We start from the raw sequence: 57,671 nt of genomic DNA, 5'->3' as shown, positions 1-57,671 counted from the left end.
CGAGTTTATTCGTAAGGCTGATCCTTCACAGCTCCTTACCTTCATTCAGGACGAGCATCCTCAGACCATTGCCCTTGTTATGTCCTATATGTCCTCAGCTCAGAGTGCCATGATTCTTGGTGCGCTGCCTCCTGAGAGACAGGCTGATGTTGCTAGACGTATCGCAACCATGGACCGTACAAGTCCTGATACCATCAAGGAAGTAGAGCGAGTACTTGAATCAAAACTCTCATCACTGGTTAACCAGGATTACACTGTTGTCGGTGGTGTAGATGCTGTTGTTGAAATCCTCAATGCGGTTGACCGTGCGACAGAAAAGCACATCATGGAAACTTTGGAAATCGAGCAGCCTGAGCTTGCTGATGAGATCCGTAAGAAGATGTTCGTATTCGAGGATATCCTTCTTCTGGACGACCGTGCTATTCAGCGAGTGCTGCGTGACGTTGATAATGCAGATCTTGGTCTTGCATGTAAGGGATCTACCGAACAGGTACAGACTGCTATCTTCAACAACCTGTCTAAGCGTCTTGCTCAGATGATCAAGGAGGATATGGACTTCATGGGACCTGTTCGTATGAAGGATGTTGAGGAAGCACAGCAGAAGATCGTTAATGTTATTCGTAAGCTTGAGGATGCCGGTGAGATTGTAATCTCTAGAGGCGGAGGTGATGACCTGGTTGTCTAATCAATCTAATTTGCTTAAGTTCGGTTGGTATCAGGTTGATGAAAATGATAAACATATCATAGATAACAACGAACTTGCACAGAAAAAGATAGAGAAATATCAGGCTGAAGAAGCCAAAAGAAGGGAGGCATTGGAGAAAGGTGAACCAGTGCCTGCTTTTGGTGGTTTCGAAGAAGGCCTTGGTTTTGAACAGATAAATGCCTATGACGATGGCCAGAACATTATCGGTAATACCAATTTTGGCGATCCGGGTGAGCTTGGTGAATTTCAGGATGGATTTCCCGGAATGGACAATTCCTACGGAAACGGCTTTGATAATGGAGAAGGCGGCTTTAATGATGGCTCCTTCGATGAAGGCTCCTATGGTGAAGGCGAGATAAATGGTTTCGGTGAAAACCAGATGGTGAACAATCCTGAGTTCCAGGGCGAAGGTTTTGAAGATCAGGGCATGCAGATGTCAGAAGAGGATATGGATCTTGGAATGGAGATGGAGGAGCCGCCGGCTCCCGAACCGGAGGAAGTTCCCCAGATCAACCTCGAAGAGATTCAGGCTCAGATAGATGAACAGATCAGAATGGCAGAGGAAGAAGCTAAGCAGATAGTTGATGATGCCAATTCCCAGGCCGAGCAGATAAAGAATCAGGCCATGGAGGAAGGCAGAAATGCCGGATATCAGGAAGGAATTCAGCAGGCCTCGGAAGAGATAGAGAGAATGAAGGCTGAGGCTGAGGCTGAGATCGAAGAAGAGCGTGCAAAGCAGCAGGCGGATTTCCAACAGCTTGTTGCCAGTATTGAGCCTGATATGGTCGATACCTTAACACAGATTTACGAGCATATTTTTAATGTTGAGTTTAGGGAAAATAAAGACATTGTTCTTCATCTGATCAGGACTACACTTGGCAAGATGGAGAATGGAACAGATATTATCCTTCACATTTCTTCAGATGATTACGATCTGGTGTCGGATGAGAAGCCAAACCTTGAAGAAGCAATGGCTTCACCCAATTCAACACTGGAGATCATCGAGGATCCTACTCTGAAGGAGAATGAATGTATCATTGAATCAGAAGGCGGTATATTTGACTGCTCCCTTGGTATTGAACTTGCTGAAGTATCAAGGAAACTGAAGCTTTTAGCATTTGATAGGAATAAGCGCTGATGGCAAATGGATTTATTGATTATTCAAAGTACAAAAGGCTTTCAAATCAGATGTTTTACAGAGTAAGAGGTAAGGTCGTTAATGTAGTTGGTCTTACCATTGAATCTGCAGGCCCTGAAGCTAAGATGGGCGACATCTGCTATATCTACTCGAAGAAAAAGGATGGCGAGACAGCAGGCAGACCCTCAGGACGTGGAACTATGGCTGAGGTTGTTGGCTTTAAGGATAACCATGTGCTTCTTATGCCCTATGAAAATATCAGTGGTATAGGAAACGGAAGTATTGTTGAGAATACCGATTCGCCTCTTCGTGTAAATGTAGGTGAGGGACTTCTTGGCAAAACTCTGGACGGGCTTGGTAGGATTGACGGTACAAACTACGGCAAAGGAACCATGCTTGAAAACGGAATAGCTTATTCTGTTGAGAACCAGCCTCCGGATCCTATGACAAGAGATCCGATATCAGATGTGTTATCCCTTGGAGTTAAGGCTGTTGACGGACTTCTGACAGTCGGTAAGGGACAGCGAATCGGAATCTTTGCAGGTTCAGGTGTTGGCAAGTCTACACTAATGGGCATGTTTGCAAGAAATACCAACGCTGATATTAACGTCATCGCTCTTATCGGAGAGCGAGGCAGGGAGGTGCGTGAATTCATAGAGCGTGACCTTGGACCTGAAGGTATGGAGAGGTCTATCGTTGTGGTTGCAACCTCTGATAAGCCTGCTTTGGAGAGACTTAAGGCTGCAAAGACAGCCACATCAATTGCTGAATATTTCCGTGATAAGGGAAAAGACGTCCTTCTAATGATGGACTCCCTCACACGTTTTTCAATGGCGCAGCGAGAAATCGGACTTGCCAGTGGTGAGCCACCTGTATCAAGAGGATATCCGCCAAGTGTTTATGCGGAGATGCCAAAGCTCCTTGAGCGTGCAGGGAAATCGAGAAAAGGTTCCATTACAGGACTGTATACGGTTCTTGTAGATGGTGATGATTTTAATGAGCCTATAACGGATACCGCCAGAGGTATTCTTGACGGACATATTGTACTTAACAGAAAGCTTGCACAGAAGAACCACTATCCTGCGATAGATGTTCTGGCAAGTATTTCAAGATGTATGAGCGCCATAGCTCCACCGGAGCAGAAGAAGGCTGCAGGTAAGCTTAAGAACGTTCTTGCGACCTATTCGGATGCCGAGGATCTGATAAATATCGGAGCTTACAAAAGTGGTGCCAACAAAGCTATCGACTACGCTGTATCGAAAATAGATGCGGTTAATGAGTTCCTTATGCAGGAAACCGATGAGAAGTTCACCTACGAGGAAGTTGTGGCGAAGCTTGAAAGCATGTTTAAGGATTAATATATGGCAAGATTCAATTATCGCCTTCAGGGCGTTCTAAACCTCAGAATGCAGCAGGAGGAACAGGTAAAAATGGAGTTTGCCGAAGCCTCCAAGGCACTTAATGATCAGATAGACATCCTTAACGAATATATTGCCACCCGCGATGAATTTATCCGCGAGGGGTATGAGCTCAGGAATGCCAGTCTGATGGATGTTCGTAAGATCACCGACAACAATTACTACCAGAGACAGATGGATGTTATCATCAAGGATCAGGAGGTAAAGGTCGATTCGTACAGAGCAAAGTTTGAGGTCGCCAGGATGAAGCTCGCAAGAGCCGTTCAGGAGAGAAAGATGCAGGAGAGGCTTAAAGAAAAAGCCTTTGAGCAATTTATAGAGGAAGAGAAAGAGGCGGAAGCCAAGGAAGTAGATGAAAGAACCAGCTTCACGTATACACAGCGTGCAAGAGAGGATGAATAATGGCAGAAAAGGAAGCTAAGGAGAAAAAAGAGTCTTCGGTACTCCCTAAACCACTCGACCCCGATAAAGAGGCGAGAAAAAAGATAAAAGAGGACAGGAAAGCCTTAAGAGCAGAGCTCAAGGAACAGAGGAAGCAGGCTAAGCTTCGCGAAGCAGAGCTTGCTGAGAGAACTGCTGAGCTTAACGGCGATGATGGTGGCGGAATAGCAACACTTGTTGTTACTTTTTTCATTATAGTCATTTGGCTTATCATCATGGGACTGCTGATAAAGCTCGACGTAGGAGGCTTTGGTTCGAATGTCCTTGCACCGATAATCGGAGATATACCGGGTATTCAGGGGATTCTTCCCGAAGGAAGCTACACACCTGTTGCCCAGAAGAAATATGAAGAGCAGCAGACCACGGTGAATCCTGTGGACGAGCAGCTGGCAAACAGCCTTGACGAGGCTAATCTTTATATAAAAAGACTGGAGAATGAACTGAGAAAGGAAATGGAGGAAAACTCATCTCTTCAGGAGGAAAATGAAAAGCTCCAGACTGAAGTTTCAAGACTTCAGCCCTTTGAAGAGGAACAGGCAAAGCTTGAAGAGCAGAAGGAAGACTTTTATAAAAACGTGGTCTACGCTGATAATGCACCTTCACCTGAGGAATTTAAAAAATACTATGAGATGATAGAGCCTGATATAGCAGCTGAGATATATGCTCAGATTATTCAGGGCGAATCAGATGATCTTGAGCTTGAGCAGTACGTAAAGGCGTACTCATCCATGAAGCCCAAGGAAGCAGCAGCTATATTTAATGCCATGATCGAGAATGATACAGGAGATGCAGTACGACTTATCTCAAGAATTCTTGGTAAGATGAGTGCTGAAAACCGAGGCGCGATACTGGATAAGATGAACGAGGAATACGCAGGAAGAGTTACAGACTACATGGAGCCTTCCACACATAAAGCGACTGTTTCAGGTGTAGGGAACGGATGAGGGGTTTATAATTTTTTTATAATTTTCGGCCATGTGGGTTAAGTTTTGACACACATGGCCGATATACTTTGTGTAGAACTATGGGTGGAGTGTACCCGTAAGTAACAAAGAAAGGAGGAAAAGGATTTGATTACTAACGCGATTCCGGGTATTAACAATTTAGATTTCTTTGCTAATACCATGCAGTCAAAAGGAATTGCTGCTACAAAGGAGCAGACTACAGATTTTCAGAAAGCCCTTAGTAACGCAAATACTCAGAAGCAGACTGCGTCAATTTCGCTTAGCGTATCCAAAACTCTCACAACAACCGGAGCTGCTGAAAACACAGTTGCTGCAGCTTATGAACAGACACAGAATGTGAAAAATGCAGACGACGGAACGGTGAGAGAAGTAACAACCGCTAAGACAGATGACACAGAAGCTACAGCAGCAAAAGCATCTGAGACAAAGGTGGCTACTGAAGGAAACGAGACTGAAAATGTAGCCGCTTCTGAACTCACGGAAGAAACAAATGAAGTCCAGGAGGCTCTGGCACAGATCAATGAAAATCCTGAAGGTGAAGCTGCAGCTGCTGAAGTGCTCGATGAAGCACTTTCAGAGCTTGAAGAGGCACTGCTTGAAAGCAGTAGAGACCTGATGCAGCAGCTCGCTGATGAGATGGGCGTTGATATCGAAGATATCGAGAATGCCATGGCAACACTGGGACTTACAAATGTAGCAATACTTGATCCTACTAACATGACTCAGATAGTTGCACAGATAACGGGTGCCGATGATGTGATGGCAATCGTTACCAACGCAGATGTTTATCTGAATGTTCAGAACATGCAGGATGCGGTAGATACTACAAGGCATAACCTAATGGAAGAATTCAGTCTTTCTGAGGAAGGACTTAGTTCAGCATTAGAGAATTTTAACGAAGAACTTGAGCAGAGAGCCGGAGAGAGAGTCATTCAGACTGAAGAGAGTCCGGTAATTGTTGAGCAGCATGCAAATCCTGTTGTTAATGAGCAGGCTATCATTTCATCCGAGGCAGTAAGACTTGATCTGAACGGTGAAGGAACAGTAAAAGAGGTTACTACAACACCTGAGACTCAGGCAGAACCCCAGGTTACTGAAGAGCCTAAGTTCCAGATCGAGATAAATGCAGAGCAGCAGCCTAAGGAAGAAAACAAGCACGATGAACCCAAGCAGGAAGCACCTGACGGTTCTCAGTACAATCACATTATGAACCAGATATCCTCATCTCTTTCAGAGGTAGTGGAAACGGAAAGCTATGGGCAGATGGCTAGGACGAACGCACAGGATATCATGGATCAGATTACTGAATACATCAAGATGAGCGTAAAGCCTGATACCACAACAATGGAATTACAGCTTCATCCCGCAAGCCTCGGCAGCGTCAATGTAATTGTCGAAGCAGCTAAGGACGGAAACATTGTTGCGAAGTTCCTTACTCAGAATGAGGATGTCAGAGCGGCAATCGAGAGCCAGCTTCAGCAGCTTCAGGAAAAGCTGAACGAGCAGGGAGTTAAGGTTACAGCGGTAGAGGTTACTGTTAATGCAGGAGCTTTTGACCAGGCACTTAACGACAGCCAGAGTCAGAAGGAAGATGATCAGGATGCTCAGGAATCCATCAGAAAGCCCATGAGAAGAATCAGACTTGAGGATATCTCAATGGATGAGCTTGATGAGATCGATGAAGCTGATCAGCTCACAGCTGAGATGATGGCAATCAATGGTAATTCAGTAGATTTCTCCGCTTGATAACTTTTCGGAGGTACCAATATGAGCGTTAATGCAGTAGTTGAAAATGGTAAGATTCTTGATACCAAAGCTCAGGCTGAAGAAGCGAAAAAGAACGCGGCTGCAGCTAATCAGGGATATGACAAGAATGCCTTCATGAATATTCTGTGTGCTCAGATGAAGTATCAGGATCCTTTGGAGCCTACATCAAACACCGAGTATATCAATCAGTATGCAACCTTTACCCAGGTTGAGCAGCTGTCAAACATGGCAGAAGCCTTCACTATGTCGAGAGCATCTGATCTTGTAGGAAAAACTGTAATAGTTACTGATGAGAATGGCACTCAGGTACAGGGCAAGGTTGACTATGTTACCTATAAGAGCGGAGAAGCCTATCTGAATATCGAGGGCAAAGATTACAAGATGGAAGATGTCAGCTCAGTTGCCGACAGTCATTTTGTAGAAATCCACGATCAGGCGGATGACCTTGCTGAGATGATGGATAAGTTCCCTGCATATGAGAACATGGTTTACACAGATGCCCAGAAGGTTTATGAGGCATACAGTTTTTATAAGAATATGGATTCTGATGCAGTTGCACTTCTGGATAAGAAGGATATTGATACTCTTGAAAAATATTACAAGAGAGCAGTAGAGCTTGTACAGGAAGCAACCAAGAATCAGGAGGAGTACGAAGCAAAGAAAAAAGCAGAAGAAGAGGCTAAGGCAGCTAAGCTGACAGAAGACCAGGATGAAGGAACTGACGTGGAAGCGGCAGAAATAGAGCCGGAAGAGTAACAGAACACCTTGGGAACCAGTATTTAATTATAAAAATTATAAAAAATTGTGAAAAGGTCTTATGTTTATGAGACCTCTGCCGAAATATAAAGCGGTAGAGCAATTAAGGCTCATGTGTTTAGTTTAAAGAAAGGAGTAAGCCGTGAGAATAGATAATAGCGGATTCCTTTCAATTGAACAGGTCCAGAATCAGTACTTAGGTCAGGGCGAGAAGATCAGAGGCGGTGCCGGTGTTCAGAATTCTGATTTCGGTAAAATCCTCTCTCAGATCGAGCAGAACAGAGAAGGTGTGAAATTTTCAAAGCACGCTTCCAACAGACTAAGTGACCGCAACATTGAGCTTACACAGGATCAGATGGACCGCCTGAACAATGCAAGAAATCAGGCCAATGCGAAAGGGATCAATGAATCTCTCATCCTTGTAGATCAGCTAGCCTTCATCGTAAATGTAAAGACGAGCACAGTAGTGACCGCGATGGATAGTCAGGAAACTGGCAGCAACATTTTCACCAATATAGACGGAGCGGTAATCGCATAAGTTCTATATCACGAGAAGAATGAATTGAAGAAATTTGACCGGACCGAGGGCGGTGCGAATACCGCCCACAAGCCAGCCGGAAGTGGCAGGTGTCTAAGGAGGTCACGAATTCCCGAATGCCAGAAGGAATTCAAATTTACGTTTCCTTTCTTTTCATTCCCAATCGGAAAATAGAATATGTGTGCCGTCCCCCAGTACATTAGGAGGACATGCCTTATGATGAGATCACTTTTTTCTGGTGTAGCAGGACTTAAGACCCACCAGGTCAAGATGGATGTTATCGGTAATAACATCGCGAACGTTAACACCACATCCTTCAAGTCACAGTCTATTACCTTTAGTGATTTGATGTATCAGACCACACAGCGTGCATCCAGAGCTACCGAGACAACTGGTGGTATAAATGCCCGTCAGATCGGTCTTGGTGCAAAATCAGGCGCGATTGCTACAGCAATCACTCAGCAGGGCGCAACGGAAACAACAAACAATCCGTTCGATATGCGAATTACCGGTGACGCTTTCTTCGTAGTAAATAATGGTAACCAGACAATGTTCACAAGAGATGGTTCCTTCTACGTAGACGGCGCAGGAAACCTCGCAATGCAGTCAACAGGTTACTTCGTATATGGCTGGACAGCAGCAGAAGATCCTGAGACAGGTGCCATCACCGTTAATACAAACGGCGGTATCGGAAAGCTTCAGATCATGAGCGCTGAGAACATGACCTATCCTCCGGAAGGAACAACAGAAGGTCTTGTAAGCGGTAACATCGATGCGCACGATACAAATATCACAAGCGACAATGGAAAAACAGTAACTCTTGAATTCTACGACAATCTTGGATATCTTTATACAGCAAAATTTGCAGTTCGTGATGTTGATAATCTTGAGCATACTTACACAATGACTCTCGAGGACATCCTAGATTCCAAGGGAAATACAATCGGAGCAGAAAAGCTCAGCCACGTAACATTTACAGATCTCGACAACGACGAGCAGACCTATGGCATCAGGGATTCCTGGACAAAGACAATAACAACAACAAATTATACAGCAACAGTTGGTGCTAAAAACGCATCTTTCAAGGATTCAAAGGGGGCAACAGCTTATTCAGGCATTCCGGTAAGTGGTTCAATTTCTTCATTGGTTGACAAGGCACCTCAGTTGCTGAGAAATGTATATAATCTTTCAGTTGGCGTTGCTGGTGATAATTCGGTTGCTTCTACAGACTACTACACAATCAATTCAGACGGATCTATTAGTGTATATCCTGTAACTTCTGCAGAAACAAAAGCATCAAATCTTGGCACATATTATAAGAATAGTAGCACAGATAGCACAGTTACTTATGGAACATATGAGAATTCAACATATGCGACATTGACTAGAAAGCTTGATTTATCAGCGGCAGAGGATCTATCTGAAAATCAGAAAGATGTTTTGAAGTCAATGTTTGGAGTGGATTTTGATGATGATACAAAATTTCCATTTGATCCAGGGAAAAAAGATTATTCTTATGAGCTTTCAACTGATGGCGTTAGTTCTATAACAGTTTATGAAAATACATATGAAACTTCTGATCCTATAAAACTTGCTGATGGATTTCATATGGTTACATCAGTATCAAGCACTACGACAGTTACAATAAATAATATTGATAGTGATACAAATTTAATTGTGGCTAAAGAACAGAATGAATTTGGTGCCCTTCCGGATCAGATTAGAACTGCTTATGGATTGAAAACAGGCGATTATCCAACAACTAATAAATATAAATATAGCATTAGTAATGATGGAAATATAGTAATTACTTCAAAATCTACCACAAATAAAGATATTGATTCTCTGAGTAAGGATTTAATTGCCGAAGGTAAAACATTTGATCATAACGAAGGTGATGATACTTGTACTATTAACGGAACCACTGTGGCTATGACTGGAACGATTTCTTCAGATAACACAGATGCTGAATTAGCACTATTGGCATTGACCAAAGGAGATCTTCCAGCAACTGGTGGAACAACTTCAAAACCTGAGACATATGTTTATAAATATACTATTAATCATGAGGGAGTCGTTACAGTAAATAGAGAAACGACTGCAACTTGGGATGATACGACACAATTAAAAAAAGATAAGTACAATTTTTATATTGACACAACAACTAACAAAGCTGTTTATTCGCTTCCTAGCAGAAATAAGACGTTTGAATTATCAGGAGAACTTTCATATCTTGATTCTGAATCGATAGATCTTCTTGAATGTTACGGCTTTACATCTGATAGAATTAAGCCTAGTGAGGGAAATAGTACATTTACATATAAGTATAAAATTGATGATAATGGCGATCTGATAATTTATACTACAAAGAAAACAACGTCTACTTATGATAATGAAATGGGTTATTCGGTTTATATGAATACGGGATCAAATATTGTATTCAGAAATTATAAGTCGGAAGTTGAGACTGCTATACCTCTTTCAGGAAACATAAATACACTTACAAATTCTCAGAAGAATGTACTAAAAGCAATATACAATTACACACCTGGAAATGATGATGTAACTTACAAGATAAGTGATGATGGAACAACAATTTCTGTTGGTACAAAGAATAATTCAGGTGTTAAGAGCTGGGCTATTACACAGACAACAACAGAAACACAGCTCACCTTCGAAATTGACGAAGATGAAACTACAGCTACATACAGAAATGCAAGTGAAGAAGGAAAAGTAGTTTACGACAAGATTCCGAGAACCGGTTATGTTTCTGAAATCTTTGATGCTACACTTACAGCAGATTTCTTCCCTGATGTGTATAACTACAACCCAGATAAGTCATCTGGTGATTACGAGAACCTTACATACCACATTCTCGATGACGGAACACTTCAGATTGTAAATAACTCAATCACAATGAAGTACAACGCTAAAACCGGTGCAATCGAGCAGCCTACAGAGAAGATAGTTCTCAACTTTGATCAGGACGCTTTGATCGACGGTCAGCCCAAGATGGCAGGCTTTACAGATGTAAACATCGACCTTTCACCTACAACCAACTACAATACAATGGCAACCTCCACAATCGGAGCAGTTAAAGGTGATAAGCAGAGCCTTAAGACCGGACGTGCAGTAGGCGAAATGAACGGTGTAACAATCGGTAAGGACGGAACAATCTACGCAACATATTCAAACGGTCAGACAAAGCTCCTTGGACAGATCGCAACAGCAGAATTTGCTAACGCATCAGGTCTTGAGAAAAACGGTGACAACCTCTACACCCAGACCCTTAACTCCGGCGAAGCTACAATTCAGGATGTAACGACAGACGGTGGCTACATCACAACTGGTGTATTGGAAATGTCAAACGTAGACCTTTCAAGTGAGTTCACCAGTATGATCACAACTCAGCGTGGATTCCAGGCTAACAGCCGTATTATCACAGTTTCAGATACACTCCTTGAGGAGCTTACAAATCTGAAGAGATGATTTTCGTTAACATAATTCCATAATGATGTATGGCACTTATCGAGGGGGAGAAGTGCAGAATACATATAAAGGGCGCTCAACCGAGCGCCCTTTGGTTTATAACAATAACTATGAAATTACTTTGCCGAAACAAGTTGGGCTTCTAAATTAGCTATTTTTGCCTTTAAATCTGCAATAGTCTCAGCATCCTTTGCAATTGTAGAATCCTTTTCAGCAATAGCAGAATCCTTTTCAGCAATGATAGCATCTTTTTCTGCAATAATAACGGCAGCTTTAGCAGTTGCTTCATCTATGCCATCTTGGCGAACGTTCTGTAAATGAAGTTCTTCGTTATATTCAAATACACTCATTTCTTGTACCTCCGCACGATGCTTCATAAGGAAGCCTTCAATTATTCCTTCGGCAATGCATTCATCAATTGCCTTTTGGACAGCATCTTCTATTACCATTATCTTAGCATATGCCCTGATTTTTGCAACGAAGACGGCATAATCATTGAGGGCTTTGCAGGCATGTAAAATATCGGGATTATGATTCTCGTTAATATTGATAACTGTGACTAATAGTTCCAGTTCAGGAGACTGAAGAACCTTTTCATATTGATCTGAAAGTCTATAAGTTACTTTGTCCTCATTCATATCAGTTCCATTGTAGAAAACTACGAATCTTGGAGCTGGGATTTTTATAACCTGTTTCTTATAGAGATCATCTCGGACTATCATTCCTGATATTATTTTTGTTACATAGATTAGAAACCTCAACGGCATATTTCCGCATTCCGTGCTCTGATGCTCGTAAAGATTTAACTCAAATCCGAAGATGAAAGAGATGTCATTTTTCATCTTCATGTAAACATCTTCTTCAAGGGTGTTGATTTCTAAATCATCTGTGTTTACATAATTAGTGCCATTGACCGCGTTGTATAAGGATAAGAGTTCTTCCTTGCTATTGAAAAGCATCCTAAAAACGGAATCCTTATACTTTCTGTTTACTGTTAACGTGTTACTCAATTTTTCCTCCTTGTTGGTTTATATTTATCAGAAAACCATACAAGGTTTAGAAATATAAATAAGAAAAATAAATACTTACTGCTTCAATAAAATCCTACGTGGAAAATAATAAAAGGAAAATATGGGAGAGCCTCCCTGGAAAACCTGCATGGCTTTCTGACAAGAAATCATATTAATGCGCTATTGCCACATTGTCAAGATATAATATGATAATGGCTCAAAAAGCTATGAAAACACCGTTAATATAAAAAACACAGCTAAGTAAAAAATTCCCGTCTCAAAAGTACTCCCCAATAATACCTTAAAGAAAAAATAAGCAAAAAAAGAAGAGAATGAAACAAATTTACACCAAAACGACAATAATAATGAAATAAAATTTCACCACACCTCAAAACAACCTCCTAAAAAATCACCCAATATCTAAAAATCAAATAAACAAACCCGAAAAATTCTTTAAATTAAATTTTCGTCTAGCCATAACCATAAATCTCTCCAAAACGGTTTTAATAAATCACGAGATGTTGTATAATCAAAAATGAAGTATGCACAAGATGTAGCGTGTAAATTTATTTCATTAATCACATTAAAAAATGAAATAAAAATTCACAAGCTATGTTTTTGCGGAATTTTGTGCATCAAAATAATGAAAAACCATGATAAAATTGTGTTAATAAACCTAGAAGTGTAACTTTTGCTAAATTGGGCGGTGCATTTCTGCAATTTTATTTCAACGATTTCAGACGAGTGTCGGGGGATATATCGTGATCGAAATTACCAGATTGGATGGCCGGATGATCCTGGTCAATGAGAATCTAATAGAGACAGTAGAATCTACTCCTGATACAGTCGTGATCATGGCAAATGGGCGGAAGTTCATTGTGCAGGAGTCACTTCCCGAGGTCATGAAGAGATGTAATGAGAGATGGGGCGTTCAGACCGGAGCGCCACTTGTTTCATGTAGTGAAGAAGCGACTAAGGCTCGCATTCATGATGCTTTGCACTGATTGCAAGAGCATTTTGCTATAGTCTTTGATGAAGGGGGAAAACTAAGTGGATATTGCGTCATTACTTGGTGTTGTACTTTGTTTCATATTCATGATTCTTAGTATTGTGTTTGGTGCCGGAATTTCCGGTGTCCAATACTTCGTCGATGCGCCTTCTGCGATGATTACTTTTGGTGGAGCTTTCATGGCGGTTCTGGCTTCCAGAACCATGCCGAGTTTCATTAACGGACTTAAGTCATATACATTGATTTTTAAGATGCCGGCAGATGATACCAAGGCAGTAATCAAGCAGATTATCGACTTATCCAATACAGCCCGTAAGGAAGGACTTCTTGCACTTGAGGAGGCAGCCAGCAACATTGAGGATGCCTTCATGAAGAAGGGCGTCGGACTTATCGTAGATGGTACCGAGCCGGAGCTTGTTAAGGCTATTCTAGAGGCCGAGATTGATGCCATGTCTGAGAGACATAAGGAGAACTACACGTTCTTCGCTGATGTTGCAGGTATGGGACCTTCCTGGGGAATGATCGGAACACTGCTTGGACTGGTTCTGATGCTACAGAACATGTCAGATCCTTCATCAATCGGACCTTCCATGGCCGTTGCCCTCATTACAACATTCTACGGATCAGTTCTTGCGAACTGGTTCTGCTATCCTGCTGAGAATAAGCTGAAAGCAAGAGATAACGCAGAGTACACAATGAAAAGTATTATTATAGAAGGTTTACTTTCTATACAGGCGGGCGAGAACCCCCGAGTTACTGAAGAGAAGCTTAAATCATTCTTGTCACCTGCTAACAGAGCTGCTTATGAAGCTGAGAATGGTTCCGGTGATGGCGGCGGAGGAGAGTAATGGCTAAAAAACCAGAAGAAATAAAACCGGGTTTGCCTGCCTGGCAGGGAACTTTTGGTGATCTGATGAACCTGCTTCTGTGCTTCTTCGTTTTGCTGTTCTCCATGGCGACTATGGATGCTCAGAAGTTTGAAGAGGTTGCTGCATCATTCAGTTCTGCCTTTGGTATTTTCCAGGGTGGTGAGGCAGCCCTTGGTCAGGGTGCACTTGTTGGAGATGGTATTTCACAGCTGAATCAGCTGTCCAACTATATTATATCGATGGGTATATCCCAGTCCGGATCTCAGGAAGAGGAGGTTACCGATTCTTCAGGTGAGAACGCCAGTGAGAACGGTGGCGCCGGCATCAGTGAAGAAGGTGATACTTCGGGTATCATGCAGGGCCAGGGTGGTGAGTCCACAGGCGCTGAAGGTGATGCACAGGGTACCGGTACTGAGGGAGATGAGACTCAATCCGGATCTCAGAGTGATGCGGACAATAAGGGTGCTAATGCTGAGGAGACTCAGGAGGCTGCAGAAGCAGAGCAGCTTAAGGCATCGGAAGCACTTGCTGCAGAGGTTACAGAAGCGCTTGATGTTATGGATGTCTCCAATCAGATAGATGTTAATTTTACAAGCCAGTTTGTTCAGTTGACATTACAGGGTGCCATTCTTTTTGACACCGGTGATGCAACCTTGAAGGAAGGTGCAGGTACAATTCTTGATAAAGTAGGTACTGTCCTTGAGAGATATGCAGGCGGAACCATAGAAATCGAGGGTCATACGGATAATGTTCCGATGCACAGATCCTATGGCAAGATTACAAATAATGATGAGCTTAGTGATGCAAGAGCACTTTCCGTTTTTTACTACTTTATGGATAACACATCACTTGATCCGTCTAAGCTTAAGCATTCAGGAAGAGGAGAGTATGAGCCTGTAGCTGATAATTCCACCCCTGAGGGGCGTGCAAGGAACAGGCGAGTAGAGATAAGAATATACAATCCACTTAGTCCAATGTATTGATTATGAGGGAGATTACAAATGAAGAAAAACCTGCTTGCAATTATCATTTTGGCATTACTTTTAGTTAACACCGGTATGACAGGCTTCATGATGCTCACAGTCATGACTACCAACAATCAGGCGGTTGCGCTTATTGGAGATGTGGCTGCAGCGCTTCAGATTGAGGCTAACGGTGGTGAAAATGGTCAGGGATTTTCGGGATCAGCTTCCGGTAATGTAGATATTGCCAATGTTGTTCCTTACTCAATTGCAGATATGACAATTACTCTTAAAGAGGATGGATCAGGCAAATCTCATTACATGCTGACTACAATAGTGCTTTCCATGGATAAATCCAATGAGGATTACGCTACCTATGGTACAGAGGAATCAATGACAAGCTATCAGGATATGATCAAGTCCAAGATTACATCAGTAATCGGTTCCTACACACTTGATGAGATCAGGGCTCACGAGGATGAAGCCAAGGCTACACTTCTTGAGCAGATCCAGGAGCTTTTCGGATCAGGCTTTATATATGATGTAAACTTTTCCGGAACAGTTTATCAGTAAGTTATATTGGGGAGTATGAAAAGAGTTTATGAGTTGTTTTTTGTGTAAAAGTGAGGTGATCTACGCTTGAGTGAAGTATTATCACAGAATGAGATAGATAATCTACTCGCGGCTCTAAATACCGGCGAACTCGACGTGGATCAGATGTCTGCTGCGGACGAGAAAAAAGTCAAGGACTACGACTTTAAACGACCGGCGAAGTTCTCAAAGGAACACCTGAGAACCCTCGAGATGATCTATGAACATTATGGAAGACTGTTATCAACAACACTTCCTCTTTATCTTAGAAAAAACGTACAGGTTTCGGTTGCTAACTCCGAGACTGTAACATATTCGGAATTTAGTAATGCACTTAGTAACCCTGTTATTCTTGGAATTATAAATTTCTTACCACTGCAGGGAACCATTATTTTAGAGCTTCAGGCCAATATCGGATTTGCCTTCATAGACAGAATGCTTGGTGGCGAAGGCGAGGGACTAGATAAGACCAGACCGTTCACCGATATTGAGATGCCTCTAATAGAGAAGCTGATAACCATTTGCATGCAGCTTATGGTTGAACCGTGGGAGAACGTTCTTGCAATAAATCCTATCATGGAGAGGATTGAGACCAATCCTCAGTTCGCACAGGTTATTTCACCTACGGATATGATCGCCATCGTAACACTTAATATTAAGATTGGTGATGTAGAGGGACTTATGAATATCTGTCTTCCCTACTTCACACTAGAGAGTGTCATGGATAAACTGAATACCAAGTTCTGGTTTTCAACCATGCAGAAGCACGATGACGATACTTACGGAGAACATCTTGAGACACTTGTAAGACATGTGGATGTTCCTGTAAAAGCGATTTTAGGAAAATGCAACGTATCAGTCAGCGATTTTGTTCAGCTCCAGAGGGGTGACATAATAAGACTGGAGAGTCAGGTAAATAGCGAGCTTCAGGTATATGTCGGTGATATATATAAATTCACGGCACTACCGGGAACCGCAAAAGATAAGTATGCCGTCAGAATAACGTCGGTAATTAGAGAGGAGGAAGAGTAGCAGCATGGATGGAATGCTTTCACAGGAAGAAATAAATGCACTGCTCGCCGGTATGGATTCGTCAGGAGGTGGCGACGCCGGTGGCGGAGATGCTGCGCCTGCAGATGGAGGTGGGGATGCACCGGCTGCAGAAGCTCCCTCAGGTGGTGGCGGCTTTGTAGCAGGTGAGATCGATGAGAGCCTTCTGAATGACGTAGAGAAGGATGCGATAGGTGAAGTTGCCAACATCAGTATGGGTTCTTCAGCTACAACTCTGTATTCCCTTGTTAATCAGAAGGTTAATATCACTACGCCTCAGGTTGAGCTTGCTAACTGGAATACGGTTTTAAATAACTATGAGAAGCCCTGCGTATTTATTCAGATCAAGTACACAGTAGGTCTTGAGGGTACTAATATACTTATCCTCAAGGAGCGCGACGTTATGGTTATCACCGACCTTATGATGGGTGGTGACGGAACCAATACTGAGGGTGAGGTTGGTGAGCTGCAGCTTTCTGCTATTTCAGAGGCTATGAACCAGATGATGGGTGCGGCAGCTACATCACTTTCAACCATGATCGGTCAGAAGGTTGATATCAGCCCGCCGGAAGCAACGCTTCTTGATATGATTGATGATGATCCCAGTGAGATTTCCGAGTTCCTTACAGGAACCTTCTGCCGTGTTACCTTTAAGCTGCAGATCGGTGAACTTGTGGATTCAACACTTATGCAGCTGTATCCCATAGACTTTGCTAAGAGTCTTAAGGATACTATCAGCACAGAGGCTCCTGCAGAGGAGGCAGCACCTGCGCCTGCTCCTGCAGCGGCTGCACCCGACATGGGAATGCCTGCTCCGGATCCTTCAGCTGCTGCAGGTATGCCCGGCATGGATCCTTCCATGATGCAGGGTATGCCACAGATGGGTATGCCACAGATGGGAATGCCTCAGATGGGTATGCCTATGATGCCCATGGGTATGCCAATGATGCAGCCTCAGATGATGGGTGCCAATGTTCAGCCTGCTCAGTTCCAGAGCTTTGCAGGTGGCAGTCCTATGATGGCAGCCGGAGAGAACATCGGACTTATTAAGGACGTACCTCTTGAAGTTACTGTTGAGCTTGGTAGAACAGCCAAGGCAATTTCAGATATTCTTGATTTTGCACCCGGTACTATCATAGAGCTTGAGAAGGTTGCAGGTGAGCCTGTTGACGTTCTTGTAAATGGTAAGTTCGTTGCAAAGGGAGAGGTTGTAGTTATTGAAGAAAGCTTCGGTGTTCGTGTTACCGAAATAGTTCAATAAGTAACAATTGGAAGGTCGCGAAAATGATTGTTTCATCGATAGCGCAGCTTATTACTGTACTTATATTATTTATTCTGGTCCTGGCTGCGACCTATTATGTGACTAAGTGGATTGCCAGATATCAAAAAAACACGGGCTTTACTGCTAATATGGAAATAATGGAGACCTGCAGGCTCTCCACTACGAAGTATATGCAGATAGTAAGAGTTGTTAATAAATATCTGGTAATCGCTGTATGTAAGGACACCGTGACGGTACTTACGGAATTATCGGAGGATGAGTATGAGCCACCGGCTATCAAATCTCAGGATCCGGTAGAGTTTAGTAAAGAATTAGAGAAAGTCTTGGAGAAATTCAAGAAGAAGTAAGGTATGAAAAAGTTTAGGGGAGTAAAAGATTTAAAGCCATTATTTAAGATGGGCATTTCGTTGTTATGCCTTTCTTTTATTGTGGCTTTTTGTATTTTTAACAGTGGTGCGGTAACTGTTTCTGCGTCTACATCCTATATTGATGATACTCATCCCACTGATCCTACGGTGGACAGGGAGACGAATCTTACTGGAACGGACGGAGAGAGAACCAATCTTACCGAACCCGGTTCTGCAAAGGATGCGGATGATCTTCAGGAACTGAATATCGCCAATACCGTAACCGTCACCTATGACAATGGTAATGGTACGATAAACGGAGCTCTGAGAATTCTTATTACTTTGACTCTTATTGCTCTGGCGCCGCTACTTCTGATAATGATGACCTGCTTTACCAGAATCATTATAGTGCTGCACTTTACAAGAGCTGCACTGGCGACCCAGACATCACCGCCTAACCAGGTACTTATGGGACTGGCACTTTTTCTTACATTTTTCATAATGCAGCCCACATTAAAAGAGATAAATGAGACCGCTATTCAGCCCTTCGATAAGGGTGAGATAGAGCAGCAGGAGTTCTTTGATACTGCTATGATCCCAATCAGAAACTTCATGTATGGACAGACACAGACTAAGGATGTGCGTCTTTTCATGGAGATTGATGATCTTGAATGGGACGGCGAGCTTGACAGTATTCCTAATGCTGTCCTTATTCCCAGCTTCCTTATAAGTGAGCTGAGAACGGGCTTTATAATAGGCTTTTTGATATACATTCCATTTATTGTAATTGATATGGTAGTGGCGTCGGTACTTATGAGTATGGGTATGATGATGCTGCCGCCGACGACTATATCGATGCCGTTTAAGATACTTCTGTTTGTGCTTGCAGACGGATGGAATCTGATAATAGGCAGCCTTGTTAAGACATTTTATTAGTAAAGGAGGGTAAGACATGACAGTAGATGACGTTACGGCTATCATGGCCACTGGCTTGTTCATGGTAATAAAAATAGCGGTTCCAATTTTGCTTGTATCGCTCATAGTTGGTCTGTCAGTATCTATTTTCCAGACTGTTACTTCTATTCAGGATCAGACACTTACCTTCGTGCCTAAGATTCTGGTTACCTTCCTTACACTTATTTTGCTTGGAAACTGGATGCTCACCGAAATGTCGAATTTTGTTATTAAAATGTGGTCTGACTTTTCGTTGTACATTCATTAGCGGAGGATGAAGATTTGATAGATTACACCTTCACCTACGGCGATCTTGAGATTTTCTTACTGATACTGGTTAGGGTGACAATGTTTGTTTATATTGCACCCTTTTTTAGTATGAGTAACACTCCGCATGTGGTGAGAATAGGTTTTTCGGTGCTTTTGTCATTTTTGTTATATGGCTATGCACCTGTAAATACACTTGAATATGACACGGTACTTGGTTTTGCGGTTATTGTTTTGAAGGAGTTTTTTACAGGACTTCTTATTGGCTATTCGGCTCAGATATGTACACTTATAGCCAATATGGCGGGACAGATTTCGGATATGCAGGTTGGCCTTTCCATGGTGCAGATAATGAGCCCGAACTCCAGGGAAAATGTGGCAGTTTCGGCTGCGTTATACCAATACGCCTTCATGGGAATGATGCTTGTCAGCGGATTATACAGATATTTCATATCCGCGCTGACAGATTCCTTCAGACTTATACCTGTAAATGGAGCGATTTTTAACTCGGATAAGCTCCTTAATTCGATGATGAAATTCGTGTCCTACTATATGATTATCGGATTTAGAATATGTCTTCCGATTTTCATAGTTACATTTATTATGAACGTTATTCTTGGAATCCTTGCGAGAGTAGCGCCGCAGATGAACATGTTTGCTGTTGGTATGCAGTTAAAGCTTATTGTTGGTCTGTCAATGATGTACATTACAAGCGTACTTTTATATAACGCATCAGACTTTATTTTTACAAATATGCGTGAACTAATGACGGAGTTTATTAATGACCTTACGTGATGATCAGCTAAAACTAAATTGCGGACTCATTCTTGAGTACAACCTGCAGTTCTTTGCTGATGGTCCCGGTGGTGAGAAAACCGAGGAGCCTACAGCCAAGAAATTACAGGATGTAAGAAATGAAGGTCAGGTCGCAAAGAGTATTGAAATAGGCCATGCGGCAGGACTTATGTCGCTTTTTGTCCTTATAAGGGTCATGTATCCTTATATGGCTGATAATTTCACGGGCTTTTTCAGGAATGTATATACTCAGATACCCACTACAGCCAAGATGTATGATGGGGATGTGCCTTTTGCGGGACTCAGGATATCGGTTATGAATGCGCTTATAAGAATCCTTCTTACAGCGCTTCCTTTTCTTGCAGTATCGCTGATTGTGGCATTTATCTGCAATATTGTTCAGGTAAAATGGCATATCACCACAAAGCCCCTGCAGCCAAAGCTCAGTAAGCTCAATCCTATAAGCGGCTTTAAGAAGATTTTTTCAACCAGAAAGATTTTCGAGCTGATTAAATCTATTGCCAAGATAGCGATAATAGGTGTGGTTGTTTATACATATTTCCTTGGTTATACCGCGTCGGTCTTCACATTGTATGATATGCCATTAAGGCAGGCTATAGGTCTTCTGGGTAATACTATAGTTAATCTTGGCATCAGAATAGCTGCGGTTTATTCGGTTATTGCTATTGCGGATTATGTTTATCAGAAGAGAAAGTTCCGCAAGGACAATATGATGACCAAACAGGAAGTAAAGGATGAGTATAAGAATACTGAAGGAGATCCTCAGATAAAAGGTCAGCAGCGTAGGCGTATGATGCAGGCTTCCCAGCGTCGTATGATGCAGGAGCTTCCCAAAGCAGACGTTGTCATCACTAACCCGACGCATTATGCTGTGGCTATCCGCTATGAAGCAGATAAGTATGATGCCCCTATGGTTGTGGCCAAGGGTGAAGGCTATCTTGCTCAGCGTATCAAGGATGTAGCAAAAGAAAATGGCGTTGAGATAGTAGAGAATAAGCCTCTTGCCAGAATGCTTTATGCCAACGTGGACATAGGCGAGTTTGTACCTCCGGAGCTCTATCAGGCTGTTGCCGAGGTGCTTGCATTTGTATATCATCTTCAGGGAAAGGTTTAAAAGCTTGCCCTCCCGATATTATTACGCTCTTGTGTTTTAAATTCTTCTTGAACACAAGATGTGGTATGCGCTATACTAATTATGTATAGTTATGAAAAAATGTGGGGAAAGGGGGATGAATAATGCTCGAAGTTATTAGAAAGCGTGCATTTGACTACGGTGTGGCGCTATATTTCGTTGCGGCCATTATCATGTTCATCGTGCCCATTCCTACATGGCTAATGGACTTCCTTCTTGCCTTTGATATGTCACTTTCCTTTGTGATATTGTTTACGGCAATGTTTTCCAAGGAAGTTTTGGATATGTCGTTCTTTCCGACTATCCTGTTATTCACCACAATTTTCCGAATAGCACTTAATATTTCATCAACAAGACTTATCCTTACCGGAGGAGATGCCGGTAAGGTTATTGAGGTTTTCGGTCAGTTCGTTGGTGCCGGTGATCTTATTATCGGTACTATTGTATATGTAATCCTTATCCTTGTTCAGTTCATGGTTATCAACAAGGGTTCTGAACGTGTAGCTGAAGTATCAGCACGTTTTACATTGGATGCTATGCCCGGTAAGCAGATGGCTATCGATGCCGACCTTAATACCGGAGCCATCACTGATCAGGAAGCTAAGGAGAGACGTGAGAAGATTCAGAACGAAGCAAGCTTCTTCGGTGCCATGGACGGTGCTACGAAGTACGTTAAGGGAGATTCAACTGCAGGTCTTATCATTACGGCTGTCAATATTATCGGTGGTATTTTGATGGGCGTACTGCGTCAGGGGATGCCTATTGCGGATGCCCTTGATAAATACGCTATTCTTACAATGGGTGACGGACTTGTAAGTGCGATACCTTCCCTTTTGGTATCACTTAGTACAGGTATTCTTGTTACCAAGGGATCTAAGGAAGCAGACTTTGGACCTGCTCTTATCGGGCAGCTGTTTACTGCGTCCAAGACCCTGTACCTTGTTGGAGCACTTATTGCTACATTGGGTATCCTTACACCGCTTCCGGATCTTCTGTATCTGCCTTTAGGCGCGTGTATTGCAGGCCTGGGATTTTTTATGCAGAAATCTCAGAAGATTGCTTCTACCGAGGAAGAGGTTATGGCTGAAGAGGAGCAGCAGGCTGAGGAGATTCGCCAGCCTGAGAATGTTACAAGTCTTCTTCAGGTTGATCCTATAGAGCTTGAATTTGGTTATGGAATCATTCCGCTTGCTGATGTTAATCAGGGCGGTGACCTCCTTGACCGTGTTGTTATGATCAGAAGACAGATAGCTCTTGAGCTTGGTACGGTTGTTCCTATCATTCGTCTTCGCGATAACATTCAGCTTAATCCTAACCAGTACATTATAAAAATAAAGGGCATACAGGTAAGTGATGGCGAGATTCTATTTGACCATTACATGGCCATGAACCCCGGCAACGTTGAGGAAGAGATTACAGGTATTCCTACTTTTGAGCCTTCATTCCATCTGCCTGCTACATGGATCACCGAGAGCCAGAGAGAACGAGCAGAGTCCCTTGGCTACACCGTTGTTGATCCACCTTCAATTATTGCAACTCATCTTACCGAGGTTATCAGGAATCACATCGCAGAACTTCTTACCAGACAGGATGTTCAGAATCTTGTCAACAACCTTAAGGAGAACAATCCTGCACTTGTGGACGAGCTTGTGCCTAAGCTTATGAGTCTTGGTGAGATAGAGAAGGTTCTGCAGAATCTCCTTGCAGAAGGAATTTCTATAAGAGACCTTGTTACTATATTCGAGACTCTTGCGGATTATGCACCGTCCACCCATGACAGTGATATCCTTACGGAGTATGTAAGACAAAGCTTAAGAAGAGCTATTTCCAGCAAATATTTTTATCCCGGTGAGACCACAAGTGTTATCACATTGGATCCTAAAATCGAGCAGGAAATCATGCAGTCTGTTAAGCAGACTGAGACCGGCGCATATCTTACCCTTGATCCCACCAGGACCAAGGCAATTCTTAAATCTGTGGGCGAGCAGGCTAAGAAGCTTGAGGATGCCGGCATGATACCGATAATAATGACTTCGCCTATAGTGCGAATGTATTTTAAGAAAATGACAGAGGATTATTACAAAGATTTGATTGTACTTTCTTACAATGAAGTTGAACCTAATGTTGAAATGCAGTCTGTAGGAATGGTAGCGGCATAATATGATTATAAAAAAATATACCGGAAAAACTGAACAGGATGCTACAGAGATTGCAAAGAAGGAGCTGGGCGATAACATTGTCATCATGAATGTAAGGCCTGTGAAAAAGAGTGGATTTTTCTCTATTTTCTCGCCTTCCAAAATCGAGGTGACAGTGGCTCTTGAGGATGAACCCGCAAGGAACATGAAATCCGTAAAGCCCAATAAGGATCACGCCAAAGCGCCAAGGCCTCAAAAGCCTGCATCAATGGCGGATAAGCTTTTAAGGGCTCAGGAGCAGGGAGAGATTCCGCCGCTTAAGGTGGCACAGCCCGCAGCACCTCAGGCTGTGGCAAGTGCGCCCACGCAAAAGGAGCATGTGATTCTCCAGGAGGAGAACAGCGCTATCGAGGAAAAGCTTGATAGTCTTCACAATCTCATTGAGAAGAACCTCAAAAGTGAAAAGGATGATGGCAGATCGGATACCATGGAGGAAGAGGTATCGGAGATCAGGGAAGCTCCAAATACGATTTCAGATGAGACACTTTCCTTTGTTAAGGTTCTCTACAACACTCTTATTGAAAATGAGGTTGATGAGATTTATGCAAACCAACTGACAGATGAGGTGGAAAAGGTAAGTAAGCCAAACATCCCTATGGAATATGTTCTTGCAAACGTATACCAGAAGATGGTTCTTAAGTTTGGACCTGCTGACAGGATAAAGGAGAGCACTGACGGACCAATAGCAGAAATATTTATCGGACCTACAGGTGTTGGTAAGACCACAACCATCGCGAAGCTTGCTTCTGAGCTTACGATTGTAAGGAAGAAGAAGGTTGCACTTTTAACAGTGGATACCTATAGAATAGCTGCTGCTGAGCAGCTTAAAACCTATGCGACTATCATGGATATTCCCTTCAGGGTTATATATTCCATTGAAGAGATGAAGGCTGCTGCAGAGGAATTTAAGGATTACGACTATCTTATGGTGGATACGGCAGGCCATAGTCTTCATAACGAGGAACAGAAGGAGACCATGATAGGCTACATTCATGCACTTGAGGAATGCGTTGAGACCGAGAATTATCTTGTTCTTTCCGCAACCACCAAGTACAGGGATCTTATTGAGATCGCTGATGGTTATTCCGAGCTTGTTAAGTACAAGCTGATTTTCACTAAAATGGATGAGACAAGCTCTGCAGGTAACCTTTATAACATACACATGCATACCGGTGCGCCTATGTCTTATATTACAAATGGACAGAACGTTCCCAGCGATATTGCCGTTTTTGATGCCCAGAAAAGTGTAAAGGGTCTTCTTGGCGGAAAATAGTAGATGAATTTCGTATATTTTGATAGAATATAGACAGGATTATTTTTATGGATCAGGCTGAACAGCTAAGAAAAATTATTAAAGCAGAACACGCACCCCAGAGGCCTCTTGCGAGGATTATTACAGTAACAAGTGGTAAGGGAGGTGTGGGTAAGTCCAACGTTTCAATTAACCTTGCGATACAGTTTAGAAGAATGGGGCAGAGAGTCATAATTCTTGATGCGGACTTTGGACTTGCCAATATAGAGATAATGTTTGGAACAGTTCCCAAGCACAATCTCAGTGATCTGATTTACAAGAAGAAAAACATTAAGGATATTATCACCTGGGGACCTGAAGGAGTCGGCTTTATATCCGGCGGTTCAGGAATCTCGGGTATGTACAATCTTGAGAGAAAATATCTTGTAGATATTATCGTTAATCTCGCAGAGCTCGATGCTATCGCGGATACGATAATCATAGATACAGGAGCCGGTATTTCCAATGCGGTCATGGAATTCCTTGTTGCAAGCGGCGAGATCATACTTGTGACAACACCTGAACCCACATCAATAACCGACTCATACTCACTGCTTAAGGCACTTAACCAGCAGGAGAGATTTTCAAGAGATAATACGATGATCAAGGTTGTCTCCAACAGAGTAGCAACAAGCGATGAGGGACAACAGTTATTTAATAAATTAAATGCAGTAGTTGCCAGATATTTGAAATTGCCATTAACATATCTCGGTGCTATTCCACAGGATCAGATGCTGGCTCGTGGTGTAATGCAGCAGTCACCCGTTTCAATACAGTATCCAAATTCTAAATCAGCTAAGGCGTTCGAACAGATTGCTGCAGAACTTGTTAATAAGAATGAGCTTGAAAAATATAAGCCAAGAGGAATGGCTGCATTTTTCTCTCATATCATAACAGGGCGAAAACTTAATTCAGAGAGAAATACCGGAGATAAGGCTTCCGGTCAGTAAAATTTTATCAACTATAAAAGGTAAGAGGGGTACCTACATGCTTGCGGACTATATTGCGCCAGGCAATAAAATTGAACTGAAGGCCATCGGCAAGGTCTGGATGGACGATGACAGCCGCACGAAAAAGATTCACTTAAGTAAGATAACCGATGTTTTGTCGGAGGACAGGATTGAGGTGCTTATGCCTATGGATAAGGGTAAATTGGTACTTTTACCCGTAGATGGTGAATATAGCTTGTGCTTCTATAGCTCAAGGGGACTGTTTCAATGTTATGGAAGGATAATTGACCGATACCGAAGTAACAATGTATATATTTTGGTTCTTGACCTTCTAAGTAATCTTCAGAGGCTTCAGAGAAGAGAGTATTACAGATTCAGCTGTGCACTTGAACTCAGGTCGCGAATCTTCACTGAAGAGGAAGTGGAAGCTATCAGGCGAAACTGGGGATTGCTTTTGGGAACGAATAAACCGTTACAGCGAAGCGTTATTGTTGACATAAGCGGAGGCGGGTTACGGTTTGTCGCTAATTTCCAATATGAAGAGGGGAGCACGATCTACTGTGCTTACCGACTACCCGGGAACATTAATAATGTTGAGTACGAGATGGTGTGTACCGTACTCAGGGTACAGGAACTCGAAAACAGGCCGGGACTGTATGAACACCGCATACAGTACAGCTACATTGACGAAACTTCCAGAGAGGATATTATTCACTTTATCTTTGAGGAAGAACGAAAAATTAGAAAGAAGCAAAACTAAATGTCGAAAAAAATTTTATTAGTTGATGACTCTGCACTCATGAGAACCGTCCTTAGTGATATAGTAAACTCAGATTCAAGATTTCAGGTTGTAGATAAGGCTAAAGACGGAGTTGAAGCCCTTGAGCTTTTGAAGAAAAATACATACGATGCTGTTATTCTCGACGTTAACATGCCTCGTATGGACGGTATTACGTTACTCAAGGAGCTCAACAAAAATAAAATAAGAGCGAAGGTAATGATGTGTAGTACTGACACTAAGGAAGGTGCTAAAGTGACACTTGATTCATTAGAACTCGGAGCTCTTGATTTTATTCACAAACCGGATCGCGCCTCGGATTGCCGTGGCGATGATTTTACCACAACACTCACCAGAACACTGGCAGCTGTATGCGAGTCCAGAGCTCCGGTAAGTGCGAAGGCTTTCTCAATCGATGAGATCAAAGCCTCTCGTAAGATGGTGGATATTGTCGCTAAGCATGCAGACAAGGTCACAGGTAATCGTATCGTTGCGATTGCCAGTTCTACGGGTGGGCCTCGTGCGCTTCAAGCGGTTATTCCAAAACTTCCCAAAAATCTTAAAACACCGGTTGTACTTGTGCAGCACATGCCGGAAGGCTTCACAGCTTCTCTTGCAGAGAGACTGGATTCTCTTTCAGAGATCCATGTAAAAGAGGCAGCTGAAGGTGATGTTCTTCAGGCAGGAACTGTCTATATCGCAAGAGGCGGTAAGCACATGCATGTAATTACATCAGCCGGTAAGCATACCATTCACTACGTAGACGGTCCTACGAGAGAAGGTGTAAGACCTTGTGCGAACTTCATGTATGAGTCTTTGATGGATTCCGATTACGACTCAGTATGCTGTGTAGTTCTCACCGGAATGGGTGCAGATGGTACCGAGGGAATTAAAAATCTGAAATCAGTTAAGAAGGTACATGTCATTGGTCAGGATGAAGCATCCTGCACAGTTTATGGCATGCCTAAGGCAGTGGCAACAGCTGGTCTTGTTAATCAGGTAGTTACACTTGATGACGTAGCCCAGGAAATTATTATGAACGTTGGAGTTAAGTGACTTCCTCTTTCTTACTACTGGTTCCGGTTCCTTTACTTAACGACAACGTGACGTTTCTTATGGAGGTAAAGGGATTATGGATGTTTCTCAGTATCTAGGCGTCTTTCTCGACGAAGCAAAGGAGCATCTGCAAACACTGAATGACAGCATCATGCAGTTGGAGCAGGATCCGGAGAACGAGGATTGTATTAATGAAATCTTCCGTTCTGCCCATTCTATGAAGGGAATGGCTGGAACCATGGGCTATAAGAATATGCAGAATCTTACCCATGACATGGAAGATGTCTTTTCTGATGTGCGTAACGGCACTCTGAAAATTGACTCTAGCATGATCGATACTTTGTTCCAATGTCTCGACGCTATTCAGGCTTACGTGGATAATATCACGGAGTCACAGGACGAAGGAACTGAGGAAAATGCGAATATTATTAAAGCGCTGGCTGATATAAGAGCAGGCGCAAGTGGTGGTGGCACAGCGCCCGCGGCAGCACCTGCAGCGGCAGCACCTGCACCTGCAGCGGAAGCAGCACCTGCAGCAGCTCCGGCAGCGGCAGCACCTCCGCCGGATGCTGATCCCACAAAGGATTATAGAGCTATCAAGATAGATCCTGATACCAAGGGCAACCTTGAGGATGCCAAGGGACAGGGCAAGAAGCTCTATGGTTTGAATGTAAAGATTCAGGAGAGCTGCATCCTTAAGGCAGCAAGAGCATTCCTTGTATTCAAGGGTATTGAAGAGATCGGCGAACTGATTATTTCCGAGCCTTCAACTCAGGATATTGAGGATGAGAAGTTTGAATTTAATTTCAGTCTAATTATTTCTACAGACGAAGAAGATAAAGAGAAGATCAAAGAAATAGTAAAGAGCGTTTCTGAGATCGAGGACTGCGAGATAGGTGATTACGATCCTAATGCAGCTGCAAGTACTGAGGAAGCAGCAGCGGCAGCACCTGCACCGGCAGCGCCCGCAGCAGCACCTGCAGCGGCAACACCCGCAGCGCCTGCAGCACCTGCAGCAAAGCCTGCTGAGAAGGCTCCCGCTAAGGATGCAGGTAAGAAGCCTGTTGGTAAGCCTGTTGTTAACCGTACAGTTCGTGTTGATATTGACAAACTGGATGTCCTCATGAACTTGGTAAGTGAGCTTATCATCGCAAAGAACTCTTTGATTTCTGCTGCAAATTCAGCAGGAATAGTAAGCGGTAATGTAAACGAGCAGATTGAATATCTGGAAAGCGTTACTACCAATCTTCATGAATCTGTCATGAAAGTTCGAATGGTACCTATCGAGAGCGTACTCCAGAAATTCCCTCGTATGATCAGAGACCTTAATAAGCAGCTTGGCAAGAACATGGAACTGACCATGACCGGTGAAGATACTGAAATGGACAGAACCGTGGTTGATGAGATCGGTGATCCTCTGATGCACTTGTTACGTAACAGTGCCGATCACGGTATCGAATCTGCAGAGATTCGTGCTGAACGTGGAAAGACAGAAGAAGGACATATCTTCCTGCACGCTTTCCAGGACGGTAACAGCGTTGTTATCGAAGTTGGTGATGATGGTAACGGTATCGATGCTGAGATAGTCAAGAATAAGGCTATTGAAAAGGGTATCGTAACACCTGAAGAAGCAGCTTCACTTACAGAGCAGCAGTGCGTAGATTTCCTTTTCCATCCCGGATTCTCCACAGCTAAGCAGGTTACTGAAGTATCAGGACGTGGTGTAGGTCTTGATGTTGTTAAGTCCAAGATCGAATCACTTTCCGGTGAAGTTAGTGTTAAGACCAAGCTTGGTGAAGGAAGTACATGGCAGATCAGACTTCCTCTTACACTTGCTATCATTCAGGCTCTGATGGTTGTTGTTGGTGGAGAGAAATATGCAATTCCTCTTGATTCTATTCAGAGTATTGAGGATGTAGCTCCTACAGACATTAAGACAGTTGAGAATAAAGAAGTCATCAATCTTCGTGGAAGTGTTACACCTATTATTCGTGTAAGCAGAGCACTTGATACAGAGAGCACAAAGAATGAAGACGAGGATCTTGTAGTAGTTATTACAAGAAAGGGCGACCAGCAGTTTGGTCTTGTTATAGACGAACTTATGGGACAGCAGGAAATCGTTATTAAGCCTCTGGGCAGATACATGAATAAGTGCCGTATGATCAGTGGCGCTACTATCCTTGGAGATGGTGAGATAGCTCTGATCCTTGATACAAATCAGTTAGCATAACTTCCGCAAAAGAAAGGATGATATTATGAACGAATTAAGAGATACTCAGGATGTCGGCGAACTGATCCAGTATATTATCATCAGACTCGGCGACGAACAATATGGAATAGATATTAAGTACATTGATAACATTGTGCGTATGCAGCAGATCACGAGAGTTCCTCAGGTTGCTCATTATCTGAAGGGCGTTATCAACATTCGCGGTGTCATTGTTCCTGTAATGAGTCTCAGACTCAAGATGGATATGGATCCGGATGAGATAACAGACAAGAGCCGAATCATTATCCTAAAGGCAGAGGAGGATACTCTTATCGGAATTATCGTAGATCAGGTTAATCAGGTTCTCACTCTTGGAACAAAGAGTATTGAAAAGGTTACCTACAGTGCTGATAAGGGCAAAAAGCTCAACAGCTTTATAAGTGGTGTTGGAAAATATGAAGGCGGTCTTGTTTCAATTCTTGATCTCGGAATGGTTGAAATGGAAGAGGACAAGGCTAAAGCATAATACATATTTGAAGGAGGAAGACCTTTGAGTGAGATGAGTTTGGAGAACATGTCCAGCCAGTATTTTGACGTCTTGAAGGAGCTCGGAAATATTGGTGCAGGTAATGCGACCACAGCCCTTGCACAAATGTTGGGAACAAAGGTTGATATGTCTGTACCACAGGTTAAGCTTCTTGATTTTAAAGATGTCGGAGACCTTATGGGCGGTGCTGAACAGATAATGACAGGTATATACCTTGCAGTTGAGGGTGATATCAATGGTAGTATAATGTTCCTTCTCGGCATGAAGGCAGCAAGACATCTTGTAAATATGCTCATGGGCATAACAGATAAGGATGAAACTGTTCCTTTTGACGACACGGAACTTTCCGCAATCAAGGAAGTGGGTAATATCATTACAGGTTCATATCTTAACTCACTTTCAATGATTACAAACCTTAAGCTTTTGCCGTCAGTGCCATTCCTTGCAATAGATATGGCCGGCGCAATCCTTTCGGTACCTGCTATAGAATTCGGTATGATGGGTGATAAGATCCTTCTTATCGAGACAAGCTTTTTTGATACAGAAGTTCTTAGCGGATATTTCATCCTGCTACCGGATGTAGATGGCTATAGTAAGATATTGACCTCTCTTGGAATGGGCGATATCAGCATAAATGGATAAGGAGCTGAGTGAATGAGTCAAATAATCAAGGTTGGTATGGCCGATCTTAATATTTGCGTCAGTCCTGACGGAATCACGACACTTGGACTTGGCTCCTGTGTAGGGATTGCTGTAAGGGATCCGGTTACAAAAATAGGCGGACTTGCACACATAATGCTGCCTGATTCTAAAGAAATCAAGAATAATTCCAACATTCCTAAATTTGCGGATACGGGAATTGATGAGCTTATAAAACAGGTAGTTGGTAAGGGTGCAAACAAATCGCGTCTTGTTGCAAAGATTGCCGGCGGTGCCCAGATGTTCGCTTTTAACTCCGGCAATGCCACTATGCGTGTTGGTGAGAGGAATGTCGCAGCAACGATCAAGAAGCTCAAGGAACTGGGAATTCCGATTCTGGCCCAGGATACCGGAGATTCTTATGGACGTACTGTGATTTTCTATCCTGAAAATGGTGACTTTGTTATCAGAGCAGTAGGAAAACCGGAAAAGACGATATGAGTGATGAGAGTACTGAAGTAAAAGCAGTAGAAGCCCCTGCGGCAAAACCGGAAAATGCTCCGGAAGAAGCTGTAGAAGAAATCACTGAAGAGAATCAGGGAGAAGAGAAAAAAGAAAAGAAAACACATATGGAGACTATTGTTATAACAGAGTCTCCTAAGATCAGACTGATCACCGCTTTCGTTATGCTTGCGGGAAGTGGTTTTGTTGCAATATACACACTTTGGCAGCATTACGAGATCGGAGCCTGGATCAAAACCCTTGCTCTTTCACTTGTGATTTTCTTTGTTGTGGGCAGACTTTTTGAGCTTTTGGTCAATCATTTTGATACTCTGAATAAAAACACAGAGGATGCAATAAAAGCTCAGGAAGAAGCTATAGCACAGAGAGAAGCTGATAAGATTGCTGCTGCGGAAGCGGCTGCTGAGGCAGAACGTCTGGCGGCAGAAGCAGCAGCTGCAGCGGCTCTTGAAGCTGAGAATGCAGAAAACGAGAATCCGAATGAATTTGATTCATTTGGGGAAAGCGATGATTTCGATATAGGTACTGATTTATCGGAATTTTGACAGGGATTATTAGCTTATGGATGAGGCTGGAAGAAGTAAGCTTTGGAATGAATATCATAAGAATAAAGCGCCTGAACTCAGAGAGAAGCTTATCTTAGAATATGCTCCGCTTGTTAAGCTTGTGGCGGGGCGTCTTTCCATGTACTTAGGCTTTAATGTTGAGTACGATGATCTTGTGGGCTATGGAATTTTTGGTCTTATAGATGCGATTGATAAGTTTGACCTCATGAAAGATGTCAAATTTGAGACCTATGCCAGCGTAAGAATCAGAGGCGCTATTCTGGATCAGATCAGAAAAATGGACTGGATTCCCAGGACCATTAGACAGAAACAAAAAAAGATCGAGTCTGCAATTCATGAAATAGAAAAGGAGCAGGGACATCCTGCCACCGATACTGAAATTGCAGCTAAGCTCGGTATTACAGATGACGAGTATGCAAACTGGCAGAACCAGATGAAGGTTACAGGTGTGGTTTCCCTTAATGAGTTTATGGAACAGGGAAGCGATGTTCCTGAGGATACCAATAACCTTGCATCCAGTTTCGAGAAGCCCGAGGAAGCAATCGAGAAGGAAGAGCTCAAGAAGATGCTCGCTGAGAGTCTTGCGCTTCTTACCGATAAGGAAAAGAAAGTAATTCTTTTGTATTACTATGAGGAATTGACCTTAAAAGAAATAAGTAATGTATTAGAGGTTTCTGAATCCAGAGTTTCGCAGCTCCACACAAGGGCGCTCCAGAAGATGAGAGAGAAGCTCGGGAAGTATATGGGTATATTAACAGCACTGGGATAATTGTTAGCATGGAGGGGATGAATGAACGGTTATTTTCAACTAATCACAATGCCCACCTCAACAGGAATTAAGATTTTTCCGCCTGATGAAGACGGAACTTCTTTACAATATGATGATGTAAAAGAGTACCTCGAGGAAAGATCTATTAGTTATAGACCTGCTATATTAAACGAGGCTGTTTCAACTGCCACGGGGGAGCTTGTAATACTTAATGACAATTCGGCTTTTCCTGAAAGGGAAAGCTACAGACTCACTATTTCTCGTGATCGTATGGAAGCCTCGGCATTTTTTTATGCACCATCTGAAGGTGCTGAAAATATGACTCCGACAGAATTTTTGGAGGACCTGGCATACAGAAATATAACATTTGGAATAGATACTGAAGCGGTCGCTAATTACTTCAGGTCAAGGGAATATTGTACAGAAATTGTTGTTGCAAGGGGAACTAAAACCAGAGAAGGTTGCAATGCAAAGATAGATTATCAGTTCAAGGCTGATCTTCATGCAAAGCCTGCAATGCGTGAGGATGGAAGCGTTGACTATTTTAATCTGAACATAATCAATCATGTAAAAAAGGGAGACGAGCTTGCCATTCTTACACCTGAGGATCCTGGAGATCCCGGTCAGAATATTTACGGTGAGATTTTAAATCCTCATCCCGTAAAGACAATGAAGCTCGTTGCAGGCAAAAATACATATTTATCCGATGATGGTCTTGTACTGTTTTCGGGAACGGATGGTCACGTTACATTAAAGGAAGGTAAGGTGACTGTTAGTAATGTTATTCAGTTTGAAAATGTAGATGTTTCCACAGGAAATATAAATTACGACGGAAGCGTTGAAGTAAAAGGAACTGTTGCCTCCGGTTTTACCATAAAGGCCGGGGCTAATATTCTGGTAAAGGGTGTTGTTGAAGGCGCGAGCCTTACTGCAAGTAATGATATTATTCTTGAACGCGGCATAAACGGAATGGGTAAGGGCGAAATAAAGGCCGGCGGAAATATCGTTACGAAATTCATCGAGAATGCCAAAGCCACTGCAAAGGGCAGTATTACCAGCGAGAGCATCCTGCACTCAAATGTTGCATCGGGAACAGAGATAACTGTTTCCGGTAAAAAGGGATTTATCGCAGGCGGACGAGTTACAGCTACAGACAGGATCGTGGCTAAAGACCTTGGAAGTGACATGGGAGCGACCACAATTATTGAGGTCGGAGCAGATCCCAACATTAAGGTAAGACTTAGAGAGCTTCAAAAGGCGGTGGGAGAGTCCACAAAGAAGCTTGAAAATATCAAGCCTACCGTTGAGTCAATTACAAAGAGGTTAAGAAGTGGCAATCCGCTTTCACCTGAGCAGACAAGACAGGCACAGCAGCTCATTACCATGAATAAGGTTCTTACATCTCAGATTGAGAAGAATTCAAAGGAGATGGCGGAATTACAGCAAAAGCTTGCTGATTCAAAGGAGGCCTATGTCGTTGTTGAAGGTACTGCTTATCCGGGAATTACGATCCATATAGGAGATCAGCAGACCACACTTAAAACTGAGACAACCTACTGCAGGTTTGAACTGCGTGATGGTCTTGTGAAAACAGGCCCAATCTAAGCTTTGGTATCTTTTTCTCCGATATAATATATAAGAAATGGGGGTTATATTGGGAGAAGGGAGGTAAATATGTCAATAAACAGAATTGATTTTCAGGGGTCTGTAGTAAGGACAAATGATTTTTCACAGCTAAAGCAAAATGAAGATAACAAAGTCTTCACTGATCAGAATGTATTTCAGACAGAATTTGACAAGGAAGTTGACCAGAAAGCTAATTCTGTAAACAGAAAAGATAATGCTGATCAGAATGAGCATGAAAAGCACGACGCCAAGGAAAAGGGAAAAAACGAGTACCACGGAAATGGCGGAAAAGGTAAAAAACAGTACAAATCTCCTGAGGAATTAGAGCATTTGACAGAGACACTCATAGGTGCTGATGGCAAGCCTCTGGACATGCATATTTCCTCAGGGTTTGACTTCAAAATCTGAACACTTTATAATACTAGATAATGTATTTCTCTGTGGGAGGAGATACAAAACTCGAGTGGGGATGTTATGATAAGTGTTACGGAAATAATTTTAATCGCTGCCGGAATCCTGGCGGTTATATTAGGGTATCTGATACCGAATGGCAAAGAATCTTCCGAATTTGACTTTGATGGTGCAGATCGGAAGATTAATGACATGGTTTCAAGGGCTATCAAGAACTCGCAGGGTAAGATTGACGAGATGCTTGATGATTGCATGGAGGAAGCTATTAATAAGGCTGAGCGTGCAATGGACCGTGTTACTAATGAGAAGATGTCTGCCATTAGTGAGTATTCAGATACTGTCATGAATGATATCCATAAAAATCATGATGAAGTAGTTTTTATGTACGATATGCTAAATGACAAGCACAAGAACCTCAAAAACACAGTTTCTGAGGCTAATCGTGCTGCCAAAGAGGTAAAAGAGGCTGAGGCTAAGAGGCAGGCTGAGCTTGAGGAAGAAGCTAAAAGACAGGCTGAGCTCGAGGCTGAGGCTAAGAGACAGGCAAAGCTCGAAGAGGAAGCAAGAAAAAAGGCGCAGCGTGAGGCTGAAGCCAGAAGACTTGCAGAGCTTGAAGCTGAGGCCAAGAGGAAGGCAGAGCTTGAGGCAGAGGCCAGAAGAAAGGCTGCACTTGAAGCAGAAGCTAAGAGACAGGCAGAGCTTGAGACAGAGGCCAGGAGACAGGCGGCTCTTGAAGAGCAGGCCAGAAGACAGGCAGAGCTTGCAGATAATCCCAATGTAGTTACACCCGAGTTTTCAGCTCTTGCAGATATTCTTGACAGAGCAGATGCAGCAGCTGCAGAGAAGACTAAGAATAAGATCATTCGTTCAGAGCAGCCCGCAGATAATTTTGAGACAGAGGAATTTGTTCCTGAAGAGGAAGATTCCTTCGAACTTCATACACAGTACTGGCCGGATTCAGATGAGGATGATTTCCTTGATGAGATTACTGAGGAAGTTACAGAGAACGCTGTTCTTCCTGAACAGAATGAAATTCAGAATCCAGTTTATGCAGATAATACAGCTGAGTATGAAGAAAAGCCTGCAAAGGTGGTTTCAATCGCCGATGCTTCAAGAAAGAAAGCAGCAGAGCCTGAGAAAGACGAAGAGACAGCATCTGATCCTGTATCAAGAAATCAGAAGATTCTGGAAATGCATAAGGCAGGTAAATCCGCTGTTGTCATTGCAAGAGAGCTCAGACTTGGTATCGGCGAAGTAAAGCTTGTTATCGATCTTGCAGGAAAACAGCATAAGAAAAACCGTACTTCAATAATGTAATAGACGGGGTTGGGGGAATACATAAATATTATGAAGCTGAAATATTATTTACGCGGACTTGGAGTTGGAGTTGTCCTTACCGCCGTTATAATGGGAGTTGTCCTTGGCAGAGGCACATCAAGGATGAGCGATGAGGAAGTAATAAAAAGAGCAAAGCAGCTCGGTATGGTAGAGGCAGAGAGTACTTTATCTAGTTTATCTGAAGCAACCAAAATTCCGGAGGGGACAGATGACACTGCATCCGATCAGAAAGTGGATAAAGCGGGAGAAGAAGTATCTGAAGAAGTCAACCAAGGGGAGTCTCAAACAGGTGAATCAGTTCCTGAGGTGGATGAAGCGGCGAAAGAAAATGAGCAGGCTGGAGAAAACAGCGAAAGCATTGAATCCGAAGAAGATGTTAAGCTCGCTTCAAATGCTGCCGCTGAAAATGCTTCGACAGACGTTATCGAAGCAGAAGGAAAACAGGAAGACGCAGCAACAGAAAAGTCAGAAGCAAAAGTAGAAGAGACTGAGAAAAAGGAAGAAAAAACTACTATAGAGAATAACACCTCAAATGAGACAGTTCCGGATGCATCAGCTGCTGCAAATGCAGCAAGCAGTACCGCTGATACAACTGAAAGTAAACCGGCTGAAGCAGAAGCTGCAAAGCCTGCAACTACAGAAGGCTCATCAGATGTTAACTATGTGGTCGTAGTTCTTCCCAGTGGAAGCGAATCGGATACCTGCGCAAGAATTCTTAGAGAATCAGGGGTTATAGATGACGGCGTAGCCTTTAATAAATACCTTGTAAGCAGCGGACAGGACAGAAAGATCCGTTCCGGTACTAAGCAGATACCCAGAGGAGCATCTTTTGAGGAAATTGCTTCCATAATTACAAAATAAAAAAATCTTGTCAAAAGCCCAAAATCATGGTATTCTAATGAAGCTGTGAGCATTTGGGCTTTTATTATGCCCATTTTTAGCGCACAGAGTAACAAATAAACACGTATATCCAGATTTCATCCGGTGTCCAGGGTGGATAGGGTGATAGCTTTCCGAAGGAAATAACGCCCCTTCGGGTCAAAAAGCAAAGATGTACGGAAGAATTAACCAAATGGAGGTAATAACATGAGCGTTGTATCTATGAAACAGTTACTTGAGGCAGGTGTACACTTCGGACACCAGACAAGAAGATGGAACCCTAAGATGGCTCCTTACATCTTCACAGAGAGAAATGGTATCCACATCATCGATCTTCAGAAGTCAGTTGTTAAGGTTGACGAGGCTTACAAGGCAGTATTTGAGATCGCATCACAGGGTGGTACAGTTCTTTTTGTTGGTACTAAGAAGCAGGCACAGGACGCAGTTAAGTCTGAGGCTGAGCGTTGCGGTATGTACTATGTAAACGAGAGATGGCTTGGTGGTATGCTTACAAACTTCCGCACAATCCAGAGTAGAATCGAGCGTCTTAAGAAGCTTGAGAAGATGCAGGAAGATGGTACTTTTGATGTTCTTCCCAAGAAGGAAGTTGCACAGCTCAAGAAGGAATACGAGAAGCTTGACAAGGTTCTTGGCGGAATCCGCGATATGAAGAGAATCCCTGACGCTATCTTTGTAGTAGATCCTAAGAAGGAAAGAATCTGCATTCAGGAAGCAGAGGCACTTGGAATTACACTTATCGGTATCGGCGATACAAACTGCGATCCCGACGAGCTTGACTTCATCATTCCTGGTAACGATGATGCTATCCGTGCAGTAAAGCTTCTTGTTGGTAAGATGGCTGACGCTGTTATCGAGGCTAATCAGGGTGCAGAGAACCTTACATCTGATGCTGCAGCTGAGGAAGAGGCAGCTGAGGCTACAGAGGAATAATTCGTATATAAAAATAATTAAATCGGAGGATTAATACACATGGCTATCACAGCAGCAATGGTTAAAGAGTTACGTGAATCTACAGGCGCTGGTATGATGGAGTGCAAGAAGGCACTTACAGAGACCAACGGTGATATGGATGCAGCAGTAGAGTTTCTTAGAAAGAATGGACAGGCTAAGGCTGAGAAGAAGGCTAGCAGAATCGCAGCTGAAGGTCTTACAAGAATCGCTGTTAAGGATGACAAGACAGCAGCAGTTGTTGAGGTTAACTCAGAGACTGACTTCGTTGCTAAGAACGAGCAGTTCCAGGAATTCGTAGAGGCAGTTGCTAAGCAGGCTGTTGAGTCTGATGCTAAGGATATGGATAGCTTCATGGCTGAGAAGTGGAATCTTGATGCTTCTAAGACAGTTTCAGAAGCTCTTGTAGAGATCACAGCAGTTATCTCTGAGAAAATCAGCATTCGTCGTTTCGAGAAGATTGAGGCTACAGACGGTATCGTAGTTCCTTACGTTCACGGTGGTGGAAGAATTTCAGTTCTTGTTGAGGCTACAACAGATGTTGTTAACGATAACATCAAGGACGCTATCAAGAACATCGCAATGCAGATTGCAGCTCTTTATCCTAAGTATGTTGATATGAACGATGTTTCTGAGGAGTTCAGAAACCACGAGAAGGAGATCCTTCTTGCTCAGGCTACAAAGGAGAACGAGGAGCTTCCTGAAGGAAAGAGAAAGCCTCAGCAGATCATCGAAAAGATGCTTGAGGGTCGTCTTCAGAAGGAACTTAAGGAGATCTGCCTTAATCAGCAGGTATTCGTTAAGGCTGAAGATGGTAAGCAGACTGTTGCTCAGTACGTTGCACAGGTTGCTAAGGAGAATGGTGCAAACCTTTCTATCAAGCGTTTTGTTCGTTTCGAGACAGGTGAAGGCATCGAGAAGAGAGAAGAGAACTTTGCAGAAGAGGTTGCTAAGCAGGCAGGTATGCAGTAATCTCGCTTAATTCTTGAGAATAATTATAATGAGATTGCCCTTGCCGTAGTCATTACGGCAGGGGTATTTTATCTTAATACATCGTAAAGTTTTGTTTGGAGGAATAGTAACGAATGGGATTGGTTAATCTTAAGGGAACCGGTACCGGAATTATTCTAGAATTGGATCCGAAGATTTCATTTGACCTCCTTATTGCCGAGGTTGCGGAAAAGTTTCGGGAATCACGCTCATTTCTGGGTAAAGCCTCTATGGGGATGATAATCAGAGGCAGAATTCTTTATGATAAAGAGGAAAATGAGATACTCAAAGCTATTTCTGACAATTGTGATATTAACGTTACCTGTGTGCTGAGAGAGGATCCTGTAACAGACAGGATTTTTGCCAGCTATGTAAAACAGCCTGAAACACCGGTTGAGGAAAAAAAGCAGGTAAGTGATGAAACTGAAGAAGAAATAATAAACGAAGATAATATCCAGGCTGCCAAGGATCAGGCTGCAATTTATACAGGTAATCTGAGATCAGGGCAATCTGTCACATATGATAAAAGTGTTATTGTACTTGGAGATATTAAACCGGGTGCTTCAATCACATCAGATGGAAGTATATTTGTAATGGGATCATTACGAGGAAGCGCTTATGCCGGAGCTACCGGTGATGAGACAGCTTTTGTAATGGCACTTGAATTTAATCCCTTGCAGGTTAGGATAGCAAATACAATAGCCATCTCACCTGATTCTGATGAGGGACCAAGGATAAAGACCAGGAAATTTATTAAAACTCAGAAGGAAAAAAGCACTGAAGTCGCATATATTTTGAATGGTCATATTGTAAAAGATGTTTACGGCGCAGCATTTTTGCGCGATAATCGATTTGTATAGAAAAAAGGCAAGAGTTTTTCTATAAAAAAATTACGGAGGATAGAATGGGAGAAGTAATAGTAGTAACTTCCGGCAAAGGCGGAGTCGGAAAAACAACAACTACGGCTAATATCGGAACAGGCCTTGCTAAGCTTAACAAAAAGGTAGTTTTGATCGACACCGATATAGGCCTTAGAAATCTTGATGTGGTTATGGGACTTGAGAACCGCATCGTATACAATCTTGTAGATGTAGTTGAGGGGAGCTGCAAGGTTAAGCAGGCTATGATAAGAGATAAGCGATTTGATTCACTCTTCCTTTTACCTGCTGCTCAGACTAAGGATAAGACCAGTGTAACTCCTGACCAGATGAAGAAGCTGGCAGATGAACTCAAGCAGGAATTCGACTATGTAATCATGGATTGCCCTGCCGGTATTGAACAGGGATTTAAGAATGCTATTGCCGGTGCTGAGAGAGCTATAGTTGTAACAACTCCTGAGGTTTCTGCAGTTCGTGATGCTGACAGAATTATCGGACTTCTTGAAGCTAATGAGATTGGCAAGACTCAGCTTATAGTTAACAGACTTCGTCCAGATATGGTAAAGCGCGGAGATATGATGAGCGCTGAGGATGTAATCGATATCCTTGCAGTTGAGCTATTAGGTGTAGTACCTGATGATGAGAGCATTGTAATAGCAACTAATAATGGTGAGCCGCTCGCTGGAGACAGCTCACTTGCAGGACAGGCGTACATGAACATTTGCCGCAGAATACTTGGTGAATCAGTTCCTTTCCTCAATCTCGAGGACAAAAAGGGCTTTTTCGCAGCTATCGCAAACGTATTTCGTAGGTGATAAGGGGGAAATGCCATGAAACTGACTGATATTTTTAAGAAAAAGTCCTCTAGTCAGGCAGCCAAGGACCGTCTTAAGCTTGTACTTGTTTCAGACAGACAGAGCTGTAATCCTGAAATAATGGAACGAATCAAAAACGACATACTTGAGGTGCTTTCAAAGTATGTTGAGGTTGATCAGGCAGGTCTTGATATCAAGTTTACACAGATGGATACAGAGGGCGCTGACACGGACAATAAGAGTGTTCCTGCGCTTTACGCGAATATTCCGATTCGCAATATGAAGCATACAATTAAAGAGTAATAATGAAAGGATGCGTGAGCATCCTTTTAATTTGGGATAAAACATTTAAATTTTGATTATATATTTATTAAAATCATTGAAATAATCTTATTTTGTGATATTATACATAATGTAGTATTATTGTGTACAATTTATAAGTTATATTTATTTTTAATATGATCTAGGAGGGAAATATGGGTTGTGATAATTATGATTCATTAAAATTGGAGAATCAGCTGTGCTTTCCGCTTTATGCGTGTTCAAAGGAGATCATAAGGGCGTATAAGCCTTTTCTTGATAAAGTGGATCTCACATACACCCAGTACATCACTATGATGGTTTTATGGGAGAAGAAGGAGATGAACGTAAAGACACTTGGAGAGTATCTTTACCTTGATTCAGGTACGCTTACTCCTGTTCTTAAGAAACTTGAGAGCAAGGGATATTTGAAGCGTACAAGATCTAAGTCTGATGAGAGAAATCTTCTTGTCTCCATAACCAAGGAAGGAGAGGCTCTTAAGGAAAAGGCAAAAGAGATTCCGGCAAAGATTGGAAGCTGTGTAAAACTCTCTGAAAAAGATGCAAAAGAGCTTTACAGATTACTGTATATGGTAATAGATAATGTGCGATAAAATTTTTATAAATAATTTGTTTTTTTTATAACAATTTTTTATGAAAATTAAAACATTTTGTGGTAGTATATGTAAGGCGTCTTTTGTGTATTTTATACAATTAGTTTGCCTAATAAATTTATCCTGAAAGGGGTGGAGATTCCTTGACTATTTCAATTCTTAAAGCAGTGAGTTTCCTTATTCTTTTTCCTTTTGTAATTGCAGTTCTCATGTTCTGCATAAGGAATTCATCACTACTGCGTAATTTCGTTGCAATCGTAGGTGGCTTCAGCGTTATGGCTACTGCTATCATGGTTGGTATCAGAGTCCTTTCTATGAAGGGAACTACTCACAATACTTATCTGACTGCGACTGCTCCCCACGACCATATAATAATGGGAGGAGAGATCCTTCTTATGTGTGTCGTAATTTTCCTGAGTATTAAGTATAAAAAATATTACGCGATACTTTTGTCCATGATAGGAACAATTCCTGTTCTTGTTATGGATCTCTCAGGCTATGCCGTTGAAGGCAATGCTCATTTAAGAGTGGATTTCCTTTCTGCGGTAATGATCCTTATCGTTGGTATAGTTGGTATCCTTATCTGCATTTATGCAGTCGGCTACATGAAGGACTACCACAATCATCACACTGATGTTGAGGACAGATCAAACTATTTCCTGGCACTTCTCTTTGTGTTCATTGGAGCTATGTTTGGTCTTATTGTTTCTGATAATCTCGGCTGGATTTATTTCTTCTGGGAGATTACCAGCGTCTGCTCATTCCTTCTTATAGGGTACACAAGAACAGAAGAGGCAATTAACAACAGCTTCAGAGCTCTTTGGATGAACCTTCTCGGAGGATGCGGATTTGCAGCTGCGCTTCTTTATGGCAATCTTTTCTTCAAGATTTCCAACCTTAGCCAGCTCACAGCAATTGTTCCCAGACAGAACAAGCTTATTATGATTCCTGTTACACTGATTGCTTTTGCAGCTCTTACCAAGAGCGCTCAGTTCCCGTTCTCAAGATGGCTTCTTGGAGCGATGGTTGCGCCTACTCCCAGTAGTGCACTTCTTCACTCAGCAACCATGGTTAAGATCGGTGTGTACATGCTTATAAGATTGTCTCCTATGTTCAAGGGACAGTTCACAGGAATTATGATCACCGTTATCGGAGGATTTACATTCTTCGCAGCATCACTTCTTGCAATCACTGTTAGTGATGGTAAAAAGGTGCTTGCTTATTCAACAATTTCAAACCTTGGTCTTATCACAGCCTGCGCAGGAACAGGTACAACAGAGGGTGTATGGGCAGCAACAATGCTCATTCTTTTCCACGCTGTTTCCAAGTCACTTCTGTTCCAGACAGTCGGTGATATTGAGAACTGCATGCACAGCAGAGATGTTGAGGATATGCATGGTCTTATCATCAAGCTTCCCAAGCTTGCATTTATCATGATCATTGGTATTTGCGGTATGTTCATGGCTCCTTTTGGAATGCTTGTATCAAAGTGGGCAGCACTTAAGTCCTTCGTTGATTCAAATTCAGTATGGCTTGTTCTTTTCCTTGTATTTGGTTCAGGTTCAACACTTTTCTACTGGGCAAAATGGCTTGGAAAGATCTGTACTGTAATCCATCAGTCATATGAGCTTGAGGACATCACTCCCAAGAGTGAGATGATTTCACTTGTACCTCTTACATGCATGATCATTGTAATGTGCTTTGCATTCCCTAAGATGTCAGACATCATGGTACAGCCTATCCTTAACGAGGCATTCCACAAGAACATTCCGAATGTAATTGGTGGTTCCGATGTCATCATCATGATGATCATGGTAGCTATGATATTTGCTATTCCAATCGGAAGCAGAATACTTGCTATCGGTAAGAATAGTAAGATGACAATGTCATACGTAGCCGGTGTTAATGCTGGAGATGACCGTCACTTTATCGATTCATTTGGTAAGGAGAGACCTCTCTACATGTCCAACTGGTACATGACAGATTATTTCGGCGAGGATAAACTTCTTGCACCCAGTATTGTGATCTCTGCGATTATCGTGATCGTAATGCTGATTATTGTATGCGGAGGTGCTTTCTGATGACAGCGATAATTATTAAAGTAGTTCTTTATATTTTACTTGCTCCGATTATCGGAGGCCTGATGGAAGGTATCGACCGTGTTGTTTCTGCTCGTATGCAGAGAAGACAGGGACCGCCGCTTCTTCAGCCGTTTTATGATGTGTACAAGCTTCTTGCAAAGCAGACGACTGTTGTTAACAGTATCCAGGTTCTCTTTGTAATCGCTTACACAATATTTACAATTTTCACAGGTGCGCTTTTCTTTGCCGGTGGCGATATGCTGCTTGTATTCTTCGCTCTGTCTATGTCAGAGGTTATGATGGTACTTGCTGCTTATTCAACCAACGGACCTTACAGTGCACTTGGTGCAAACCGTGAGCTCTTACAGATGATGTGTTATGAGCCTATGATTCTTCTTGTTGCTATCGGCTTCTACGAGGCAAACGGAAGCTTCATGGTTAATGACCTTGTACAGGCAGCTAACCCTGCAATCTGCAAGATTCCCGGTATGCTTATTGGATTTTTATTCATCCTTACAATTAAATTCAGAAAATCTCCTTTTGACATGAGTACATCACATCACGCACACCAGGAGATGGTTAAGGGTCTTACATCTGATATCTCTGGTACAAACCTTGCGTTTTACGAGATAGCAGAGTGGTATGACGAAGTACTTATGATGGGTATCGTAGCAATGTTCTTCATCTACAAGAATCCTATCAGTATCGTTTGGGCTCTTATCGCTTGTGTGATCTTCTATCTTATGGAGACACTGATTGATAATGTATTTCCTCGTGTTAAATACATGGCAATGCTTGTTTCAAGCTGGGTTGTGATCCTTGTAACAGCAGGAACCAATCTTCTTATCTTAAGTGTAATTGGTAAATAAAAGGAGAAACTATGAAAATTTCAAAATCACCCTGGGTATTACATTATGATGGATCCAGTTGCAACGGATGTGATATTGAGGTTCTTGCAACAATGACTCCTCTTTATGATGTAGAGAGATTCGGAATTATAAATACAGGTAACCCCAAGCATGCTGATATCCTTCTTCTTACAGGTGGTATCAACGCACAGACCGCACCGGTTGTCAGACAGCTGTATAATCAGATGCCTGATCCGAAGGTAGTTATTGCCTGCGGTATCTGCTCATGCGATGGTGGTATCTTCAAGGAGTGCTACAACATCCTTGGTGGTTCAGACAAGGTTGTTCCGGTTGATGTATATGTTCCCGGATGTGCTGTAAGACCTGAGGCACTTATTGATGGTGTTGTTAAGGCACTTGCTATTCTTGAGGAAAAGAGAGTAAAGGTTAAGGAATCAATGAAGCAGGGCTACTGCACAGTTGATTACAGTAAGATTGCAGTACGTATGAAGGCTGAGGATTATGATCCTGCAACTCAGTACGATGCAGTACTTACAGAGGAAGCACTTCGTGAGCAGGCTGAGGCTAAGATTGCTCAGACTGCAAAGCCCGCTCCCAAGCCCGCAGCACCTGCTGCAGCAGCTAATCCTGCACCTGCAGCTACAGCGACTGCAGCGCCTAAAAAAGATGAAGGAGGAAACGCCTGATGAATATGGATTTAAAGATTGTTAAGGCGGAAGAAATCATCGACGAGGCTCAGAGACTAAAATTCGATGGCTATCATCTTATGCAGCAGTGCGCTACAAGAACCGCTGAAGGCTACGAACTTGTTTACAGCTTTGGCAAGGCACTTGAGGTTTGCCAGGTTAAGATTATTCTTACTGAAGATCAGCCTATAAACAGTATCAGCCATGTATTCCCTTGTGCTTTTCTTTATGAAAACGAGATGCATGATCTGTTCGGAATAGATATTCAGATGATCAGTCTTGACTATAAGGGTTCATTCTATAGAACAGCTATAGAGACACCGTTTAAGTAATCACTTCCTTGAAATAACAATTGTAGAAAGAGGAGAACATATGTCAACTAGAAGTGTAATTCCTTTTGGACCTCAGCATCCAGTTTTGCCGGAGCCCATTCACCTTGATCTGGTACTTGAGGATGAGAAGGTTGTTCAGGCTATTCCTTCCATTGGATTTATCCATCGTGGTCTGGAGAAGCTTGTAGATAAAAAAGATTTCCATGAAATGGTATATGTAGCAGAGCGTATTTGCGGTATCTGCTCACTTGGACATGGACTTGGATATTGTGATGCTGTTGAGCATATCATGGACCTTGAGGTTCCGGATAGAGCAAAGTACTTAAGAACAATGCTTTCAGAGCTCAGCAGAATGCATTCACACATGCTCTGGCTTGGACTTCTTGCCGATGCATTCGGCTTTGAGTCACTTTACATGGAGTGCTGGAGAATTCGTGAAGAGATTCTTGATATGTTTGAAATTGCAACAGGCGGTCGAGTAATCTTTTCAATCATGAAGATCGGTGGACTCAGACGTGATATTCCCGATGATATGCTTAAGGATTTCCGTCAGAGACTCGACAGCATCAAGGAAGGCCTCGATATCGTAAGTAAGCCTTTCTTTGATGACGTAGCAGTTAAGAACCGTCTTGTAGGTGTTGGTATTCTTACACCTGAGAAGGCAGACCTTCTTGGAACAGCAGGACCTTTCCTTCGTGCAAGTGGTATTGCAAGAGATATCAGATCAACAGGCTACTGTGCTTATGGCGACATCGAGTTCGAACCCATCATCAGCACAGGCTGCGATTCCTATGCTCGTACAGAAGTGCGTATTAAAGAGCTTTATCAGGCAATTGATATCATGCGTCAGTGTATTGATAAGATGCCTGCAGGCCCTGTTGATATACCGGTTAAGCCCAACCAGTTACCTAACGGCGAATACATGGCTAGAATTGAGCAGCCCAGAGGTGAGGCTCTCTACTATGTAAAGGCTAACGGAAGTAAGTTCATAGATCGTATGAGAGTAAGAACTCCTACATTTGCTAATATTCCTGCACTTGTTGATGTTCTTGCAGGTTGTGACCTTGCTGACGTACCGATTCTCGTACTTACTATTGATCCTTGTATCAGTTGTACTGAACGCTAAGTAATCAAGAAAGAAGGTAGGAAGATTTGAGTCTTATAAATTTTAATACACAGGTAATTAAAAACCTTTTCTCAAAGCCTGCGACTCGTAAGTATCCTTTTGAACCTAAGAATTACCCCGAGCGCACACGCGGTCATGTACAAAATGATATGGACGTTTGTGTACTTTGCGGACTTTGCTCAATAAAGTGTCCTACACATGCAATCACTGTAGATAAGAATGCAAAGACCTGGTCAATCAGACCTATGAGCTGCATTCAGTGCAGAAGCTGTGTAGATAACTGTCCTAAGAAGTGTCTTTCAATGGATACACACTACACTGAGCCCGGTTCTGAGAAGATTACAAAGACCTTTAAGCAGTCTGAGAAGGCTATCGCAGCACAAGAAGCTCTTATGAAGGCAGCAAAAGAGCGTGCAGCAGCCGCAGCGGCAGCAAAGGCAGCTGCAGCAGGAAATGCAGCACCCGCAGCCGGAGCAGCACCCGCTGCAAAGCCCGCTAATGCAGCTCCTACAGGTGCACAGCAGGTAGCAGCCGCAGCAGCAAAAGCAGCAGAGCCTGAGAAAAAGGACGAATAATAAATGAATGCACTAATCCGTGTTACGGGGGCTGTACAGGGAATAGGTTACAGACCGTTTGTAGCTGAGCTTGCAACTAAATATGAGCTCAAAGGAGAAGTGAAAAATCTTGGTGGTATTGTAGAGATAATTGCAGATGGAGATGAGGACAGGATAAGCGCGTTTGTTAATGAGCTTAAAACCTCCTCGCCCTCCGGAAGCATAGTTATAAATGTATCTTTGGAATATCTTAAAGGAAACGAACCGGAAGGTCTAAAGGACTATTCCGGTTTTCGTATTGTAGAGAGCAGTGAAAATTTCGATAAATCATATCTGGCTGTATTTCCTCCAGACATAGGCATTTGTGACGAATGCCTATGTGAGATGGATAATGAAAATGACAGAAGATATGGTTATCCACTTATAAGCTGTGCCTCCTGCGGACCGAGATTCAGCATTTTGCGAAGACTTCCCTATGACAGAGAGACGACCACAATGGACGTCTTTTCGATGTGCCCTGAGTGCAGTGAGGAATACAAAAAGGGAAGAAGAAGGCATGCGCAGACCATATCATGTCATAGCTGCGGACCACAGCTGATCGATCTGGATATAGATAGCGCTGCAGATATTATTAAAAACGGTGGAATAGTCGGAATTAAGGGGATAGGCGGATACCAGCTCGCCTGCAATCCCTATAACCATGAAAGTGTACAAAGATTAAGAGAAATAAAGGGAAGAGAGCAAAAGCCCTTTGCTATTATGTTCAGCTCGGTTTCTGAGATCAAAAAGCTTTGCATGGTTTCAAAAATGGAGGAAGAATATCTTACATCTTCAGCAAGACCGATAGTTCTACTTGATAAAATCAGCTGCGATTTTGCTGAGAACGTATGTGGTGATTCAAGACAGATAGGAGCGTTTCTTCCTTCAAGTGGTGTTCATAAGCTCCTTACCGAGAAGACAGGCGCACTTATAGTTACAAGTGGCAATATTTCAGGTGAGCCCATGATCATCTCTGATGAAGTATTCAGGGATAAGTTTGGGGATAAGATTGATGGCATCATCTGGTATGAGAGGGATATTTTAAGACCTCTTGATGATTCTGTTCTTCAGATTATCAGAAATTCCGAAGGAAAAGAAGAACCAAGATTTATCAGAAGGTCCAGAGGATATGTTCCGCTGCCTGTATTCCTTGATAAGGCTTTAGATCAAAAGACTTTATTTGAGGCATTTGGAGCTGACCTGAAAAACACCTTTTCAATTGGATATGGAGACAGGATCATAACAAGTCAGTACCTGGGAGATTTAGAGGACTATGGCGCCCTGAAATTCCAGAAGAGAGAATACGTTGACTTTAATGATATTTTCAGGACAGATAATCTTGATATAGATAGGAAAATAATAATCTCGGATATGCATCCGGGATATCACTCCACAGCACTAGCTATGGAGGCTTATAATAGCGCGGATAAGGGTAATACAAGCTTTGTAAATATTCAGCATCATCATGCTCATATTGGCTCTGTAATGGCTGAATATGGCTTAACAGAATGCATAGGAATATCCTTTGACGGAACAGGCTATGGAACAGACGGAACTATCTGGGGCAGCGAATTTTTGATATGCAGAGGCGGAGAATTTTCAAGAGAAGGCTCCCTTAAGCCTGTAAGACTTGTGGGCCAGGATGAGGGCATGAAAAATGCCAATATTTCAGCAACCTGTCACCTTATCGACTCAGGACTGGAGGTTTCTCTTAAGAACCTTGCAGATTCGGAGCTTACCCTTATAAAAGCAGCACTTGCCAATAACATAAATGCTTTTCCTAATTCAGGAATGGGAAGACTTTTTGATGCAGTAAGCTGCATATTGGGAATCTGTTCATACAATTCCTATGAGGGTGAATGTGCAATTAAGCTTCAGAATTCAGCTGAAGAATACTTAGAGAGTAGATATGCCTTTGACGATTGTAAAGAGCATCTTTACTCTGAATACATTGAAAGGGCATTATCTGAAAATAATGAGCCCGTATTACCTCTAAATATAATTGACGCAAAAGACAAAGATGGTAATGAGCTTAAGCAGATAGATACTTCCGGAATGCTAAAAGCTCTCATGGATTTAAGAGAAATGGAAGACATAGGGAAGCAAGCCTACGCTTTCCACAAGGCTATAGCTGATACAGTAAAAACTATGGCGATAAGCTTAAGAGAAAAGAGCGGACTTAATAGTATATGCTTTTCAGGCGGAGTATTTGCCAACAGGGTGCTTTTATATCTATGTGACAGGCTCTTAAAAAACGAAGGATTTGTGGTATACTATAACCGCATTTTACCTACAAATGACGGCGGAATAAGCGCCGGTCAGATTTATCTTTCAAACATGTTAGTACAAAACGAGAGGAAATAGATTATGTGCGTAGCATTACCCGGACGCGTAACTGAATTAAACGGAACAAAGGCAACGGTGGATTTTTCAGGAAACATCGTTGAAGCTGAAGCAGGCCTTGTTAAGGTTAAGGTCGGCGACAGAGTTCTCGTTCATGCAGGCTGTATCATACAGACCATGAGTGATGCAGAGGCTGATGAGCTTGAGGAATTGTTCATGGAAATCGAGGATCTGTAAGGACATCTATGAGTAAATTAGAAGAGATAAAAGAACAACTTAAAAACTATGATGGTGAGGACTTAAGGTTCATGGAGGTCTGCGGCACTCACACAGCAGCCATTTCCGAAAACGGAATACCTAACCTGCTCTCACCAAAGATTCATCTCATATCAGGCCCCGGATGCCCTGTTTGCGTTACCGTGACGGCTGTAATAGACAAGCTGACGGAGCTTTCACTTACTGAGAATACCACAGTACTCACCTTTGGCGATCTCATAAGAGTGAAGGGCTCAAAGATGAGCCTTGCGGATGCAAGAGCAGCAGGCGGAAGTGTGGAAATGCTTTATTCACCCATGGATGCCGTGAAGATGGCTAAGAATAATCCCGACAGAAACTATGTTTTTGCAGCCATCGGTTTTGAGACCACGACCCCTGTATATGCCATGGTGCTTGAAAATGCCATAGAGGCTGATGTACATAATCTCAAGCTTTTAACATCACTTAAGACCATGCCCGAAGTAATCAGGTGGGTATGTAAAAATACTAATAACGTAGATGGTTTTATTGCTCCGGGACATGTTTCTGTTATTACCGGATCGGATCTTTTCAAGGAACTCTCTGAGGAGACAGGCCTTCCCTTTGCGGTTGCCGGCTTTGAAGGAGCAGGACTTCTTACTGCTATTTATGCTCTTGTTAAAATGAAGGGCCACAGCGGTATTAAGAACCTCTATAAGAGCGCGGTAAGTGAAAAGGGCAATGAGGAAGCTGCAAAGGCAATAGACAAATTCTTTGAGCCCTGTGATGCCTCATGGAGAGGAATGGGAATGATCCCCGGATCAGGAATGAGACTTAAGGCAGAATATGCTGAGTATGATGCCGGAAGCTACGGACTTGATGAGGATCATATGCCACCCGGATGCAGCTGCTCAAGAGTTCTGACAGGAGAGATATCTCCTGATGAGTGTCCTCTTTTCGGGAAAAAGTGTACACCTGAGGATGCACATGGTGCATGCATGGTTTCCACAGAGGGAAGCTGCTATAACTATTATGTTTCAGGACGAAAGAAGAGATAAAGAATATTTATCTTAAGTTAACGGAGAATCAAAAATGAAAGTAACAATGGCACATGGAAGCGGCGGTGCTTCCACTTCTGAGCTAATTGAAAATATATTTGCAAAGCATTTTAAGAACGAGTACCTCGACAGGATGGAGGATTCAGCAGTAGTCCCTGGAAGTGAGAGACTTGCCGTAACAACAGACAGCTTTGTTGTAACTCCCTACTTTTTTCCGGGAGGAGATATCGGAAGACTGTCAGTTTGCGGAACGGTAAATGACCTTCTTATGAGCGGTGCAAAGCCAAAATATATTACCTGCGGATGCATTCTTGAAGAAGGAATGGATCTTGATGACCTTGATAAGATCATTGAATCTATGGCTGCTACTGCAAAGGAAGCCGGTGTTACTGTAGTTACAGGTGACACCAAGGTTGTTGAAAAGAGAGGCGATTTTGGCGGCATCATGATTAATACCTCCGGTGTTGGCTTTATGCCTGAGGGAATTGCGTTGTCACCTGCTGGCTGTAAGGACGGAGATGCTCTTATTGTATCCGGTAATCTCGGTGATCATCATGCTGCAATTTTGTCAGGCAGAATGAATATCAAAAACAACATTCAGTCAGATAATGCTCCTCTTACAGAGATGGTATCGGGACTTATTGAGCAGCATATAGATGTTCATGCCATGCGTGATGTAACAAGAGGCGGCCTTGGAACAGTTCTTCATGAGTTTGCCGGAGCATCAGACTGTGAGATTCATCTTTATCAGGATAAGCTTCCTGTAAGTCCTGAGGTTAGGGATTTTTGCAAGATGCTTGGTCTTGATCCTGTTTACATGGGCAATGAAGGCAAGATGATATGCGTTGTTAACGGAAAAAACGCAGATAAGGCTCTTTCTATAATAAGAGCTTCTAAATATGGTGAGCAGGCAGCTATAATCGGAGAGGTGAAAAAATCCGATAATAATGGTGTGATTCTTCATACTGCAATCGGCGGTGAAAGACTCATCGGTCCCCTCTATGGAGAAGGACTTCCCAGAATATGCTGATATTCTTTGTTAAATGCAATTGACTATGATATAATGCACTATATGTTGTTGTCAGGTTTTAGAACGTTACAAGTTTTTATGTAACGCGGAGTTAGTTTTTATGAAGTTTACAAGAGTTAATAAGGATACAATTAATTGCATAATCACAGAAGATGATATGGACGAGCAGGGACTTAAGCTCGAGGATCTTTTTGATAAAAGTAAGGAAGCCATGGATTTTCTTCATGACGTAATGGAGAAGGCTGTAGAGGAGGTTGATTACAAGCCTCAGGGTGCGTTTACACCAATGCAGATTACGGTTCTTCCTGATCACTCAATATCACTTACACTTTCAGAGAACACAGACGGCGCTTTTGCCGATATGCTTAAAAATCTTACAGAGAAGGCTGGACTCAGATTCCCTAAGAACTTCCTTGAGGAGCTTGGAGATGTTCCCGAGGAAGACAGAATTCCCAAGCTCAGCGAATACTTACAGAGCCTTAAGGACTTCACTAATTCTGTGAAGAACATGGTTGAGAAGGCTAACGCTGATAAGAATGAAGTAGATGGTGATACTATTCCTGTTAAGAAAAAGGAAGATTCCAGACGTACAAGAATCGAGCCTGAAGCTAATAAGAACAGCGCAAGAGAAGAGCTGGAGCAGATCGGATTTAAGACCTTTGTATTTGAGATAAGAGATCTTAGAACAGTTATTGCACTCTGCCAGCAGATTCCCGGCAAGATCAGCATGGGAAGCACTCTGTATAGAAATCCTTCAAGCAATACCTACTACATGGTATTTGACAGGAAGGATGAGAATGCGAAGACCTTTGCGGCAGTATTTTCAATATGCTATGAGTTCGGTAAATTTGTTACAACCAAGGATAACCTGATTTGCCACATGGATGAGAGCTTTGATACTGTTATAAGAGATACTGCTATCGAGACTCTTTGCAGCTTATAATAGTTCGTTTATTTGCGAATTTGTATGGTTTATTAACGGGACGACTTCATCAGAAGGGCGTTCCGTTTTAACATATTTATTCTATATGGTGTAGGCAGCATGGCTTATGCTATGAAAATTCTAATTTTTGAGGATGATTAGTGGCTAATACAGAAGAAATCAGATTAAATAAATACATAGCCATGTGCGGAGTATGCTCCAGACGAGAAGCGGACAAGCTTATAGAGGATGGACGGATCAAGGTAAATGGCATTGTTGCACTTCCTGGGACTAAGGTCACTGAGGGCGACGAGGTTTTATATGATGATAACAGGATAAGCCCGTCATCCAAAAAGGTTGTTCTGGCGTATAATAAGCCGGTTGGCGTTGTTTGTACCGAGAGGGATGAGCACGCCGAGAGAACAATCATCGAGGACCTTAACTACAGTGAAAGGGTTACCTATGCGGGAAGACTCGATAAGGACTCTGAGGGGCTTATGATCCTCACCAATGATGGAGACCTTATTCAGGCCATGATGAAGTCAAGGAACGGACATGAAAAGGAATACATTGTTGAGGTAGACCACCGTTTTACTGACAGCTTTATCAAGGGCATGGAAAAGGGCGTTTACCTGGAGGAACTTCAACAGACTACCAGGCCCTGTAAGCTTACAAGGCTAGATGAGAAATGCTTTAAAATAATTCTCACACAGGGATTAAACAGACAGATAAGGCGAATGTGCGAAGCCTTTGGATATAAAGTGGTTAAGCTTAAAAGAGTTCGTATTCTAAACATCGAGCTTAAGGGCTTAAATCACTCCGAATACAGGGAGCTTAAAGGGGACGAACTAAGAGAGCTCTATAAAGAGGCCGGTCTATAATACGGATACAGACTTTAATGTCGTAATAATATATAAAGCTTTCAGGGGAGAAATAAATGGCAACGAACGAAATAATATCTAAATACAACGATCTTGCGGAGAAAATCCGCTATCACATGGATCGCTACTATAATCAGGATGCGCCTGAGATATCTGACTATGAATATGATCAGATGATGCAGGAATTAAAGAAGATGGAAGCTGAGCATCCTGAGCTCATAACCAAGGATTCTCCCAGTCAGATTATTGGCGGAACTGCCAAGAGAGAAGCAGGCGTTAAGGTAACTCACAACGTGCCGATGCTCTCAATAGAGGATGTCTTTGACAAGGCAGATGTAACCGCGTGGGTTAACAAGGTCCATGAAAAACATCCCGATGCAGAATTTTCTGTTGAGTATAAGATTGACGGACTTAGTATGACACTTCGCTATGAAGAGAACCCTGAGAAGACAGGCTATATGAAGCTTGCGCTTGCAGAGACAAGAGGCGATGGCAGAATCGGCGAGGACGTCACAATAAATGCGCTTGTAATTCCCGATGTAAAAAGAGAAATAAAATACAATGCCAGATACTTAGAGCTTCGCGGCGAGGTTTACATGTCCCATGAGGACTTCGACAGATTTAATGAACAGCAGGAAAAGCTTGGTAAAAAGCTTGCTGCCAATCCCAGAAACCTTGCGGCGGGAACACTTCGTCAGCTTGATAGCAGCGTAACAAAGGAACGCGGACTTCGAATGTTTGTATTTAATGTTCAGGACGGCCCTGAAGAGCTGATGCAGAGCCACTGCGAAGCATTGGATGTCCTTGAGGGGCTTGGAATTCCTGTTGTTAAGCACAGCAGATGCAAAACGGCGGCGGAGGTCATTGATGCTATAGATAAAATTGGCGATGACAGATTTGATCTGACCTTTGATCTTGATGGAGCTGTTGTTAAGGTTGACCATACAACATGGAGAGATGATTTTCCTGCAGGAAGTAAGTATTCAAGCGGACATATTGCGTATAAGTATCCACCGGAAGAAAAGGTTGTAGTCATGGACGAAATTCTGGTTGATGTCGGAAGAACCGGAAAGCTCACCTTTACAGGAAGCTTCCATGACAAAGAAACCGGAAAGCCTGCAAGACTTTGTGGAACCTCTGTATCAAGAGCAACACTTCATAACCAGGATTATATAAGGGATATGAAGATTGGAATAGGCGGTGCCTATAAGCTCTTTAAATCTGGAGAGATAATCCCTAAGCTTAACGGCTGCGTTGAGGAGCCGGAGCAAGTATATGAAGCACCCGAGAACTGCCCTGTGTGCGGACATAAGCTTGTAAGAGAGGAGGATACGGCTGATATCAGATGTGTCAATCCTACATGCCCTGCACAGGTTACAAGAACCATAGCATATTTTACATCAAGAGATGCCATGAATATAATGGGACTTGGTGATACTCTTATCGAGGCCCTCACGAAGGATGGTTATCTTAAGAACTATGCGGATATCTATGATCTTAAGAACTATCGTGATGAGATGGTTCAGAAGGGAATTATCGGTAAGGAGAAAAATACCGATAAGCTGCTTGGAGAAATTGAAAAATCGAAGGATAATGATCCTGTTATGCTTCTTACAGGTCTTGCAATAAGAAACGTTGGTAAGGCTACGGCAAGAGAAATCATGAAACATATATCTGATCTTACAGAGTTGTTTAATGTTACTGTAGATGGCTTTTTATCAATGCCTGATATAGGTGAGACAACAGCCAATGACCTCTATGATTTCTTCCATAGTGAAGAGAACAGACAGCTCATTCTTCGCATGAAGGATGCCGGTGTTAACATGGCTGTGAAGGAAGCTGAAGGTGCATCTGATAAACTTGCCGGAATGACAATTGTTGTAACAGGAACGCTTCCTACTCTCGGAAGAAAGGAAGCAGAAGAGCTTATAGCCTTAAATGGTGGCAAGGCTTCCGGAAGTGTTTCAAAGAAAACGACAATGGTGCTTGCAGGCGAAGCAGCCGGAAGTAAGCTAACAAAGGCTCAGGATCTGGGTATTAGGGTAATAAACGAATCAGAATTTCTTGAAATGATAAAGTGACGCGGAGGAATGGAAAATGCCTATCAAAATTATGAATGATCTCCCGGTAAGAGAGATACTTGAAAAAGAAAATATATTTGTGGTAGATGAAACCCGTGCGATGCATCAGGATATTCGATCTCTTAATATCTGTATTCTTAATTTGATGCCACTTAAAGAGGATACTGAGCTTCAGTTGCTTAGATCACTTTCAAATACACCATTGCAGATAGATGTATCATTTATGCGTGTTAGTTCGCATAAAGCATTAAATACATCACCCAATCATCTGAACAGATTCTATCATACATTTGATGAGCTCAAAGGTAATACCTACGATGGAATGATCATTACTGGTGCACCTGTGGAGCAGATGGAATTTGAAGAAGTTGACTATTGGGAGGAATTATGTAAGATTTTCAAGTGGTCAGAGACTAATGTTACTTCTACATTCCATATATGTTGGGGAGCACAGGCTGGACTTTACTATCATTATGGAATAAAAAAGAGAATGCTCTCTGAAAAATTGTTTGGCCTCTTTGAGCATAAAGTTGAAAATCGCAAGGTTCCGCTTGTCAGAGGCTTTGATGATGTCTTTTGGATGCCCCATTCCAGACATACAGAATCCATTGCTTCTGAAATTCATGCTTGTAAGGACCTGGTAATTCTTGCAGAATCGCCTGTGGCCGGAGTGTTTTTATGTATGTCCAGAGATGGTAAAAATATATTTGTAATGGGCCATGCAGAGTACGACAGATTAACGCTTCATAATGAATATATTCGTGACCTTAGTAAGGATTTACCTATTCATATACCGGAGAACTATTATCCGGAGGATGATCCTGATAATACCCCGAATTTGATATGGCGTTCGCATTGTAATAATCTCTATTCCAATTGGCTTGATTATTACGTATATCAGGCTACACCTTACAAGTGGGGACAAATTCTTGATGAAGAGAGAAAGAATAAAGCTCTTTCAGAATTAACAACTGAATCAATTTGATAGTGCAATTTTATTATTAAAAACTAACTTTGAAATAATAGAAAATTGAGAATCATGGATATAATGATTATAATATCATCTCAAAACAGTTGATTCTTTGAAAGGGGAATATCTTTATGGAAGAGATTTATAACATAATAACATCCATACCGGATGCATATTTTGAATTTATAGATAGCGTCATGGCATATGTAAAAAGAAAACCAGAGAGAATCAAAACTGTCGCTGAGTTTTTAAGAAATAATGAGAACCTGATGTCATCAGATGTACTTCGTTTTATAATAAATCAACCTGATTTTTTTGAAGATGATGTTTTAAATACATCAAGAAAATTTCAACAGGCATAATAAGAAATTTTTTTTTGGAGCTGCCAAGATATGGCAGCTCCTTTTAATGCCCAAAATAATTAAAAAATAATTAACAAAATTGTGATTGCAACACTACGGAAAACAGTTTTGCTATAATTGATAATAGGTAATTATTTCGTGTTTTCGAGGAGATTATATGGCACCTAAGGTTGATTATGTTCATCTATTATGGAACTTAATGCAGACGCTTGAGAATCAGCAGCTGGAAAATGCTCTGTCTGATGCATTTG

At 42.4% G+C, this 57,671-nt stretch carries 58 protein-coding genes (2 of these 58 cut by a window edge); 57 read left to right on the top strand and 1 reads right to left on the bottom strand.

What is annotated here, in order from left to right; all coding sequences use genetic code 11:
• The 9 genes from fliG to G587_RS26560 form a co-directional block, all read left to right on the top strand.
• Nucleotides 1–685: the 3' portion of a flagellar motor switch protein FliG gene (gene fliG / locus G587_RS21000; RefSeq protein ID WP_081673574.1), read on the top strand. Its footprint begins 416 nt before the window's first position; only the last 685 of its 1,101 coding nucleotides appear in the window; its start codon lies off the left edge, out of view; it ends in the stop codon at nt 683–685.
• A gap of 10 nt (nt 686–695) precedes the next feature.
• The gene (locus G587_RS0101940; RefSeq protein ID WP_026490865.1) at nt 696–1,844 is read left to right on the top strand and encodes a FliH/SctL family protein; all 1,149 of its coding nucleotides are present in this window, start codon (nt 696–698) and stop codon (nt 1,842–1,844) included.
• Nucleotides 1,844–3,202 carry a flagellar protein export ATPase FliI gene (gene fliI, locus G587_RS0101935; RefSeq protein WP_026490864.1) on the top strand — a complete coding sequence of 453 codons (1,359 nt, stop codon included), beginning with the start codon at nt 1,844–1,846 and terminating at the stop codon, nt 3,200–3,202. Before G587_RS0101940 ends, fliI begins: the two co-directional genes overlap by 1 nt.
• Before the next feature lie 3 nt (nt 3,203–3,205).
• Nucleotides 3,206–3,664, top strand: coding sequence for a flagellar export protein FliJ (gene fliJ, locus G587_RS0101930; RefSeq protein WP_026490863.1), 459 nt, complete (start codon nt 3,206–3,208; stop codon nt 3,662–3,664).
• Entirely contained in the window at nt 3,664–4,647 is a 984-nt protein-coding gene (locus G587_RS20995; protein WP_051200539.1) for a hypothetical protein, read from the top strand. The genes fliJ and G587_RS20995 overlap by 1 nt, the downstream gene beginning before the upstream one ends.
• 126 nt (nt 4,648–4,773) lie before the next feature.
• Nucleotides 4,774–6,414: a flagellar hook-length control protein FliK gene (locus tag G587_RS0101920; protein WP_026490862.1), complete on the top strand. Its 1,641-nt coding sequence runs from the start codon at nt 4,774–4,776 to the stop codon at nt 6,412–6,414.
• A gap of 21 nt (nt 6,415–6,435) precedes the next feature.
• Complete coding sequence (locus G587_RS24010) at nt 6,436–7,191, top strand: flagellar hook capping FlgD N-terminal domain-containing protein (RefSeq protein ID WP_051200537.1); 756 nt, start codon at nt 6,436–6,438, stop codon at nt 7,189–7,191.
• Between the two features lie 142 nt (nt 7,192–7,333).
• Nucleotides 7,334–7,729 carry a TIGR02530 family flagellar biosynthesis protein gene (locus tag G587_RS0101910; RefSeq protein WP_026490861.1) on the top strand — a complete coding sequence of 132 codons (396 nt, stop codon included), beginning with the start codon at nt 7,334–7,336 and terminating at the stop codon, nt 7,727–7,729.
• Between the two features lie 216 nt (nt 7,730–7,945).
• Nucleotides 7,946–11,218 (top strand): flagellar hook-basal body complex protein, encoded by a 3,273-nt coding sequence (locus G587_RS26560; protein WP_051200535.1) that lies wholly within the window; start codon nt 7,946–7,948, stop codon nt 11,216–11,218.
• Nucleotides 11,219–11,334: 116 nt separating this feature from the next.
• Here the strand turns inward: G587_RS26560 and G587_RS20975 are convergent, their stop codons facing one another.
• Nucleotides 11,335–12,228 carry a hypothetical protein gene (locus G587_RS20975; RefSeq protein ID WP_051200533.1) on the bottom strand — a complete coding sequence of 298 codons (894 nt, stop codon included), beginning with the start codon at nt 12,226–12,228 and terminating at the stop codon, nt 11,335–11,337.
• A 761-nt stretch (nt 12,229–12,989) separates the two neighbouring features.
• Here G587_RS20975 and G587_RS20970 point away from each other — a divergent pair.
• The 48 genes from G587_RS20970 to G587_RS24930 form a co-directional block, all read left to right on the top strand.
• Complete coding sequence (locus G587_RS20970; RefSeq protein WP_035785292.1) at nt 12,990–13,232, top strand: flagellar FlbD family protein; 243 nt, start codon at nt 12,990–12,992, stop codon at nt 13,230–13,232.
• Nucleotides 13,233–13,278: 46 nt separating this feature from the next.
• Nucleotides 13,279–14,085 (top strand): motility protein A, encoded by an 807-nt coding sequence (locus tag G587_RS0101890; protein ID WP_026490860.1) that lies wholly within the window; start codon nt 13,279–13,281, stop codon nt 14,083–14,085.
• Nucleotides 14,085–15,089 carry an OmpA/MotB family protein gene (locus tag G587_RS0101885; RefSeq protein WP_026490859.1) on the top strand — a complete coding sequence of 335 codons (1,005 nt, stop codon included), beginning with the start codon at nt 14,085–14,087 and terminating at the stop codon, nt 15,087–15,089. The genes G587_RS0101890 and G587_RS0101885 overlap by 1 nt, the downstream gene beginning before the upstream one ends.
• A gap of 18 nt (nt 15,090–15,107) precedes the next feature.
• A complete protein-coding gene (locus tag G587_RS0101880; protein WP_026490858.1) occupies nt 15,108–15,641 on the top strand; it encodes a flagellar basal body-associated FliL family protein in 534 nt (177 codons plus the stop codon).
• A 66-nt stretch (nt 15,642–15,707) separates the two neighbouring features.
• Nucleotides 15,708–16,691: a flagellar motor switch protein FliM gene (gene fliM / locus G587_RS0101875; protein WP_026490857.1), complete on the top strand. Its 984-nt coding sequence runs from the start codon at nt 15,708–15,710 to the stop codon at nt 16,689–16,691.
• 4 nt (nt 16,692–16,695) lie between these two features.
• Nucleotides 16,696–17,970: a flagellar motor switch phosphatase FliY gene (gene fliY, locus G587_RS0101870; RefSeq protein ID WP_026490856.1), complete on the top strand. Its 1,275-nt coding sequence runs from the start codon at nt 16,696–16,698 to the stop codon at nt 17,968–17,970.
• Between the two features lie 23 nt (nt 17,971–17,993).
• Nucleotides 17,994–18,338, top strand: coding sequence for a flagellar biosynthetic protein FliO (locus G587_RS0101865; protein ID WP_026490855.1), 345 nt, complete (start codon nt 17,994–17,996; stop codon nt 18,336–18,338).
• 3 nt (nt 18,339–18,341) lie between these two features.
• Nucleotides 18,342–19,274 carry a flagellar type III secretion system pore protein FliP gene (gene fliP, locus G587_RS0101860; protein WP_026490854.1) on the top strand — a complete coding sequence of 311 codons (933 nt, stop codon included), beginning with the start codon at nt 18,342–18,344 and terminating at the stop codon, nt 19,272–19,274.
• 16 nt (nt 19,275–19,290) lie between these two features.
• Nucleotides 19,291–19,560 carry a flagellar biosynthesis protein FliQ gene (fliQ, locus tag G587_RS0101855; protein ID WP_026490853.1) on the top strand — a complete coding sequence of 90 codons (270 nt, stop codon included), beginning with the start codon at nt 19,291–19,293 and terminating at the stop codon, nt 19,558–19,560.
• A gap of 14 nt (nt 19,561–19,574) precedes the next feature.
• Nucleotides 19,575–20,354 carry a flagellar biosynthetic protein FliR gene (locus G587_RS0101850; protein ID WP_026490852.1) on the top strand — a complete coding sequence of 260 codons (780 nt, stop codon included), beginning with the start codon at nt 19,575–19,577 and terminating at the stop codon, nt 20,352–20,354.
• Nucleotides 20,341–21,489, top strand: a complete 1,149-nt coding sequence (flhB, locus tag G587_RS0101845; RefSeq protein WP_035785290.1) for a flagellar biosynthesis protein FlhB — start codon at nt 20,341–20,343, stop codon at nt 21,487–21,489. The genes G587_RS0101850 and flhB overlap by 14 nt, the downstream gene beginning before the upstream one ends.
• Nucleotides 21,490–21,611: 122 nt before the next feature.
• Nucleotides 21,612–23,666, top strand: a complete 2,055-nt coding sequence (gene flhA, locus G587_RS0101840; RefSeq protein WP_035785288.1) for a flagellar biosynthesis protein FlhA — start codon at nt 21,612–21,614, stop codon at nt 23,664–23,666.
• A gap of 1 nt (nt 23,667) precedes the next feature.
• On the top strand, nt 23,668–24,978 hold the full coding sequence (flhF, locus tag G587_RS0101835; protein ID WP_026490849.1) for a flagellar biosynthesis protein FlhF: 1,311 nt from the start codon (nt 23,668–23,670) through the stop codon (nt 24,976–24,978).
• A gap of 47 nt (nt 24,979–25,025) precedes the next feature.
• Nucleotides 25,026–25,946: a MinD/ParA family protein gene (locus G587_RS20965; protein ID WP_051200531.1), complete on the top strand. Its 921-nt coding sequence runs from the start codon at nt 25,026–25,028 to the stop codon at nt 25,944–25,946.
• 37 nt (nt 25,947–25,983) lie between these two features.
• The gene (locus tag G587_RS0101825) at nt 25,984–26,706 is read left to right on the top strand and encodes a flagellar brake protein (RefSeq protein WP_026490848.1); all 723 of its coding nucleotides are present in this window, start codon (nt 25,984–25,986) and stop codon (nt 26,704–26,706) included.
• The gene (locus G587_RS0101820) at nt 26,707–27,780 is read left to right on the top strand and encodes a protein-glutamate methylesterase/protein-glutamine glutaminase (RefSeq protein WP_026490847.1); all 1,074 of its coding nucleotides are present in this window, start codon (nt 26,707–26,709) and stop codon (nt 27,778–27,780) included.
• Nucleotides 27,781–27,856: 76 nt separating this feature from the next.
• Nucleotides 27,857–30,010, top strand: a complete 2,154-nt coding sequence (locus G587_RS0101815; RefSeq protein WP_026490846.1) for a chemotaxis protein CheA — start codon at nt 27,857–27,859, stop codon at nt 30,008–30,010.
• A gap of 25 nt (nt 30,011–30,035) precedes the next feature.
• Nucleotides 30,036–30,515, top strand: coding sequence for a chemotaxis protein CheW (locus G587_RS0101810; protein ID WP_026490845.1), 480 nt, complete (start codon nt 30,036–30,038; stop codon nt 30,513–30,515).
• Between the two features lie 24 nt (nt 30,516–30,539).
• Nucleotides 30,540–31,178: a chemotaxis protein CheC gene (locus G587_RS0101805; protein ID WP_026490844.1), complete on the top strand. Its 639-nt coding sequence runs from the start codon at nt 30,540–30,542 to the stop codon at nt 31,176–31,178.
• A 12-nt stretch (nt 31,179–31,190) separates the two neighbouring features.
• Nucleotides 31,191–31,676: a chemotaxis protein CheD gene (locus G587_RS0101800; protein WP_026490843.1), complete on the top strand. Its 486-nt coding sequence runs from the start codon at nt 31,191–31,193 to the stop codon at nt 31,674–31,676.
• Nucleotides 31,673–32,242 (top strand): hypothetical protein, encoded by a 570-nt coding sequence (locus tag G587_RS0101795; protein ID WP_026490842.1) that lies wholly within the window; start codon nt 31,673–31,675, stop codon nt 32,240–32,242. Before G587_RS0101800 ends, G587_RS0101795 begins: the two co-directional genes overlap by 4 nt.
• 16 nt (nt 32,243–32,258) lie before the next feature.
• The gene (locus G587_RS0101790) at nt 32,259–33,032 is read left to right on the top strand and encodes a FliA/WhiG family RNA polymerase sigma factor (RefSeq protein ID WP_026490841.1); all 774 of its coding nucleotides are present in this window, start codon (nt 32,259–32,261) and stop codon (nt 33,030–33,032) included.
• Between the two features lie 21 nt (nt 33,033–33,053).
• Complete coding sequence (locus tag G587_RS20960; protein ID WP_081679297.1) at nt 33,054–34,637, top strand: FapA family protein; 1,584 nt, start codon at nt 33,054–33,056, stop codon at nt 34,635–34,637.
• A gap of 69 nt (nt 34,638–34,706) precedes the next feature.
• Nucleotides 34,707–35,066 (top strand): hypothetical protein, encoded by a 360-nt coding sequence (locus G587_RS0101780; RefSeq protein WP_026490840.1) that lies wholly within the window; start codon nt 34,707–34,709, stop codon nt 35,064–35,066.
• A gap of 66 nt (nt 35,067–35,132) precedes the next feature.
• Nucleotides 35,133–36,386, top strand: coding sequence for a DUF6115 domain-containing protein (locus tag G587_RS24000; protein ID WP_026490839.1), 1,254 nt, complete (start codon nt 35,133–35,135; stop codon nt 36,384–36,386).
• A gap of 30 nt (nt 36,387–36,416) precedes the next feature.
• The gene (locus G587_RS0101770) at nt 36,417–37,268 is read left to right on the top strand and encodes a hypothetical protein (RefSeq protein ID WP_026490838.1); all 852 of its coding nucleotides are present in this window, start codon (nt 36,417–36,419) and stop codon (nt 37,266–37,268) included.
• A 225-nt stretch (nt 37,269–37,493) separates the two neighbouring features.
• Complete coding sequence (gene rpsB / locus G587_RS0101765) at nt 37,494–38,237, top strand: 30S ribosomal protein S2 (RefSeq protein WP_026490837.1); 744 nt, start codon at nt 37,494–37,496, stop codon at nt 38,235–38,237.
• A 39-nt stretch (nt 38,238–38,276) separates the two neighbouring features.
• Nucleotides 38,277–39,227: a translation elongation factor Ts gene (gene tsf, locus G587_RS0101760; RefSeq protein WP_026490836.1), complete on the top strand. Its 951-nt coding sequence runs from the start codon at nt 38,277–38,279 to the stop codon at nt 39,225–39,227.
• Nucleotides 39,228–39,340: 113 nt separating this feature from the next.
• On the top strand, nt 39,341–40,105 hold the full coding sequence (locus G587_RS20950) for a septum site-determining protein MinC (protein ID WP_051200527.1): 765 nt from the start codon (nt 39,341–39,343) through the stop codon (nt 40,103–40,105).
• Nucleotides 40,106–40,149: 44 nt separating this feature from the next.
• Nucleotides 40,150–40,938, top strand: a complete 789-nt coding sequence (gene minD / locus G587_RS0101750; protein ID WP_026490835.1) for a septum site-determining protein MinD — start codon at nt 40,150–40,152, stop codon at nt 40,936–40,938.
• A 15-nt stretch (nt 40,939–40,953) separates the two neighbouring features.
• A complete protein-coding gene (gene minE / locus G587_RS0101745) occupies nt 40,954–41,241 on the top strand; it encodes a cell division topological specificity factor MinE (RefSeq protein ID WP_026490834.1) in 288 nt (95 codons plus the stop codon).
• A 173-nt stretch (nt 41,242–41,414) separates the two neighbouring features.
• Entirely contained in the window at nt 41,415–41,852 is a 438-nt protein-coding gene (locus tag G587_RS0101740) for a MarR family winged helix-turn-helix transcriptional regulator (protein ID WP_026490833.1), read from the top strand.
• Nucleotides 41,853–41,995: 143 nt separating this feature from the next.
• Nucleotides 41,996–43,933: an NADH-quinone oxidoreductase subunit 5 family protein gene (locus tag G587_RS0101735; protein WP_242830013.1), complete on the top strand. Its 1,938-nt coding sequence runs from the start codon at nt 41,996–41,998 to the stop codon at nt 43,931–43,933.
• Nucleotides 43,933–44,802 (top strand): respiratory chain complex I subunit 1 family protein, encoded by an 870-nt coding sequence (locus tag G587_RS0101730; protein WP_026490831.1) that lies wholly within the window; start codon nt 43,933–43,935, stop codon nt 44,800–44,802. The genes G587_RS0101735 and G587_RS0101730 overlap by 1 nt, the downstream gene beginning before the upstream one ends.
• A gap of 11 nt (nt 44,803–44,813) precedes the next feature.
• A complete protein-coding gene (locus tag G587_RS26555; RefSeq protein WP_026490830.1) occupies nt 44,814–45,488 on the top strand; it encodes an NADH-quinone oxidoreductase subunit B family protein in 675 nt (224 codons plus the stop codon).
• Nucleotides 45,488–45,820, top strand: coding sequence for an NADH-quinone oxidoreductase subunit C (locus G587_RS0101720; protein WP_026490829.1), 333 nt, complete (start codon nt 45,488–45,490; stop codon nt 45,818–45,820). Before G587_RS26555 ends, G587_RS0101720 begins: the two co-directional genes overlap by 1 nt.
• A 40-nt stretch (nt 45,821–45,860) precedes the next feature.
• Entirely contained in the window at nt 45,861–46,946 is a 1,086-nt protein-coding gene (locus G587_RS0101715; RefSeq protein ID WP_026490828.1) for a hydrogenase large subunit, read from the top strand.
• 26 nt (nt 46,947–46,972) lie between these two features.
• Nucleotides 46,973–47,521, top strand: a complete 549-nt coding sequence (locus G587_RS24935; RefSeq protein WP_081673571.1) for a 4Fe-4S dicluster domain-containing protein — start codon at nt 46,973–46,975, stop codon at nt 47,519–47,521.
• A 3-nt stretch (nt 47,522–47,524) separates the two neighbouring features.
• Nucleotides 47,525–49,903, top strand: coding sequence for a carbamoyltransferase HypF (gene hypF / locus G587_RS0101705; protein WP_026490827.1), 2,379 nt, complete (start codon nt 47,525–47,527; stop codon nt 49,901–49,903).
• A 3-nt stretch (nt 49,904–49,906) separates the two neighbouring features.
• Nucleotides 49,907–50,119, top strand: coding sequence for a HypC/HybG/HupF family hydrogenase formation chaperone (locus tag G587_RS0101700; protein ID WP_026490826.1), 213 nt, complete (start codon nt 49,907–49,909; stop codon nt 50,117–50,119).
• An 8-nt stretch (nt 50,120–50,127) separates the two neighbouring features.
• Nucleotides 50,128–51,174 (top strand): hydrogenase formation protein HypD, encoded by a 1,047-nt coding sequence (gene hypD / locus G587_RS0101695; protein WP_026490825.1) that lies wholly within the window; start codon nt 50,128–50,130, stop codon nt 51,172–51,174.
• Nucleotides 51,175–51,208: 34 nt separating this feature from the next.
• Nucleotides 51,209–52,204, top strand: coding sequence for a hydrogenase expression/formation protein HypE (gene hypE, locus G587_RS0101690; protein ID WP_026490824.1), 996 nt, complete (start codon nt 51,209–51,211; stop codon nt 52,202–52,204).
• 100 nt (nt 52,205–52,304) lie between these two features.
• On the top strand, nt 52,305–53,147 hold the full coding sequence (locus tag G587_RS0101685; protein WP_026490823.1) for an adaptor protein MecA: 843 nt from the start codon (nt 52,305–52,307) through the stop codon (nt 53,145–53,147).
• A 140-nt stretch (nt 53,148–53,287) separates the two neighbouring features.
• Nucleotides 53,288–54,007 (top strand): pseudouridine synthase, encoded by a 720-nt coding sequence (locus G587_RS0101680; RefSeq protein WP_256379295.1) that lies wholly within the window; start codon nt 53,288–53,290, stop codon nt 54,005–54,007.
• Nucleotides 54,008–54,063: 56 nt separating this feature from the next.
• Nucleotides 54,064–56,088 (top strand): NAD-dependent DNA ligase LigA, encoded by a 2,025-nt coding sequence (gene ligA / locus G587_RS0101675; RefSeq protein ID WP_026490821.1) that lies wholly within the window; start codon nt 54,064–54,066, stop codon nt 56,086–56,088.
• Between the two features lie 16 nt (nt 56,089–56,104).
• Nucleotides 56,105–57,073, top strand: coding sequence for a homoserine O-acetyltransferase MetA (metA, locus tag G587_RS0101670; RefSeq protein ID WP_026490820.1), 969 nt, complete (start codon nt 56,105–56,107; stop codon nt 57,071–57,073).
• 116 nt (nt 57,074–57,189) lie between these two features.
• Nucleotides 57,190–57,420: a hypothetical protein gene (locus tag G587_RS0101665; protein WP_026490819.1), complete on the top strand. Its 231-nt coding sequence runs from the start codon at nt 57,190–57,192 to the stop codon at nt 57,418–57,420.
• Nucleotides 57,421–57,577: 157 nt separating this feature from the next.
• Nucleotides 57,578–57,671, top strand: the 5' end (the start) of a protein-coding gene (locus tag G587_RS24930; protein ID WP_081679296.1) for an ATP-binding cassette domain-containing protein. It continues 1,124 nt past the right edge of the window; the window shows 94 of its 1,218 coding nt (coding positions 1–94); it begins with the start codon at nt 57,578–57,580; the stop codon falls past the right edge of the window.

Origin of the sequence: Butyrivibrio sp. XPD2002, from assembly GCF_000423945.1 — a bacterium.
In the GTDB taxonomy this organism is placed as follows: domain Bacteria; phylum Bacillota; class Clostridia; order Lachnospirales; family Lachnospiraceae; genus Butyrivibrio.
Note: the sequence above shows the minus strand (reverse complement) of the source record. Positions and strands in the feature narration are given on the sequence as shown.

Coding starts and splice junctions, on each gene's coding strand:
- fliI (WP_026490864.1), top strand. CDS start 1,844: ATGGCAAATGGATTTATTGATTATTCAAAGTACAAAAGGCTTTCAAAT.
- fliJ (WP_026490863.1), top strand. CDS start 3,206: ATGGCAAGATTCAATTATCGCCTTCAGGGCGTTCTAAACCTCAGAATG.
- G587_RS20995 (WP_051200539.1), top strand. CDS start 3,664: ATGGCAGAAAAGGAAGCTAAGGAGAAAAAAGAGTCTTCGGTACTCCCT.
- G587_RS24010 (WP_051200537.1), top strand. CDS start 6,436: ATGAGCGTTAATGCAGTAGTTGAAAATGGTAAGATTCTTGATACCAAA.
- G587_RS26560 (WP_051200535.1), top strand. CDS start 7,946: ATGATGAGATCACTTTTTTCTGGTGTAGCAGGACTTAAGACCCACCAG.
- G587_RS0101885 (WP_026490859.1), top strand. CDS start 14,085: ATGGCTAAAAAACCAGAAGAAATAAAACCGGGTTTGCCTGCCTGGCAG.
- G587_RS0101880 (WP_026490858.1), top strand. CDS start 15,108: ATGAAGAAAAACCTGCTTGCAATTATCATTTTGGCATTACTTTTAGTT.
- fliY (WP_026490856.1), top strand. CDS start 16,696: ATGGATGGAATGCTTTCACAGGAAGAAATAAATGCACTGCTCGCCGGT.
- G587_RS0101865 (WP_026490855.1), top strand. CDS start 17,994: ATGATTGTTTCATCGATAGCGCAGCTTATTACTGTACTTATATTATTT.
- fliP (WP_026490854.1), top strand. CDS start 18,342: ATGAAAAAGTTTAGGGGAGTAAAAGATTTAAAGCCATTATTTAAGATG.
- fliQ (WP_026490853.1), top strand. CDS start 19,291: ATGACAGTAGATGACGTTACGGCTATCATGGCCACTGGCTTGTTCATG.
- flhB (WP_035785290.1), top strand. CDS start 20,341: ATGACCTTACGTGATGATCAGCTAAAACTAAATTGCGGACTCATTCTT.
- flhA (WP_035785288.1), top strand. CDS start 21,612: ATGCTCGAAGTTATTAGAAAGCGTGCATTTGACTACGGTGTGGCGCTA.
- flhF (WP_026490849.1), top strand. CDS start 23,668: ATGATTATAAAAAAATATACCGGAAAAACTGAACAGGATGCTACAGAG.
- G587_RS20965 (WP_051200531.1), top strand. CDS start 25,026: ATGGATCAGGCTGAACAGCTAAGAAAAATTATTAAAGCAGAACACGCA.
- G587_RS0101825 (WP_026490848.1), top strand. CDS start 25,984: ATGCTTGCGGACTATATTGCGCCAGGCAATAAAATTGAACTGAAGGCC.
- G587_RS0101820 (WP_026490847.1), top strand. CDS start 26,707: ATGTCGAAAAAAATTTTATTAGTTGATGACTCTGCACTCATGAGAACC.
- G587_RS0101815 (WP_026490846.1), top strand. CDS start 27,857: ATGGATGTTTCTCAGTATCTAGGCGTCTTTCTCGACGAAGCAAAGGAG.
- G587_RS0101810 (WP_026490845.1), top strand. CDS start 30,036: ATGAACGAATTAAGAGATACTCAGGATGTCGGCGAACTGATCCAGTAT.
- G587_RS0101800 (WP_026490843.1), top strand. CDS start 31,191: ATGAGTCAAATAATCAAGGTTGGTATGGCCGATCTTAATATTTGCGTC.
- G587_RS0101795 (WP_026490842.1), top strand. CDS start 31,673: ATGAGTGATGAGAGTACTGAAGTAAAAGCAGTAGAAGCCCCTGCGGCA.
- G587_RS0101790 (WP_026490841.1), top strand. CDS start 32,259: ATGGATGAGGCTGGAAGAAGTAAGCTTTGGAATGAATATCATAAGAAT.
- G587_RS20960 (WP_081679297.1), top strand. CDS start 33,054: ATGAACGGTTATTTTCAACTAATCACAATGCCCACCTCAACAGGAATT.
- G587_RS0101780 (WP_026490840.1), top strand. CDS start 34,707: ATGTCAATAAACAGAATTGATTTTCAGGGGTCTGTAGTAAGGACAAAT.
- G587_RS24000 (WP_026490839.1), top strand. CDS start 35,133: ATGATAAGTGTTACGGAAATAATTTTAATCGCTGCCGGAATCCTGGCG.
- G587_RS0101770 (WP_026490838.1), top strand. CDS start 36,417: ATGAAGCTGAAATATTATTTACGCGGACTTGGAGTTGGAGTTGTCCTT.
- rpsB (WP_026490837.1), top strand. CDS start 37,494: ATGAGCGTTGTATCTATGAAACAGTTACTTGAGGCAGGTGTACACTTC.
- tsf (WP_026490836.1), top strand. CDS start 38,277: ATGGCTATCACAGCAGCAATGGTTAAAGAGTTACGTGAATCTACAGGC.
- G587_RS20950 (WP_051200527.1), top strand. CDS start 39,341: ATGGGATTGGTTAATCTTAAGGGAACCGGTACCGGAATTATTCTAGAA.
- minD (WP_026490835.1), top strand. CDS start 40,150: ATGGGAGAAGTAATAGTAGTAACTTCCGGCAAAGGCGGAGTCGGAAAA.
- minE (WP_026490834.1), top strand. CDS start 40,954: ATGAAACTGACTGATATTTTTAAGAAAAAGTCCTCTAGTCAGGCAGCC.
- G587_RS0101740 (WP_026490833.1), top strand. CDS start 41,415: ATGGGTTGTGATAATTATGATTCATTAAAATTGGAGAATCAGCTGTGC.
- G587_RS0101730 (WP_026490831.1), top strand. CDS start 43,933: ATGACAGCGATAATTATTAAAGTAGTTCTTTATATTTTACTTGCTCCG.
- G587_RS26555 (WP_026490830.1), top strand. CDS start 44,814: ATGAAAATTTCAAAATCACCCTGGGTATTACATTATGATGGATCCAGT.
- G587_RS0101720 (WP_026490829.1), top strand. CDS start 45,488: ATGAATATGGATTTAAAGATTGTTAAGGCGGAAGAAATCATCGACGAG.
- G587_RS0101715 (WP_026490828.1), top strand. CDS start 45,861: ATGTCAACTAGAAGTGTAATTCCTTTTGGACCTCAGCATCCAGTTTTG.
- hypF (WP_026490827.1), top strand. CDS start 47,525: ATGAATGCACTAATCCGTGTTACGGGGGCTGTACAGGGAATAGGTTAC.
- G587_RS0101700 (WP_026490826.1), top strand. CDS start 49,907: ATGTGCGTAGCATTACCCGGACGCGTAACTGAATTAAACGGAACAAAG.
- hypD (WP_026490825.1), top strand. CDS start 50,128: ATGAGTAAATTAGAAGAGATAAAAGAACAACTTAAAAACTATGATGGT.
- hypE (WP_026490824.1), top strand. CDS start 51,209: ATGAAAGTAACAATGGCACATGGAAGCGGCGGTGCTTCCACTTCTGAG.
- G587_RS0101685 (WP_026490823.1), top strand. CDS start 52,305: ATGAAGTTTACAAGAGTTAATAAGGATACAATTAATTGCATAATCACA.
- ligA (WP_026490821.1), top strand. CDS start 54,064: ATGGCAACGAACGAAATAATATCTAAATACAACGATCTTGCGGAGAAA.
- metA (WP_026490820.1), top strand. CDS start 56,105: ATGCCTATCAAAATTATGAATGATCTCCCGGTAAGAGAGATACTTGAA.
- G587_RS0101665 (WP_026490819.1), top strand. CDS start 57,190: ATGGAAGAGATTTATAACATAATAACATCCATACCGGATGCATATTTT.